The 57,211-nt window shown below is 61.1% G+C and carries 49 protein-coding genes and 1 tRNA gene (2 of these 50 cut by a window edge); 19 read left to right on the top strand and 31 right to left on the bottom strand.

Annotated features, from left to right (window positions below):
- The 3 genes in view from LB555_RS20560 to LB555_RS20550 are tightly spaced (at most 50 nt apart) and all read left to right on the top strand, a layout consistent with a single transcriptional unit that may run on beyond the window.
- Window positions 1–1,151, top strand: partial view of an ATP-binding protein gene (locus tag LB555_RS20560; RefSeq protein WP_224525823.1) — the 3' portion only. Its footprint begins 325 nt before the window's first position; the window shows 1,151 of its 1,476 coding nt (coding positions 326–1,476); the start codon falls outside the window, past its left edge; the stop codon is at window positions 1,149–1,151.
- Window positions 1,151–4,111, top strand: a complete 2,961-nt coding sequence (locus LB555_RS20555; RefSeq protein WP_224683617.1) for a bifunctional [glutamine synthetase] adenylyltransferase/[glutamine synthetase]-adenylyl-L-tyrosine phosphorylase — start codon at window positions 1,151–1,153, stop codon at window positions 4,109–4,111. Before LB555_RS20560 ends, LB555_RS20555 begins: the two co-directional genes overlap by 1 nt.
- 50 nt (window positions 4,112–4,161) lie before the next feature.
- A complete protein-coding gene (locus LB555_RS20550; protein WP_224683616.1) occupies window positions 4,162–4,494 on the top strand; it encodes a hypothetical protein in 333 nt (110 codons plus the stop codon).
- A gap of 184 nt (window positions 4,495–4,678) precedes the next feature.
- Here LB555_RS20550 and LB555_RS20545 read toward each other — a convergent pair whose 3' ends face one another.
- Both LB555_RS20545 and pepN read right to left on the bottom strand, forming a co-directional pair.
- Window positions 4,679–7,000, bottom strand: a complete 2,322-nt coding sequence (locus LB555_RS20545) for a PAS domain-containing sensor histidine kinase (RefSeq protein ID WP_224525819.1) — start codon at window positions 6,998–7,000, stop codon at window positions 4,679–4,681.
- Between the two features lie 196 nt (window positions 7,001–7,196).
- A complete protein-coding gene (gene pepN / locus LB555_RS20540; RefSeq protein WP_224683615.1) occupies window positions 7,197–9,842 on the bottom strand; it encodes an aminopeptidase N in 2,646 nt (881 codons plus the stop codon).
- 269 nt (window positions 9,843–10,111) lie between these two features.
- Between pepN and LB555_RS20535 the strand changes: the two genes are divergently transcribed.
- Window positions 10,112–11,077, top strand: a complete 966-nt coding sequence (locus LB555_RS20535; protein ID WP_224683614.1) for a DMT family transporter — start codon at window positions 10,112–10,114, stop codon at window positions 11,075–11,077.
- Here the strand turns inward: LB555_RS20535 and LB555_RS20530 are convergent, their stop codons facing one another.
- From LB555_RS20530 to LB555_RS20520, 3 genes are all read right to left on the bottom strand, one after another.
- Window positions 11,078–11,881 carry a helix-turn-helix domain-containing protein gene (locus LB555_RS20530; protein ID WP_015318612.1) on the bottom strand — a complete coding sequence of 268 codons (804 nt, stop codon included), beginning with the start codon at window positions 11,879–11,881 and terminating at the stop codon, window positions 11,078–11,080. It lies immediately after the preceding gene.
- Between the two features lie 53 nt (window positions 11,882–11,934).
- On the bottom strand, window positions 11,935–12,801 hold the full coding sequence (locus LB555_RS20525) for a uracil-DNA glycosylase family protein (protein WP_224683613.1): 867 nt from the start codon (window positions 12,799–12,801) through the stop codon (window positions 11,935–11,937).
- A gap of 89 nt (window positions 12,802–12,890) precedes the next feature.
- Window positions 12,891–13,535, bottom strand: coding sequence for a hypothetical protein (locus LB555_RS20520; RefSeq protein ID WP_224683612.1), 645 nt, complete (start codon window positions 13,533–13,535; stop codon window positions 12,891–12,893).
- Window positions 13,536–13,755: 220 nt separating this feature from the next.
- Here LB555_RS20520 and LB555_RS20515 point away from each other — a divergent pair, with 220 nt between their 5' ends.
- Both LB555_RS20515 and LB555_RS20510 read left to right on the top strand, forming a co-directional pair.
- Complete coding sequence (locus tag LB555_RS20515) at window positions 13,756–15,435, top strand: electron transfer flavoprotein-ubiquinone oxidoreductase (RefSeq protein WP_224683611.1); 1,680 nt, start codon at window positions 13,756–13,758, stop codon at window positions 15,433–15,435.
- Between the two features lie 137 nt (window positions 15,436–15,572).
- Window positions 15,573–16,169 carry a DUF922 domain-containing Zn-dependent protease gene (locus tag LB555_RS20510; RefSeq protein ID WP_224683610.1) on the top strand — a complete coding sequence of 199 codons (597 nt, stop codon included), beginning with the start codon at window positions 15,573–15,575 and terminating at the stop codon, window positions 16,167–16,169.
- Window positions 16,170–16,234: 65 nt separating this feature from the next.
- On the opposite strand, the gene LB555_RS20505 is transcribed toward LB555_RS20510, so the two are convergent.
- The 4 genes from LB555_RS20505 to LB555_RS20490 all read right to left on the bottom strand — a co-directional run bounded on the left by LB555_RS20505 (window position 16,235) and on the right by LB555_RS20490 (window position 19,360).
- On the bottom strand, window positions 16,235–17,245 hold the full coding sequence (locus LB555_RS20505; protein ID WP_224683682.1) for an endonuclease/exonuclease/phosphatase family protein: 1,011 nt from the start codon (window positions 17,243–17,245) through the stop codon (window positions 16,235–16,237).
- Between the two features lie 146 nt (window positions 17,246–17,391).
- Window positions 17,392–18,852 carry an AMP nucleosidase gene (locus LB555_RS20500; RefSeq protein ID WP_224584541.1) on the bottom strand — a complete coding sequence of 487 codons (1,461 nt, stop codon included), beginning with the start codon at window positions 18,850–18,852 and terminating at the stop codon, window positions 17,392–17,394.
- 117 nt (window positions 18,853–18,969) lie between these two features.
- Window positions 18,970–19,164, bottom strand: a complete 195-nt coding sequence (locus tag LB555_RS20495) for a hypothetical protein (protein ID WP_015318605.1) — start codon at window positions 19,162–19,164, stop codon at window positions 18,970–18,972.
- Window positions 19,165–19,204: 40 nt separating this feature from the next.
- Entirely contained in the window at window positions 19,205–19,360 is a 156-nt protein-coding gene (locus tag LB555_RS20490) for a hypothetical protein (protein ID WP_224598326.1), read from the bottom strand.
- A 1,216-nt stretch (window positions 19,361–20,576) separates the two neighbouring features.
- Here LB555_RS20490 and LB555_RS20480 point away from each other — a divergent pair.
- A complete protein-coding gene (locus tag LB555_RS20480; RefSeq protein ID WP_318013026.1) occupies window positions 20,577–20,849 on the top strand; it encodes a DUF982 domain-containing protein in 273 nt (90 codons plus the stop codon).
- A 44-nt stretch (window positions 20,850–20,893) separates the two neighbouring features.
- Here LB555_RS20480 and LB555_RS20475 read toward each other — a convergent pair whose 3' ends face one another.
- Entirely contained in the window at window positions 20,894–21,538 is a 645-nt protein-coding gene (locus LB555_RS20475; RefSeq protein ID WP_224683608.1) for a hypothetical protein, read from the bottom strand.
- A 1,057-nt stretch (window positions 21,539–22,595) separates the two neighbouring features.
- Here LB555_RS20475 and LB555_RS20470 point away from each other — a divergent pair.
- The 4 genes from LB555_RS20470 (at window position 22,596) to LB555_RS20455 (ending at window position 27,672) form a co-directional block, all read left to right on the top strand.
- A complete protein-coding gene (locus LB555_RS20470) occupies window positions 22,596–23,924 on the top strand; it encodes an SMODS domain-containing nucleotidyltransferase (RefSeq protein ID WP_224683607.1) in 1,329 nt (442 codons plus the stop codon).
- A gap of 22 nt (window positions 23,925–23,946) precedes the next feature.
- Window positions 23,947–24,507: an SLATT domain-containing protein gene (locus tag LB555_RS20465; protein WP_224683606.1), complete on the top strand. Its 561-nt coding sequence runs from the start codon at window positions 23,947–23,949 to the stop codon at window positions 24,505–24,507.
- 2,292 nt (window positions 24,508–26,799) lie between these two features.
- Window positions 26,800–27,081, top strand: coding sequence for a hypothetical protein (locus tag LB555_RS20460; protein WP_224683605.1), 282 nt, complete (start codon window positions 26,800–26,802; stop codon window positions 27,079–27,081).
- Between the two features lie 285 nt (window positions 27,082–27,366).
- On the top strand, window positions 27,367–27,672 hold the full coding sequence (locus LB555_RS20455) for a hypothetical protein (RefSeq protein WP_224683604.1): 306 nt from the start codon (window positions 27,367–27,369) through the stop codon (window positions 27,670–27,672).
- A gap of 134 nt (window positions 27,673–27,806) precedes the next feature.
- Here the strand turns inward: LB555_RS20455 and LB555_RS20450 are convergent, their stop codons facing one another.
- The 8 genes from LB555_RS20450 to LB555_RS20415 all read right to left on the bottom strand — a co-directional run bounded on the left by LB555_RS20450 (window position 27,807) and on the right by LB555_RS20415 (window position 34,075).
- On the bottom strand, window positions 27,807–28,346 hold the full coding sequence (locus LB555_RS20450) for a hypothetical protein (RefSeq protein ID WP_224683603.1): 540 nt from the start codon (window positions 28,344–28,346) through the stop codon (window positions 27,807–27,809).
- Between the two features lie 106 nt (window positions 28,347–28,452).
- The gene (locus LB555_RS20445; protein WP_224683602.1) at window positions 28,453–29,100 is read right to left on the bottom strand and encodes a hypothetical protein; all 648 of its coding nucleotides are present in this window, start codon (window positions 29,098–29,100) and stop codon (window positions 28,453–28,455) included.
- A gap of 97 nt (window positions 29,101–29,197) precedes the next feature.
- Complete coding sequence (locus LB555_RS20440) at window positions 29,198–29,650, bottom strand: hypothetical protein (RefSeq protein WP_224683601.1); 453 nt, start codon at window positions 29,648–29,650, stop codon at window positions 29,198–29,200.
- Window positions 29,651–29,989: 339 nt separating this feature from the next.
- Entirely contained in the window at window positions 29,990–30,451 is a 462-nt protein-coding gene (locus LB555_RS20435) for a hypothetical protein (RefSeq protein ID WP_224683600.1), read from the bottom strand.
- 321 nt (window positions 30,452–30,772) lie between these two features.
- On the bottom strand, window positions 30,773–31,258 hold the full coding sequence (locus tag LB555_RS20430) for a MarR family transcriptional regulator (RefSeq protein WP_224683599.1): 486 nt from the start codon (window positions 31,256–31,258) through the stop codon (window positions 30,773–30,775).
- A 117-nt stretch (window positions 31,259–31,375) separates the two neighbouring features.
- Window positions 31,376–31,852, bottom strand: coding sequence for a hypothetical protein (locus LB555_RS20425; RefSeq protein ID WP_224683598.1), 477 nt, complete (start codon window positions 31,850–31,852; stop codon window positions 31,376–31,378).
- Between the two features lie 313 nt (window positions 31,853–32,165).
- Window positions 32,166–33,680 (bottom strand): recombinase family protein, encoded by a 1,515-nt coding sequence (locus LB555_RS20420; protein WP_224683597.1) that lies wholly within the window; start codon window positions 33,678–33,680, stop codon window positions 32,166–32,168.
- Between the two features lie 53 nt (window positions 33,681–33,733).
- Window positions 33,734–34,075: a DUF2147 domain-containing protein gene (locus LB555_RS20415; RefSeq protein WP_224683596.1), complete on the bottom strand. Its 342-nt coding sequence runs from the start codon at window positions 34,073–34,075 to the stop codon at window positions 33,734–33,736.
- Between the two features lie 439 nt (window positions 34,076–34,514).
- Between LB555_RS20415 and LB555_RS20410 the strand changes: the two genes are divergently transcribed.
- On the top strand, window positions 34,515–34,781 hold the full coding sequence (locus LB555_RS20410) for a sel1 repeat family protein (protein ID WP_010915070.1): 267 nt from the start codon (window positions 34,515–34,517) through the stop codon (window positions 34,779–34,781).
- A gap of 427 nt (window positions 34,782–35,208) precedes the next feature.
- Window positions 35,209–36,330, top strand: coding sequence for a branched-chain amino acid ABC transporter substrate-binding protein (locus LB555_RS20405; protein ID WP_015318602.1), 1,122 nt, complete (start codon window positions 35,209–35,211; stop codon window positions 36,328–36,330).
- Between the two features lie 73 nt (window positions 36,331–36,403).
- Here the strand turns inward: LB555_RS20405 and LB555_RS20400 are convergent, their stop codons facing one another.
- The 7 genes from LB555_RS20400 to LB555_RS20370 all read right to left on the bottom strand — a co-directional run bounded on the left by LB555_RS20400 (window position 36,404) and on the right by LB555_RS20370 (window position 43,208).
- Entirely contained in the window at window positions 36,404–38,389 is a 1,986-nt protein-coding gene (locus LB555_RS20400; protein ID WP_224683595.1) for an acetyl/propionyl/methylcrotonyl-CoA carboxylase subunit alpha, read from the bottom strand.
- A 49-nt stretch (window positions 38,390–38,438) separates the two neighbouring features.
- Window positions 38,439–38,813 (bottom strand): hypothetical protein, encoded by a 375-nt coding sequence (locus tag LB555_RS20395; RefSeq protein WP_224683594.1) that lies wholly within the window; start codon window positions 38,811–38,813, stop codon window positions 38,439–38,441.
- 120 nt (window positions 38,814–38,933) lie between these two features.
- Window positions 38,934–39,464 carry an O-acetyl-ADP-ribose deacetylase gene (locus tag LB555_RS20390; protein WP_140663113.1) on the bottom strand — a complete coding sequence of 177 codons (531 nt, stop codon included), beginning with the start codon at window positions 39,462–39,464 and terminating at the stop codon, window positions 38,934–38,936.
- 1 nt (window position 39,465) lies between these two features.
- Window positions 39,466–41,073, bottom strand: coding sequence for a carboxyl transferase domain-containing protein (locus LB555_RS20385; protein WP_224683593.1), 1,608 nt, complete (start codon window positions 41,071–41,073; stop codon window positions 39,466–39,468).
- Window position 41,074: 1 nt separating this feature from the next.
- A complete protein-coding gene (locus tag LB555_RS20380) occupies window positions 41,075–42,238 on the bottom strand; it encodes an isovaleryl-CoA dehydrogenase (protein WP_140718099.1) in 1,164 nt (387 codons plus the stop codon).
- Window positions 42,207–42,857: a TetR/AcrR family transcriptional regulator gene (locus LB555_RS20375; RefSeq protein WP_224683592.1), complete on the bottom strand. Its 651-nt coding sequence runs from the start codon at window positions 42,855–42,857 to the stop codon at window positions 42,207–42,209. Before LB555_RS20375 ends, LB555_RS20380 begins: the two co-directional genes overlap by 32 nt.
- Window positions 42,858–42,923: 66 nt before the next feature.
- Window positions 42,924–43,208, bottom strand: a complete 285-nt coding sequence (locus LB555_RS20370) for an acylphosphatase (protein ID WP_015318595.1) — start codon at window positions 43,206–43,208, stop codon at window positions 42,924–42,926.
- A gap of 69 nt (window positions 43,209–43,277) precedes the next feature.
- Here LB555_RS20370 and LB555_RS20365 point away from each other — a divergent pair, with 69 nt between their 5' ends.
- Window positions 43,278–43,439, top strand: coding sequence for a hypothetical protein (locus tag LB555_RS20365; protein ID WP_174361971.1), 162 nt, complete (start codon window positions 43,278–43,280; stop codon window positions 43,437–43,439).
- A 103-nt stretch (window positions 43,440–43,542) separates the two neighbouring features.
- Here LB555_RS20365 and LB555_RS20360 read toward each other — a convergent pair whose 3' ends face one another.
- Entirely contained in the window at window positions 43,543–44,655 is a 1,113-nt protein-coding gene (locus tag LB555_RS20360; RefSeq protein ID WP_015318594.1) for a pyridoxal phosphate-dependent aminotransferase, read from the bottom strand.
- Between the two features lie 120 nt (window positions 44,656–44,775).
- Between LB555_RS20360 and LB555_RS20355 the strand changes: the two genes are divergently transcribed.
- Together LB555_RS20355 and LB555_RS20350 are read left to right on the top strand one after the other, a co-directional pair.
- A complete protein-coding gene (locus LB555_RS20355; RefSeq protein ID WP_015318593.1) occupies window positions 44,776–46,440 on the top strand; it encodes a tetratricopeptide repeat-containing sulfotransferase family protein in 1,665 nt (554 codons plus the stop codon).
- Between the two features lie 236 nt (window positions 46,441–46,676).
- Window positions 46,677–48,338: a tetratricopeptide repeat-containing sulfotransferase family protein gene (locus LB555_RS20350; RefSeq protein WP_015318592.1), complete on the top strand. Its 1,662-nt coding sequence runs from the start codon at window positions 46,677–46,679 to the stop codon at window positions 48,336–48,338.
- A 124-nt stretch (window positions 48,339–48,462) separates the two neighbouring features.
- Here LB555_RS20350 and LB555_RS20345 read toward each other — a convergent pair whose 3' ends face one another.
- The 3 genes from LB555_RS20345 to LB555_RS20335 form a co-directional block, all read right to left on the bottom strand.
- A complete protein-coding gene (locus tag LB555_RS20345; protein WP_015318591.1) occupies window positions 48,463–49,656 on the bottom strand; it encodes a porin in 1,194 nt (397 codons plus the stop codon).
- 96 nt (window positions 49,657–49,752) lie between these two features.
- On the bottom strand, window positions 49,753–50,004 hold the full coding sequence (locus LB555_RS20340; RefSeq protein WP_015318590.1) for a GIY-YIG nuclease family protein: 252 nt from the start codon (window positions 50,002–50,004) through the stop codon (window positions 49,753–49,755).
- Between the two features lie 94 nt (window positions 50,005–50,098).
- Window positions 50,099–50,189 (bottom strand) — tRNA-Ser (locus tag LB555_RS20335).
- Window positions 50,190–50,640: 451 nt separating this feature from the next.
- Between LB555_RS20335 and LB555_RS20330 the strand changes: the two genes are divergently transcribed.
- Window positions 50,641–51,777, top strand: a complete 1,137-nt coding sequence (locus tag LB555_RS20330) for a porin (RefSeq protein ID WP_015318589.1) — start codon at window positions 50,641–50,643, stop codon at window positions 51,775–51,777.
- A gap of 242 nt (window positions 51,778–52,019) precedes the next feature.
- On the top strand, window positions 52,020–53,096 hold the full coding sequence (locus LB555_RS20325; protein WP_015318588.1) for a tyrosine-type recombinase/integrase: 1,077 nt from the start codon (window positions 52,020–52,022) through the stop codon (window positions 53,094–53,096).
- A gap of 58 nt (window positions 53,097–53,154) precedes the next feature.
- On the opposite strand, the gene LB555_RS20320 is transcribed toward LB555_RS20325, so the two are convergent.
- On the bottom strand, window positions 53,155–54,054 hold the full coding sequence (locus tag LB555_RS20320) for an alpha/beta fold hydrolase (RefSeq protein WP_015318587.1): 900 nt from the start codon (window positions 54,052–54,054) through the stop codon (window positions 53,155–53,157).
- A gap of 109 nt (window positions 54,055–54,163) precedes the next feature.
- Window positions 54,164–56,194 (bottom strand): lytic transglycosylase domain-containing protein, encoded by a 2,031-nt coding sequence (locus LB555_RS20315; RefSeq protein WP_224683591.1) that lies wholly within the window; start codon window positions 56,192–56,194, stop codon window positions 54,164–54,166.
- Window positions 56,195–56,541: 347 nt separating this feature from the next.
- Between LB555_RS20315 and dapA the strand changes: the two genes are divergently transcribed.
- Window positions 56,542–57,211, top strand: partial view of a 4-hydroxy-tetrahydrodipicolinate synthase gene (gene dapA / locus LB555_RS20310; RefSeq protein WP_015318586.1) — the 5' portion only. Its footprint extends 212 nt past the window's final position; 670 of the gene's 882 nt are visible here — the first part of the coding sequence; its start codon is at window positions 56,542–56,544; its stop codon lies off the right edge, out of view.

Genomic DNA, 57,211 nt, shown 5'->3' with positions numbered 1-57,211 from the left:
AAAACGAAGGCTGGACCACCAGCCCTTTTTCCTATCAGCGCTTTGGCGAGGGAGAACTCGATCGTCTACGCAACTTGCCTACCGAAAAGGGGACCGCACAACCCGACCAGAGCGACACGCAAGCGCAGGGCGAGAAGGGCCACAACGCCATTGCCCTGGTGCTGCGGCTGCCGAACCAGATGATCATGCTGGTCGGCCGCGATCTCGGGGAACCGGAGCGGTTCCGTGCCGTCATCCGCCGTTCGCTGATGCTGGCGCTCGGCATGATGGCCCTGGGTGGCATCCTGATCTGGTTCTTTGTCGGCCGCGCGGCGCTGAAGCGTATCGATGGCGTATCGGAGGCAAGCCGGCGCATCATGGGCGGGGATCTCTCCGGCCGGCTGCCGGTAACCGGCGCCGGCGACGAGTTCGATCGGCTTTCGGAAAACCTTAACGCCATGCTGGCCAGGATCGCCACGCTCAACGAAGGCCTCAAGCAGGTTTCCGACAACATCGCGCATGACCTCAAGACGCCGCTGACCCGGCTGCGCAACCGGGCCGAAGCGACGCTTTCCGGCAAGCAGAAGACATCGGACTATCGACAGGCGCTGGAAGGCACCATCGCCGAGTCCGACCAGTTGATAAAGACCTTCAACGCCATCCTGATGATCTCCCGCCTGGAGGCGGGCTATTCTTCCGAGCACACCAGCCGCGTCGATCTGGCGGTGGCCGTCCGTGATGTCGTCGAACTCTATGAGCCGGTGGCCGAGGAGGCTGGCGTTTCGCTGGACGCCGAGGTGAATGGTGCTTTTGTCGTCGACGGCAACCGCGAGCTGATCGGCCAGGCGCTCTCCAACATCGTCGACAATGCGATCAAGTACTCGACCGATTCGACGTCCAAGCCGGCGGTCCGTGTAAAGCTCGAACGCACGCATGGCGAGATCAGGCTTTCCGTCACGGACAATGGCCAGGGCATTCCCGACGACGCCGATCGCGCCCGGGCGACGGAGCGCTTCGTGCGGCTGGAGAAGAGCCGTTCGCAGCCTGGTTCCGGCCTTGGCCTCAGTCTCGCCAAGGCGGTCATGACATTCCATTACGGCCGGCTTGACCTGCTGCCTGGCAATCCAGGACTATCCGTGGTCATGAGTTTCCCGGCACGCGAGGATCACTGATGGCGGCCGTTGCCAAGCGGAGCAAGACAGACTGGCTGCTCAGCCTGGAAACCCCGCTTGTCCCGCTCGACGCAGCCCGGGCACGACAGGAGCTGGCCGAAATCGCGGACGCAGCGCGCGAAGAGGGGCTGACACGGGTGGCCAAATTCCTGGCCGGCAAAGGCAAGGCGCAGGATCTCCTCGCCGCTGTCTTCGACCTTTCGCCATTCCTGCGCGACACGGCGCGCCGCCGGCCGCAAATCCTGGACGGGCTGTTCGACCTGCCGATAGAGGCCCGTCTGAAGGCGATCACCGCCGCGATCGACCAGGCGCCGCTGGCCGAAACGGTCTCGGAATCCGGCCTGATGATGGCGCTGCGCCGGCATAAGGCAGAGGCGCATTTCCTGATCGCGCTCGCCGATCTTTCGGGCGAGGCCGAAACCTCGCTGACCGTAAGGCGGTTGAGCGATCTCGCCGACGCCTGCACCCGCGCGGCAGTCGATTTCCTGCTGCGTGACGCGCATGGCCAGGGCAAGCTCAAGCTGCCCGACCTCGACACCCCCTCGCATCGATCGGGCTGGATCCTGCTCGGCATGGGCAAGCTTGGCGCGCATGAGCTGAATTTCTCCTCCGACATCGACCTCGTCGTGTTCTTCGATCCGGAGGCACCCGCCGTGGTCGATCCTCTCGACGCCACCGACCTGTTCTCACGCCTGACGCGCCGGCTGGTTCGCATCCTGCAGGACCGCACCGAGCACGGCTATGTCTTCCGCACCGATCTGAGGTTGCGTCCCGATCCCGGCTCCACCCCGCTGGCTATCCCGGTTGAAGCCGCGCTTCGCTACTACGAAGCGCGTGGCCAGAACTGGGAGCGTGCCGCGATGATCAAGGCCCGCCCGGTGGCCGGCGATCTCGCCGCGGGCGATGCCTTCCTCAAGGAGCTCCAGCCCTATATCTGGCGCAAATACATGGATTACGCGGCGATTGCCGACGTCCATTCGATCAAGCGCCAGATTCATGCCCATAAGGGCCATGGCGAGATCGCGGTGAAGGGGCACAACGTCAAGCTCGGGCGCGGCGGCATCCGCGAGATCGAGTTCTTCGTCCAGACCCAGCAGCTCATCGCCGGCGGCCGCTTTCCGGAGCTGCGCGGCCGCGAAACCGTGCCGATGCTCGGTCAGCTCGCGGCCCGAGGCTGGATCACATCAGACGCAAGAGACGCACTCGCCCTCCAGTACTGGTTCCTGCGCCGGGTCGAACACGCCATCCAGATGGTGGCCGACGAGCAGATGCACACGCTGCCGGAAGACGATGAAGGGCTGGAGCGCATCGCCCGCATGCTGGGCTTCGCCGACGCCGCCGCGTTCGCCGGGGCCTTCCGTGCCTCGCTGCAGCAGGTCGAGCGCCACTATGCGGCGCTGTTCGAAACCGCGCCCGAGCTTTCGGCCGGCATCGGCAACCTGGTCTTCACCGGTGACGTCGACGACCCGGACACGCTGCAGACCCTGCACGGCCTCGGCTTTCAGCGGCCGAGCGATATCTGCCGTGTCATCCGCGGCTGGCATTTCGGCCGCTATCGCGTCACCCAGTCGGCGGAGGCGCGCGAGCGGCTGACGGAACTGACGCCGGCACTGCTCAAGGCCTTTGGCCAGACGCGCCGGGCCGACGAGGCGCTGGTCCGTTTCGACGAGTTCCTCGCCGGCCTGCCGGCCGGCATCCAGCTGTTTTCGCTGCTGCAGTCGAATCCCGCACTGCTCAAGCTGATGGCGACGATCATGGGCGCGGCACCAAGGCTGGCGGCCATCATCACTCGCCGGCCGCATGTCTTCGACGGCTTGCTCGACCCGGCATTGCTGACCGAGCTGCCAGACCGCGCCTATCTCTCGGGGCGGCTTTCCGCCTTTCTCGAGGGCGACAGGGCCTATGAGGACGTGCTCGATCGCTTACGCATATTTGCTTCCGAACAGAAATTCCTCATCGGTGTGCGGCTGCTCGCGGGCTCGATCGACCCGGCTCGCGCCGGCCGCGCTTTCTCCGATCTGGCGGACCTGACCATTGCGGCGGCGTTGCAAGCGGTGATCGCCGAATTCGCGGTGCGCCACGGCACGATCGCCGGTGGGGTGGTTTCGCTGCTCGGCATGGGCAAGCTCGGCAGCCGCGAATTGACGGCCGGATCGGATGTCGATCTCATCCTGCTTTACGATCACGACGCGGACGCCGAGGACTCCGATGGTGAAAAGCCGCTGGCGCCGTCGCATTACTACACCCGCATGACGCAGCGGCTGATATCCGCGGTATCGGCGCCGACGGCGGAAGGGGTGCTTTATGAGCTCGACCTGCGTTTGCGGCCGTCCGGCAACAAGGGACCGGTCGCCACCCATATCGATGCCTTCAAGAAATACCAGCGCCAGGAAGCCTGGACCTGGGAACACATGGCGCTGTCGCGGGCGCGGCCGATTGCCGGCGACGCCGGCCTCTGCGCCGAGGTTGAAGCGGAGGTCGCCGCGCTGCTCGGTCAGCCACGCGACGCGGCGAAGGTGAAAACCGAAGCTTCCGACATGCGCGCCATGATCGAGCAGGAAAAACCGCCCCGCGACCTGTGGGACATCAAGCTCATACCGGGCGGTCTGATCGATCTCGAATTCATCGCCCAGGTGGCTGTCATCACTGGGCAGGTCGAGGCCGGGCCACGCGCCACCGGTACGGCCGAGATCCTGTCTCGTCTGACGCCCCGTTTCGCCAATGCCGTGATCCGGCAGGACCTTGGCGAGGCTTACTCCCTTTATCTGGCACTGACCCAGATGACGCGGCTGTGCCTCACCGGACCATTCGAACGTGACGACGTTCCGCCGGGGCTTTCGGATCTGCTTCTGGCGGTCACCGACCTGCCGGATTTCGGTGTGCTGGAAGCACATCTCAAGGAGACGTCGCAAAAGGTCAGGAAGGATTTCGACCTTCTGCTTCGTGCCGGAGGGTCGTGACCAACGACCGTTCGGCCGCATCGGGGGTGACGATGCAACAGGAGAAAACCATGAGAAAGACAACCAAGCTCGCACTTGCATACATCGCCCTGGCCGGAGCCGTCGGCGGCGCGGCCTATGCCGAGAACCTCGACAGCGCCAACGTGCGTGAGCGCACCATGATGCGGCTCGACAAGACGATGAAGGACAATGACGGCAAAATCACCTTCGACCAGTTCTCCGATGTCATGGACGCGCGGCTCAAGAAGCTTGTCGCTGACAATGGCGGCAAGCTGACTGTCGCTCAACTCGCCGACGCGCTGGAGAGGCGCGCTTCGAACGCATGGCCAGGCGCATCATCGCCCGTTACGACAGCAAGGACGACGCACGCTGACATCGGATGACATCACCGGCCGCGAAAAGAAGCTTTTTGCGATGCTCGACAAGAACAATGACGGCAAGATCGAGAAGGGCGAACTGCCGAAGGACGGGCGCGATGACCGTCAATGGGATGGCGAAGGCAACGAAGGCGGCGTGCAGTAAGATTGGTTGATGCGGGCTCCGACATCGCCAACCGGAGCCTGTCGCTCAGGCCGCGGCCTTGACCGCCGTTGGCGCCTTCTTCACGGGAATGCGCACCGATACGATCGTGCCGACACTTTCGGTCGAGCGGATCTTCAGTGCACCGCCTTGCAACTCGGCCAGCGAGCGCGAAATGGCAAGGCCAAGGCCGGAGCCGGCATGGTTCTTGGAAAACTGGTTCTGCACCTGCTCGAAGGGGCGCCCCAGCTTGCCGAGGGCTTCCTTCGGGATACCGCAGCCATTGTCCTCGATCGTCAGCACCAGCGCGCCTGACGTGTTGCGGGCCCTGACCGATATGTGGCCGCCCTGGCCGGTGAATTTCACCGCGTTGGACAGGAGATTGATGACGATCTGCTTGATCGCCCGGCGATCGGCAAACAAAGTCAAGGCGTCGGCAATGCGCGTTTCCACGGTGATCGCCTTCTGCGCCGCCTGCAGCGAAACGACACGCACCGTCTCGCTGATCAGCGGACCGAGGTCGATTTGTTCCTGGTCCAGCGAGAACTGGCCGGCTTCGATCTTGGACATGTCGAGAATGTCGTTGATGACGCCGAGCAGGTATTTGCCGCTGCTGTTGATGTCGGTGGCGTACTCCTCGTAGCGCTCCGAGCCCAACGGACCGAACAGCCTCTGTTCCATCAGTTCGGAGAAGCCGATGATGGCGTTGAGCGGTGTGCGCAGTTCATGCGACATGTTGGCCAGGAATTCGGATTTGGCCCGGTTCGCCGCTTCGGCGCGCTCGGTTTCCTTCATGTATTTGCGGTTGAGGTCGACCAGTTCGCGCGCCCGTTCCTCTTCGGCACGGCGGGCGAGGCTGAGATCATGGATCGTCGCCATCAGCCGGCGTTCGCTGTCGACGAGTTTCTCCTGGTGCAGCTTGATCTGGGTGATATCGGACCCGACCGAGACGATGCCACCGTCCCTGGTCCTGAGCTCGTTGACCTGCAGCCAGCGGCCGTCGGACAGCTGCCGCTCGAACGTGGCGCCGCCCTGCGGACCGTTGGTGTTGGCGAGCCGGCGCTCCGAAGCGAAGGCCAGCATACGTTCTTCCAGCGAAGCGCGCGTCACACCCGGCATCACGTCGCGGTCCGAGAGCCCGTTGTCCTGCTGGTATTTGGAATTGCACATGATCAAGTTCTGAGCCGAATCCCACAGCACGAAGGATTCATTGATGTTCTCGATCGCGGTCCTGAGGCGAAGATCGGCCGCTTCGGAGCGCAGCGCCAGGTGGCGCTGCTCGGTGACGTCGACGGCGATGCCGATGAGCTGGATCTCCGGCGCTTCCGGGTCCATGACCTGGGCGCGGGCGCGCATCCACACCCACTGGCCATCGGCATGCCGCATCCGGAACACCTGGTCGATGTGGTCGATCTCGCGCGCGACGATCCTGTTGGCGAGTTCGAACAGGTCGCCATCCTCGGGATGGATGATCTCGTCGACCTCGCCGAAGGACAGCATCGTCTCGCAGGGCTCATAGCCGAGCATGTCGTACATCGAGCGTGACCAGTACATCTTGCCGCGCACCATGTCCCAGTCCCACAGGCCGCAGCGGCCGCGGACCAGCGCCATGTCGATACGCTGATGCGCTTCGACATAGATGCGGTCGGCTGCCTGCGCGCGCGCCGCCTGTCCGAAATAGGCATAGAGGATGATGATCAGCACGCCGGCCGTCAGCACAAACAGGGTGACGTTGAGCGAGACGGTCTTGCGCCACGTGTCGAAGACCGCCTCTTGGGGGACGAGCGCCGCCGCGGCTCCCTTCCTGTCCTTGCTCAGGCTGACCGCCGCGTACCAGTCCTGCCCGCCGATGTTGACCTCCATGACGCCAGCCCGGTCGCCGAACATGAACAGAGGTTGGCCGCCCTGGACGAGGCCGTCGAGCGAATGGCCTTGCCAGGGCACCGAACGCGGCGTCACCGCGGTGATCCTGAAGGCGCTGTCGGTGATGACCAGCACATGGCTGCGGCCCATGGCGCCCTGGCGGCTGGTGGTCTCCAGCAGGTCCTGGGTCGCGCCCGGCAGCGTGTCCGATGTGGTGGCGAGCGAACTGGCGAGCTGCGCGGCGGCTAGCGTCAGGATAGCCTTGGCATCGCGCTCCACGTCGTCGCGCTCGTTCATCAGCGAGATTACACGCAGCGCCGCGATGACGAGCAGGAAGATGACGATGAGGGCCGGTATCGACCGGCGCAGCAGCGGTTCGGCCGCCAGAAGCCGCTTGTAGGCGGGTTCGGCAATGAGCCGCGTATTCCCGGCAAGGCCGTCGCCGCGCGTCTCGCGACGCGCAAAAACCATCCCACCGGGCGCGCCCCACGCGTCCGCCTTTGCCATAAATGGCACTCCCCGATTTCAGTATGCCGCATTTCTATGTGCTGGTGATCCGGCAACACCGCACTTCCGAATCGCCATTAAAGAATCAAAGGTGATTCGCCTTGTCCAGTGGTCGGGCGAAAAAAGATTAAAAATCGACTAAAATAATGGGCTTTTAGAACCCTGCCTTCTCCCGCAGGGAAGAAGGCGGGAGCGCCTAAGCCAACGTGCGCTCGACGATGTCGCGCAGATCCGCCGACAGGTTTTCGGCATTGGCGATCGAAACCAGCACTTCCCGAGCCTGGGCTTGCCTGCCCGGTTCGAGCGAGCGCCATGACCTGAGCGCCGTCGCCAGCCTTGCCGCCACTTGCGGATTGCGCTTTTCAACCTCGAGCACCGTTCGTGCGAAGAAGCGGTAGCCTTCGCCGTCGGCGCGGTGAAAGCCGGTCTGGTTGGCGCTGGAGAATGTGCCGATCAACGAGCGCACCCGGTTCGGATTGCCCATCGAGAAGCCGGCATGAGCGGTCAGGGCGCGAACCGTCTCCACCGCCTGCGGCCCAGGCACGCTGGCCTGGATCTGGAACCATTTGTCCATCACCAGCGGGTCGGACGCATATGTCTGTTCGAAAGCCGCCAGCGCCTTGCTTGCCTCCGGCGATCCTTGGTGGCGATGCGCAAGCACGGCCAATGCGGCCGCCCGGTCGGTCATGTTGCTCGCGGACTGGAAATGCCCGGCCGCCAACGCCGCTCCACCTGGCAGCAGCGAGAGATAATCCAGCAGAATGTTGCGCAAGGCACGCCGTCCGGCACTCGCCGCGTCGGGGCTGAAAGCGCTCTTGTCGGCAAGGCTGTCGTAGAGGCCGGAAAATGCCTCGCCATTGGCCATGCCGATCGCCAGCGCAAGCGCCTGTCGGGCCGCATGGATGGCGTCGGGATCGATGTTCTTGCCGATGTCGCGGGCGATGTCGGCGTCTCCAGGCAGCGCCAGGGCCAGGGCCCGATAGGCTGGCTCCAGCGTCTCGTCGCTGGCGATGCTGCCGGCAAGCTCGGTCAGCCGTGGGGCGAAGTCCGGCTGTTTGCCGCCAAGGATCTGGCGGAAGGCAGCGATCAGAGCATCGGTCAACAGCGTGTTGAAGGCCTGCCAGCGCGAGAAGGCGTCGCTGTCATGGCGGGCGAGGAAGTACTGGTCGGCCGCCTTCTGCTCGGCCGACAGCGTCACCGGCGCCGAAAAGCCACGGTTGAGCGACACCGCCGGGCGCTCGGCCACGCCCGAGAAACGCACCACATGGCGACGCTTGCGGACATGGATGACGCCGTCCTCGACGTTGGCGCCCTCGACGCCGCTATACGCGACAGGTTTGCCGCCGGCGCCGATCAGGCCGAAGGCGAGCGGGATATGCATCAGCCGCTTGCGGCTTTCGGAGGGGGTCGGCGGCACCGACTGCTCGATCTCAAGCGTGAATTCCTGTGCGGCCGGATTGTGCGTCGAACTTACCGTCAGGTTGGGTGTGCCCGCCTGATGATACCATAGCGCGAATTGCGACAGGTCGCGGCCGGACGCGTCCTCGAACACCTTTATGAAATCCTCGATGGTCGCGGCCTCGCCGTCGTGGCGTTCGAAATAAAGGTCCATGCCGGCGCGAAAGACCTCGGCCCCGAGAATGGTGCGGATCATGCGCACCACTTCGGAGCCTTTCTCGTAGACCGTCGCCGTATAGAAATTGTTGATCTCGCGGTAGCGGCGCGGCCGCACGGGATGCGCCAGCGGGCCCTGGTCCTCGGGAAACTGGTGGGCCCGCAGCGTGCGCACCTCGGCGATGCGCTTGACCGCGCGCGAGCGCTGGTCGGCGGAGAACTCATGATCGCGGAAGACCGTCAGCCCTTCCTTCAGGCAAAGCTGGAACCAGTCGCGGCAAGTGATTCTGTTGCCTGTCCAATTGTGGAAATATTCATGCGCGACGATCGCCTCGATATTGGCGAAATCGGCGTCCGTCGCCGTCTCCTGGTCGGCCAGCACGTATTTGTCGTTGAAGATGTTGAGGCCCTTGTTCTCCATCGCGCCCATGTTGAAGTCCGACACGGCGACGATGTTGAAGACGTCGAGGTCGTACTCGCGGCCAAACGCCTCCTCGTCCCATTGCATCGACCGCTTCAGCGCGTCCATGGCGTAGCCGGCGAGCGCCTCCTTGCCGGGCTCGACATAGATGCCGAGCTCGACCTTGCGGCCGGACATGGTGACGAAATTGTCGGCGACCTGGCCGAGATTGCCGGCCACCAGCGCGAACAAATAGGATGGTTTGGGGAAGGGGTCGTGCCATGTGGCGTAGTGCCAGCCTTCAGCGAGATCGCCGCTCTCGACCGGATTGCCGTTCGACAGGAGCAGCGGCGCTTCGTCGCGTCGCGCATCGATGCGCACCGTGTAGACCGACAGGATATCGGGGCGGTCGAGGAAATAGGTGATGCGGCGAAAACCCTCCGCCTCGCATTGCGTGCAGTACACGTCGTTCGAGCGGTAAAGGCCCATCAAGGCCTCGTTGCCGGCTGGGGCCAGTTCGGTTTCGATCAGCAGCTGGAAACGAGGTGCCGCCGGCGGTTTGAGCAGGGTCAGTTGGTCGGGGCTCGCCAGCAGATCCGCCGGTCTCACCACCTTGCCGTCGACTTCGACGCGTTTGAGCGTCAACCCATCGCCGTCGAGCACCAGCGGAGCCGACGTGGATATGTCCTCGCGGCGTTCGACGGTCAGTATCGCGGTGACGACCGTTGCCTGCGGCGAAAGACGGAATTCAAGGCTGGTTTTCGGAATGAGGTAGTCGCTGGGGCGATAGTCCTCGAGTTTGAAGACCTGGCCTGTATCGGTGCGCATTCCTTGGCTTTTCCTGTCTTTTCCGGGACCGGACATGATCTGACCGGTCCAAAAATTCGAAGTCCGCGCTCTTTACACGAAACACTCCCTCGACAAAACTGCGGCAGGGCCTAATTCAGGTCATCCTTTCCTTGTCGCGAGGCAGTCATGACGGCCGTCACACCGAAATTCGGGATGGGCGCTTTCGTTCGGCGCGCCGACAATTTCCCGTTCTGCCATTTCGAGAACCGTAGCGTGCCCTCGATCGCGGGCAGAGACGCATCGCCAAAGTGACATCAGGAGCGGGGGCGCAACCAGAGACGACGGGCGGCCACGGCACCCTGAGAGGCATCGTGCTGAAGATCGTCTCCGTGGCGGTTTTTGTCGGCATGCAAACCTGTATCAAGGCGGCAGGCGATGTGCCTGCCGGGCAGATCGTCTTCTTCCGTTCCTTCTTCGCCATCTTCCCGATCATTGTCTTCCTGACGTTGAAGGGACATCTGGCCACGGCATTTGTGACGAAACGCCCCTTCAACCACGTCGCGCGTGGCGTCGTCGGCGTCGGTGCCATGGGGCTCGGCTTTTTCGCGCTCACCAGGCTGCCTCTTCCCGAGGCGATCACCCTGAACTATGCACAGCCGCTGCTGGTCGTGGTGTTCTCCTCGGTCTTCCTTGGCGAGACGATCCGCGTCTATCGCTGGAGCGCGGTCGCGATCGGCCTCATTGGCGTGCTCGTCATTTCCTGGCCGGAGCTGACGCTGCTCAATTCGGATGAAGGTCTCGACGACCAGGAGGTCCTGGGCGTCATGGCCGCGCTGGCGGCCGCGACAATCTCCGCTGTCGCCATGCTGTTGGTGCGCAATCTCGTGCAGACGGAGAAGACGGCGACCATCGTGCTATGGTTCTCGTCGACGGCGAGCGTGCTCTCGCTGTTGACGCTGCCCTTCGGCTGGCAGTCGCTGACGCCAATACAAGCCACGTTGCTCATCCTCGCCGGCTTTTGTGGCGGGCTCGGCCAGATCTTGATGACCGCGGCCTACCGTCATGCCGAAGCCTCGGTCGTGGCGCCTTTCGAATACACCTCGATGATCCTGGGCGTCGTCGTCGGCTACTTCGTTTTCGGCGACGTGACCTCGCCCGGCACGCTGGTCGGTGGCGTGATCGTGGTCGCCGCCGGCATCTTCATCATCTGGCGCGAACGGCAGCTGGGTCTGGAGCGGACGCGCACCCGCAAAGCTGCGCTGCCGCAAGGGTGATCAGGACCGTTCCTTCGCCAAGCGTACCAGCATCGCCCGTGTCTGCTCATCGGCCGGGAAAAAGGATTCGATCGCCAGTTCCGAAAGGGTGACATCCAGTGGCGTGCCAAACACGGTGATGGTGCTGATGAAGGAAAGCACCGTGTCGCCATGGGCAAGCCGCAGCGGATGCACGATCGCATTCGGCTCGACTGGCGCCGGCCGGCTGCTCTGCAGGCCAGAGGGGTAGCCGCGAAGCTCTTGCTCCAATGCCACCAGCACCGGGTCACCGGCAGCATCGTTCTGATGTTTCAGCCGTTCGAGCAGGTGGGTGCGCCATTCCTGGAGGTTCACGATCCGCGGCGCGACACCACCTGGGTGCAGGCTGAGCCGCAGCACATTGACGGGTGGCTGGAGCAGAGAGGGCTCGGAAACATCGGCCAGGAATGGCCCGATCGCCGTGTTCGCCGCAACCAGGTTCCAGTGCCGGTCCACCGCCAATGCCGGAAACGGCTCATGCCCCTTGAGCACCATCTCGACCGCCGCCATTGCCGGTGCCAGCGTCGTGTCGGTGAGCGGCCGTTCGCTGAAGCTCGGCGCGAAGCCCGCGGCCAGCAGCAATTGATTGCGCTGCCGCAGCGGGATCGCAAGCTGCTCGGCCAGATGCAGCACCATGTCGCGCGAGGGCGCGGCACGCCCGCTTTCGACGAAGGAGAGATGCCGTTGCGAGATCTCGGCCTCCATGGCGAGGTCGAGCTGGCTCATGCGACGTCGCGTGCGCCATTCGCGGATCAGGCTACCGGCGGAGGTTTGGGGCGTTGTCATGCAGGACGACTAGGCTGACGCTGAATGTATTTCAATTACCTGCAAGGTCATCGTTAGCTCACTTCCCGCAGCTTCGCCTTCACTTCGAGAAAATCCCGCCATGCGAGCTTCTTGTGCGCGGGGGTGCGCAAGAGATAGGCCGGGTGCAGTGTCGGCATGGCTGGAATGGCAATGCCGGAACCCGTGGTGTGGACGCGCCAGTTGCCGCGCAGCCGCAGGATTCCTTCCGAGGTGTTGAGCAAGGTCTTGGCCGACGGGCCGCCGAGATTGATCAGCACCTTGGGATTGACCAGCTCGATCTGACGCTCGATGAACGGCCGGCAGATCTCGGTCTCGTGCGGCGTCGGCGTGCGGTTGCCGGGTGGGCGCCAGGGAATGACATTGGCGATGTAGACCGAGCTACGGTCGAGGCCGATCGCAGCCAGCATCCGGTCGAGCAGGCGGCCCGAGCGCCCGACGAACGGCAGTCCTTCAATGTCCTCGTCACGGCCCGGGGCTTCACCGACCAGCATGACAGCCGCTTGCGGGTTGCCGTCGGCGAATACCAGGTTCTTGGCGGTCGCCTTGAGATTGCAGCCCTCGAAAGCTGCCATGTGCTGGCGCAGCTCGTCCAGGGTCGTCGCCGTCATTGCCAGTTGGCGTGCCAGCGCCGCCTGCGCTTCGTCGGGCACGGCCGAGGTCGGCGGGCGCGGGGCCGGAGCATCCGGCACGGCGCGCCCATCGAGGCGCGGCGGAGCCGTGGGCGGCTCCGGTGCCTTGCTTTCGCGCGGCGCCGCCGGCGTGCGCTCCGCCGGCTTCGGCACGGCCTCCGCGAACCGATTGACCGGCGCATCCTCCAACGCCTCGTCAACACCCGCGCTGGCATAGAAGGCGAGCAGATCGGCCAAATCGACCGGATTGTTCGGAGAGGCGGCAGTCATGGCCGCACCATCGTCCGGGCGGGATCAATTTGCAACCTCGGCGAAGTCGGTCGCGGCAGCCAATCCGCTTGCCAAGGCGAGGTCGCGGTCTAGCCAGTGGGTATGCGTGGATCCTGAACCAAATAGAAGGTCCATCGCGGCGTGTAGTCGGTCATCAGGAATTCGAAGCTGGCGGTCTTCAGCGGGTCCACCTTGCCGTTTTTGAACAGCAGCCGGTCATAGGGCTCGAAATCGCGGTCGAAATCGGCGAAATTGCTCGACCAGATATTGTCGGGCGTCTTGTTGCGCTGGTCGAACGAAAGCCCGTCTCCGAACACGCTTGGCTGGTCCAGTATTTCCTGAAGCTCGAACTGGAACTCGATCCAGGCCTGGCCGCTGTTGTTGAGCGCGTCGATGCGCATATACATGATGCCATTGGCGAACTCGCCTGCTCTGCCGAATGCCTGGATCGGCTTTGTGGTGCGGATGGTCAGCGTCACGGGTGTCGCAGAATTCAGCTCTTCGGTGATGACGAGCGGATCGTCCTTGGTTCCGATGCCGGAGGCTCCGGTGATGCGGAAACCGCCAAGCTCGTCGGAGAACGAGTACGCGCCTGTCGCCCAGACCTTCACTTCATCCGCGACGGCATGACCCGGGCTCGACGCCAGAAGGACCAAAATAAGCGCCCGGCAGGCCCGGCCGGGCGTTGATGGAAAGCGCGTCGAAGAGAAGCCGCCTGGCCCGGGAATGCGCATGGCGGGAAGTATGGCCGATAAGCAAGCCGTCGAACAATAGAAAACGCAAGCCTGGCGGGTCGCGCCGCGCGGAAATGGCCTCTCTGCCGCGCAAAGCGCGACTTTTTGGCCAAATCGGCATTGTCACGTATGCGCCGGTTTCCTGTCGCCAATTGATGCGCTATGCAGCGCAGGAGCCAGCAAGATACGCCAACGGCGGCAAGCCAGTGCGGAGGGGTTGATGAGCGATATCGAACGCGAAAGCATGGAATTCGACGTGGTCATCGTCGGTGCCGGACCGGCCGGCCTTGCCGCGGCCATCCGCCTCAAGCAGGTCAATCCCGAGCTCTCCGTCGTCGTGCTGGAAAAGGGCGGCGAAGTCGGCGCCCACATCCTGTCGGGGGCCGTCGTCGATCCGATCGGCATCGACCGGTTGCTGCCTGGCTGGCGCGAGGAGGATGGTCATCCCTTCAAGACGCCGGTCACTGCGGACCATTTCCTGGTGCTCGGCCCCGCCGGTTCGTTCCGCCTGCCCAACATCTTCATGCCGCCGCTGATGAACAACCACGGCAACTATATCGTCTCGCTCGGCAACGTCTGCCGCTGGCTGGCTGGCAAGGCCGAGGCGCTCGGCGTCGAGATCTACCCAGGCTTTGCCGCGGCCGGCCTGCTCTACAATGAAGAAGGTGCCGTCACCGGCGTCGTCACCGGAGACATGGGCGTCGAGAAGGACGGCACGCATGGTCCAGGCTTCGCGCCGGGCATGGCGTTGATGGGCAAATATGTGCTGATCGGCGAAGGCGCGCGCGGTTCGCTGGCTAAGCAGTTGATCGCTAGATATAAACTCTCCGATGGCCGCGAGCCCGGCAAATACGGCATCGGCCTCAAGGAACTCTGGCAGGTCAAGCCGGAGAACCATCGGCCGGGTCTGGTGCAGCATTCCTTCGGCTGGCCGCTGGACATGAAGACTGGCGGCGGTTCGTTCCTCTATCATTTGGAGGACAACCAGGTGGCGGTCGGCTTCGTCCTCCACCTCAATTACAAGAATCCCTATCTGTCGCCTTTCGAGGAATTCCAGCGCTTCAAGACCCATCCGGCGATCGCGGGCACGTTCGAGGGCGCCAAGCGCCTGGGCTACGGCGCGCGCGCCATAACCGAGGGCGGCTGGCAGTCAGTGCCGAAATTGTCGTTCCCGGGCGGTGCGCTGATGGGGTGCGCGGCGGGCTTCGTCAACGTGCCGCGCATCAAGGGCTCCCACAATGCGGTACTGTCGGGGATGCTGGCGGCCGAGCATGTCGCCGAGGCGATCGGCGCCGGCCGAGCCAATGACGAGCTTTCCGCCTATGAGGATGCCTGGCGGGCGACCGACATCGGCAAGGACCTGAAGAAGGTGCGCAACGTCAAGCCGCTGTGGTCGCGCTTCGGCACCATCATCGGCGTCAGCCTCGGCGGCCTCGACATGTGGCTGAACACGCTGTTCGGCGTCTCGCCCTTCGGCACGCTGAAGCACGGCAAGGCCGACTATGCCACGCTCGAGCCTGCCGCCCAGCACAAGAAGATCGTCTATCCGAAGCCGGATGGCGTGCTGACCTTCGACCGTCTGTCCTCGGTGTTCCTATCCAACACCAATCACGAGGAAAACGAGCCGGTCCATCTGCTGGTCGGCGACATGGACCTGCAGAAACGCTCGGAACATGATGTCTTTGCCGGACCTTCCACACGCTATTGCCCGGCCGGCGTCTACGAATGGGTCGACAAGGACGGCAACGCCGCCGCCGACCCGCAGGCGAAGGATGTGCGCTTCGCCATCAACGCGCAGAACTGCGTCCACTGCAAGACCTGCGACATCAAGGACCCGAACCAGAACATCGACTGGGTGCCCCCGCAAGGCGGTGAAGGACCGGTCTACCAGGGCATGTGACCCCTGCGCCGCCGGGCCGTCCAGGGCGCGGCAGCAAAATTGCAGCGGAGTTCTGGCTTCGAGACCATGCAGCGCAGCAGAACCGTTGAAACTATCACAGGCTTATGGTTCCCTTCTCCGGGACAAGGAGAAGGCCGATGCGCCGGATAGTTCTGACATGCCTCGCCGTCATCGGGACACTGTGCGCGCCTGAGGCCTTTGCCGGCACCAGGGCAATCGTCCAGACGCGGACCTACGACATCACGGGAAACTCGGGTACGGCCTTCATCGACGCGATGGACAGCAAGGGGCCCAAGCATGGCTTCATGACGCATGCCATCGCCACAACCGCCTATACGGTCGACTGGGATCTCGGCGGAGGTCAGGACAACGGCGTCTGCCGGCTGCGGCGGGTCAACGGCACGCTCAATCTGTTCTACACCTTCCCTCGCGTCGGCTCGCCCATGGCGCCGACGTTGAAGAGGCGTTGGAACAGGTTTTTCGCCGGTGTTCGCGCCCATGAGGAAACACATGGGCGCATCGCCAGGGAGATGATGCGCGTGACAGAAAGGTCGATAACTGGCCTGCGGGTCGCCAACGACCCGTCATGCGACAAGGCGCGCCGCGAGGCTCGGCTTCGCATCAAGGCCGTTTATGCAGAATATGAGGCGAGGCAAAACGCCTTCGATCGGCGCGAGCATCGCGATGGCGGCCATGTCGAACATCTGATCGCTGCCTTGATCGGGAAACCTTGAACGAGCAATCCGTTCGCCATCTCAACGCTTCGCCGTGGCGCGGGTGCTCCATTCGCTTTGACGCGTCAGCCGTGCGGCTTAGCAGGCAAATCGTGCGCCGCGAGCGCAGTGGCGTGCCCATCCTCAGGCTGCTTCTCATCGGACCGGACCAAGAATTCGACCAGCAGCGGCAGGTGGTCGGAGCCGGTATCTTCCAGCCGCCTCGAAGACAGGATCGTCACGCCGCCTTTGCTGAACACCTGGTCGATCGGCAGGCCTGCATAGCGGCGCAGGAAGTCCGGCAGTGTCCGGTGGATCCAGGTCGGGCCGGCGGAAGGCATGAGTGTCAGCCCGCCGAGAGCCGCGACCCGCCGCACCGCGGCACTCCACGGCACGGCGTTGCAATCGCCCGCCATGATCGCGGTCTCGCCGAGCGCGGCCAGTGGCTGCGCCAGTTCGCCGATCTGCCAGTATTGCTCCTTCGGCCAGGGCCAGCTCAAATGAATCGCGGCGACATCGACATCGGTGCCGCCGAAGTCGACCGTGGCGATAGCCATCGCGCCGCGCGGCTCGCAGCGCGGCGCGGCGTCGGCGGCAAAGGGCCGGCGCGACAGCAGCGCCACGCCGAACATGCCGTTTGGGTAGGGGCAGAGGATTCGGTAGGGGTAGGCGCTGGCGATGTAGCCAAGCTCGGTCGTCCACATCTGCGACACCTCGTCGAGCGTGATCACGTCCGGATTGGTGCGGCCGATCAGTGAGAGCACTTTCTTAGGTGTTGGGTTGTTGAAGCGCAGATTCATCTGCAGCAGGCTGTAGACGATCTGGCCGGTCGGCTTGGCGGCCGCCTGTTGTGGCCACCATTTGGGCAGCGCACCCGTCGTTGTGGCCAGGCAGGAAATGGCGAAAAGCAGCCCACCCGCCGCTTGCAGCCGAAACGAGCTGGCGAGCAGCGGCAGCGCCAGAAGTGCCATCAGCACGCTGAGATGAATGCGGAAATGCGAGAAGGAATCGAACGCCGGGTGCAGTGCGCCGAAAAATCCGGCCAACAAAGCGGCCGACAATGCCGTCATCGCCAGGAATGCCAGCCCAGCCGTCATGTTCAAGCGCGCGCCTGTTGCCATTGAGGTCGTGTCTGCGAGGTTGTATCCGCTGAATGCCGCCTGTCGGTCCGTTCGATTTGCTTATCGGCCAAATTGCGGCCTGAGCAAGACGACGAATTGCCTCGCCGAGGCTTCGCGGTCGCCTACTGGAATGCCGTTTCCGAAAAGCTCCGGAGCTTGCGCGAATGCAGCCGCTCCATCGGCATCTCCGCCAGCTTCTCCATCGCCCTGATGCCGATAGTCAGGTGCTGCGCCACCTGCCGCTTGTAGAATTCGGTTGCCATGCCAGGCAGCTTCAACTCGCCATGCAGCGGCTTGTCGGAAACGCACAGCAGCGTGCCGTAGGGGACGCGGAAGCGGAAGCCATTGGCGGCGATGGTCGCCGATTCCATGTCGAGCGCAATGGCGCGCGACTGCGACAGGCGCTGCACCGGTCCGCGCTGGTCGCGCAGTTCCCAGTTGCGGTTGTCGATGGTGGCGACGGTGCCGGTACGCATGATGCGCTTCAAATCATAGCCCGACAGGCCAGTGACCTCGGCGACGGCTTCCTGCAGCGCGACCTGGATCTCGGCCAGCGGCGGGATCGGCACCCAGACCGGAAGATCGTCGTCCAGCACGTGGTCCTCGCGCACATAGGCATGCGCGAGCACATAGTCGCCGAGCGCCTGGGTGTTACGCAGCCCGGCGCAGTGACCAAGCATCACCCAGGCATGTGGCCGAAGCACCGCGACATGGTCGGTGATGGTCTTGGCGTTGGAAGGACCCACGCCGATATTGACCATGGTGATGCCGCCATGGTTCGGCTTCTTCAGATGGTAGGCCGGCATCTGCGGCAGGCGCTGTGGCGCTACGCCTTCGCTGGGCGCGCTCTGCCCGGCCCGGGTGATAACGTTGCCAGGTTCGACAAATTCCGTGTAGCCGTCACCGCCCTTTTCCATCAGGTCGCGGGCGCGGGCGACGAACTCGTCGATATAGAATTGATAGTTGGTGAACAGCACGAAGTTCTGGAAATGCTGCGGGCTGGTTGCGGTGTAGTGCGTCATGCGGTGCAGCGAATAGTCGATGCGCTGCGCCGTGAACGGCGCCAGCGGCCGGGGCTCGCCGAAGGCCACTTCGAACGTGCCATTGGCGATCTGATCGTCGGTGCCGTCGAGATCCGGCACGTCGAACAGGTCGCGGATCGGCCGCTTGATGCGTTCGGCAGCGGCGCCGTCGACATAGGTGCCTTCCAGGAAAGCGAAATGCAGCGGGATCGGCGTGGTCGATTCCGAGACGGTTACCGACACGCCGTGATTGCGCATGATCAGCCGAAGCTGCTCGATGAGGTAGGTCTCGAACAGGTCCGGCTGGGTAACCGTGGTGGCGAAATGCCCTGGTGTTGGCATGTGGCCATAGGCTTGGCGCGAGTCGACCTGGGTGAACGAACTCGTGGTGACGCCGATCTCGGGGTAGAAGGCCCGGTAGCGCTTGCTGCTGTCGCCGCCGGCGGCTAGGGCCGCGAAGGAATCGCGCAGAAACTTGGTATTGCGGTCGTAGAGCACCTGCAGCGCGGCAACGGCCTTTTCGGCGTTATCGAAGCTTTGCCGGCCAAAGGGCTCGGGCATGACGACAGATTCGATGGCTTGGGGATAGATTCGCTTTTCCATGGCTCAATATAGAGACTTGGACGGGCGGTTGGGAGGGGGCTCGCCGCCGAAGGCGCTCAAAGCGCCCTTTTTTCTTCAGCCCCGCTGCAGGCTGACCAGCAGTACGAACCCGACGCCTGACTTTCTGAGCGCCGGCGCCTCGATCGTCGAGCCGCTATCGGCGCGCATCATCGGCACCGCCAGGACCGGAGCGGCCAGAAGTATCAGGATGAGCGCCGCCCGCGGCAGGAGCCGGAGGGTCTTGGAGAGGTTGGCGGCGATGCGGTTCATGATCTCTGTGCTTTTCTTTTCGAGGTCCGGGTTCTCTGCTTCAGTGACGAAAATCGGTCGGGCAGGCGAGATGGCACATTCTGGTGGCGCCGTCCCAGGAGCGCGGGGAACGGCCCGCTTCGGCGACAAGGATGGCGAAGAACATTCCAAACAGGCTCATCAGCAGGCAGACGATGGCGAAGCGGCGAGCAAGCATTGGGTCCGTGTCTCCTTCAACACGCATGAGAATGCCCTGACGCCTCTGAACCGGCTCTGATGCCGGCGTTCATCTGCCGTTCAAATTGATTGAAGGGATGTTGACTGGGTTGCGGCAACCAGAATGCCGACCGAGCGCTGCCTGCTCATCGACAGAACGAAAACGGGGCCCGCCAGGCCCCGTTTAGAGATCACACGGAAATGGTCGCTTAGAGTTTGTGCCAGGAATAACTCTATCTTTGCAGATGCAACCAGGAGTATGATGCCTCGTTCCCTGTTTGATCACGTCCAGCGATGGTCATGCGGGATAGGACCCGGGACCTTCAGTGTCCCTGAGGGGCCACGGGGGGAAACAGGCCTCGCCGCTATAGGTAAATACCGAAACAGATTTTTCGCAAAAAGGCGCAGGTGCCCAAAGAGTTTCTTAGCCCTGTCCTCGGGGTCTAACGGAGACGGCAGGGCTTAGGACCTCCGTCGCTTGGAGAGAGCATGCCATAGCTGCGTTTCGTCCGTGATGCCGAAGGCGAACACGCCGATGAGTTCCGCAGCCAAGGCCTCCCGCTGCTCCTTATCTTTGACAGTAAGGCGACGCTCGGCACACAGCCGATTGAATGCCCGCTGGAGCAACGCCAGATCATCAGGATCATACGATCCAGAGTAGCGCGACAATGGCATTTTGCCGCCCCCCAATGCTCTCGGTGGCATCTCAGATAGAGAGCTTGACGCCGGAGACGACATGCCTCTGGCGCCGCCCGATACGATATTGCAGCCAGTGGGTGATCAAGACAAGTGGGAGTAGCTACCTTGTTTCGCCCAGATCGGGATGGTGCAGCCGCAGATTTCCGCCAGAGTAGGGCTCAGAATAATTTTATGAGATTGTACCAGGCGTACGACGGAAGGGAGACCCGCGACGGCCACAGGTCTACGGTAGAAGCGTCAGTTCGCCGAACACCCCCTGCGGGGAACCCGGCCCTCGGTGAATGCGTAAAAGAGGAAACAGATTTTTCGCAAAAAGGTCCGAAGACCATGGCGCAGCAGCGATACGACCTCCGCAAGGAACCTGATGGGACCTGGACGGTGTTCGACGTGTTCACAGGAATACCTGCTGATCCCGAGGGGCACCCTGCGGTCGGCCTGGAGATGGAGTACGCGGACGACTTGGTCGATCTACTGAATGCCATCAATCTGAAACGCAGGGTCTCCCGAGGGGACATCGTATGAGCATTATGTGGTGGAACGGCAGGGTCCCCGTGAGGGGCGATAGGGTCGGGATCATCGAGATGGTCGGTGACGTCCAGAAGGCCTCTCAGAAGCTCCTCGGGTGGAACCTCGGGGGTCCCCGGTGGGCACAGGCGGTCCAGGCCTGCATGGAGGCACTGGAGGGGCGGATCACACCGGACGAAGCGCGGGATGCCTTTAGGGAGGCTGCAGCCGAGCAGGGCATGTACCTGCCGAACCTTGCGGTTAGTCCTCAGGTAACATTGCAGTAATCGGCCCAGGTCTTCAGCGCAAGGCGACCCGCATCTACCAATGATTAGCGCTGGACCCTACCTGTCTCGGCGATGATTTTGGCGTTGGGGCCAACCGATATGGTATAGCTAAAGTTCGCTACGCCTTTGGCCTGTTTGTGTCTCGGGAGGCTTCGCACGATCCAGTCATAGGTGCCCGAGACCATGCACCGGTCGTTGGCGCATGTGGCCATAACGCTGTTGTCGCGGACCCTGTAGCCCCGCTCGGGCCACCGATGGAAATAGTCCTTCTTGTCCTGAATGATCGAGCCCAGGTCGGTCCATTTCCCGTAGTAGTCGACGGAGGGGGCGTATGACGCCTGAACCTGGGCGAGGGCCAACTCAGCGTTGTCGCCATGGCTCTCGATAAGCCCCTTGACGAAGGCTACCGCCGCGCTCTCCAGTTCTTGCTTGGCGACAGCATTTGGTCCGGGCGAAGGAGCGGGGTTTGGTTGCGTGGGCACCTGTGACGCATTTACCGGCGATGGGGGCGCGGAAACATTGGTCAACTTCAAGTCGGCCATTTCGCTGGCGGACAGGTATCTCATGTCTGACCTGTCATAGCTCAATGCCATTTGCATAAGTCTGGGGTCCACGCCCATCTCGGTCATGTAGGACATGATCTGGGCGGTCACCGCTTGGACACTGGCCACGGCTTCGTCGGCGGACATTCCACTATCTGGCGCAAACGAGGACCGATGAACGCCAATGGACCCAGGATCGGCGGCGCGTAGGACACCGCCCATGAAGGCCAGTGAACACGCGGAAGCGCACTGCAATTGGCGAAGCTGTATCGTGTCCAGTCCGGCTGCTCGGATCATCCGGCCTATCTGTATCGCGCTGCCGACACTGCCGCCGGGAGAGTCGAAAACGATGGCCTTGGCCCCACTACTCGCCACGGCGTTGCTGAAAGCGGTCAAAGGTTCGTTGACGCCGAATTCACCGGAGACCACGAGGAATGGCTGCTCGCCCGGGGAGGAAACCGGAGCGTATTCCAGGGCGGCTACCGGACATGTTGCGCCCGCGACAATTGACCCAACCGCCAGAACTATAGAAACTATACGCACAACCTACAGAGCCCCAACTCGCCCACTGCAAGTAAGAACCTGTCAACGGGCTATTTCAAGGGTCTTGTTTGTGTCCGGGTTAATTTGGGCGCCGATGGAGGGGCACCGAATGTTTGGTGGAATTCGGCGGAGTGCGTTCGCCTTTACGTATGCATCATTTGTTGTCGGCGTGGATTGCACCGCTGCTTGCGGACTGCCGACCGATCAAGGCAACGGCGGTTGGTGGCAACTTAGGGTGTCGGTAGCGCGCCTCTGCGGTCTCATAGACACACTGGCCGTATCTATTGATGCCAACCGAACAGCCACTCGCGCGATTATTTAGAGCGAGAGCACCAGCAGCAAGGAAATGCGAGCATACCTAAGCGTTGCTCCCGCAGGAGCGCGGCGCAAGCATCAAATGGCGCCGGACGATTACCAGGTGATCGTAGACAAGCCAGCTACGCAAATTAAATTTCTGCAGGCGCAAAACAAAGGCAGCCAGCTGTCCTTGCTTAGATCAACGACCTCAGCAAAGCCGCCGTCGAAAGTGCGCAAATACGCTGCCAAAAGGGTTGGGTGACGTCACATTCTTGTGGGAAAAACGCTCGCTATGACTATAACAGTTTGATTCACGAAAAAGACATTCATCTTCGTTTGCCTAAAATCTAAAGTGATTCATTTTATGGCCGTAGCGGACAAGATGGGGGTTGCAGTGAGCGTGGCGGAAAATTTTAGAAGCTTTATTGAGAACCTCAAGGTATCTAACACCGATGTTATTAGTAACCGATATGGGGAAATCACTGCGGCCATAAATAAGAAATTCCGGGACAGTGATTCGAAGACAGCAAACAGTTTGCAGGTTGGTTCCTACGGAAGGCATACGGCCATCGATGGAATTTCAGATTTAGACATGCTCTATATCATGCCGCCCTCAAGCTGGGATGACTACAAGGATAAGGGGCAGTCGAAGCTGCTCACAGCAACGAAGGATGCCATCAAGACACGCTACCCGAACACGGATGTGTATGTTGACAGACTGGTGGTCCGAGTTCTGTACGCAGACTTTCATGTTGAGGCACAACCTGTATTCGAGCAGGAAGATGGCAGCTTTAAATATCCGGACACTTATGATGGCGGCACGTGGAAGGTCACGATGCCGCGCGACGAAATTAAGGCTATATCAGAATTTAACGAACAGAAGAATAAAAACCTTAGACGGCTTTGTAAGATGGCACGATCTTGGAAAAACAAACATGGCGTCGGGATGGGCGGACTTCTGATAGACACCCTATCGTATAATTTCTTGAGGTCGACGACGGAGTATGATGAGAATAGCTTCCTGTATTATGACTACATGAGTCGGGACTTTTTCAAATATCTCTCGGAACTTCCGGATCAAGATTACTATGCTGCCTTGGGCAGCGGACAACGGGTGCGAGTTAAGAAGAAGTTTCAGAAAATCGCCAAGAAAGCGTATGATTTGTGCCTCAAGGCTATTGAAGCCGCCGGGAAGGACAACGAGAACGATAAATGGCGAAAGGTCTACGGACGGCAGTTCCCAGCTATGACAGCAGGCCTGCAAAAGGCTACAGCAAGCGCGGTAGCGTATCGTGAGACAGAAGAGTTTGTCGAGGATCGTTTTCCCGTGGATATCAGATATCCCATCACAATCGATTGCGACGTCTCTCAGAACGGATTCCGGGAATATCTTCTCAGGGACATCTTGCGTTTAAAGTTGCCGCTGAAGCCGCACAAAACGTTGAAATTCCACGTGGTCAACCATGAAATACCCGGCGAGTTTAGGCTCTACTGGAAGATTCTCAACCGCGGTGAGGAGGCCGTTAAGCGAGATTGTGTCCGAGGGCAACTCGTGATGGATGCGGGCAAGCTTGAGAAAAGCGAGACGACGACTTTTCGCGGAGATCATATCGCGGAGTGCTACGCGGTCCAACGGGGCGTTCTGGTCGCGAAAGACAGAATCCATGTTCCTATCGATTCAAACGCCGCGTAGCAGACGGGAGAGATGAACTGAGATGACTGAGTTCAGTGCAATGGAGGATCAGATACGTGAGTGTTTTGGGCGGGTGATATACACCCATAAGACTCATGAGAAAATGGCCGAGGCGTGTGCAACTACCTTACAGCGATACAAGCTCTGCCAGATTGCGGTTTCGGTACTCACAACCTCAGGTGCGTTAAGCGTTGTCTTTCTTGACCAGTTCTGGCTCAAGCTTGCCACGGCGGTGCTATCCATCGTCGGACTTTGGGCGTCGGGTTATATGAAGGGTTTCGATCCGGGCGGCACGGCGCAGAAACATCGTGACGCTGCGGCAAACCTGTGGCCCGTGAGGGAGTCCTATTTGTCGCTGCTAACGGACCTGCGGATGGGGGCATTATCTGAAAAGGATGCAGCGCAGCGGCGCGATGAACTTCAGGCAACCCTTGCAGCCATCTACTCGGGGTCACCGCAAACGACGTATTCCGCCTACAAAAAGGCCCAAGAAGGTCTCCAGAAAAACGAGGAATATACCTTTTCTGATCAGGAAATTGATAAGTTTGTTCCAGCATCCCTGCGAAAATCAAAAAAGGGTTGAGCCCAAATGGCCAAGCTACCCTGGCGCCGCCGAACTAATTACCCTGCGCTCCAGGTTGGTCAAACTGTTGCCCTTGCGTGTGATCTCATCATGATATTCGAGCGTTTCAGCAGGATTGCGGATTGTCCAACTCGGGTCCCGCTCTCCATGGCGATGGCTGTTGCCCCGGTGGTTTCGCTACCCTTGGACTGCTCGCGGTAACTCCGGAGAGCACCGTTCACGAGTTCCTTGGCTTCCTCAACGGCGCTCTTCGTATCCTCGCGGAACAGTGCTTGAAGCTCTCCAATCGCCCGCATGTACTCACGAACGTGCAGGTTGATTGGAGCGGTCTCTCAGTAAGTGCTGCCAGAGTCGTTCTTTTGACGCTGCCGTCCTGCGTCAACTGTGTTCGGGATAAGTGAGGCTCAAGCCAAAAGTGTATTTGATGTAGCCTTTCATCGCCCTTAGGGGTCCACTGGTATGAGACTGATTTGTTATACCATTGGCTGGCCAGCTTCCCGATTTTGTCAACACTCGATGGTGCCCCCGGGAAATTGCTGGCTATCGATCTGATTTGATCGAGGTAGGCTATGCCGGAACTCAGAAAATTTAGCTAAGCGTTGATGGACCCTGGTGGAGACAGAACAAAAGTCGGAATAGTGGTGCTTCTGGTCCAGAATATCGTCCAAAGAGCTTTGCAAAAGCGTGCGCTCGTAGTCGTGGTAGTTGTATACACAAACCAGAAAACGCTCGTCCGAGATCAGTAGATCTTGGCATGAGCGCGACGGCGCCTGACGGGCTTTCACAGTATTCTTTCGAAGTGTCGATTTCAACATCTTTACCAAGGTAGTTTGAGACGATTTGTATTCCATTTGCACCTCATCCGCACCAAGGGCGGGGTTTCGGTTGGCAATTTGTCGAGCCGCAAATGAACGGCACAGCCAATCCCTCCGAAATCAGCACGTCCCCTACGTCCTGGCCATTCGCAAACAGGTGGCCGCAGCTTCGCCCGTAGTTGCACTTGTCGGTACCCTCGGTCCCTGGGGGACACGAGCAGGGGACCATCTGCAATTCCAGGTTTGCGGAGGAGACCAGTTCTGTGAGGCGGGCCTTCGCGCGGCGCCCAAGCTCTCCTTCAGCGTCGCACCTCGGCTCGATACTCTCGGGAGCATTGAAGCCGACCAGCCGGGTTCCCTTCGCGGTGCCGTCAAGCCGGATGGTATCGCCATCCGTAACGCTAAACTGTGATCGGGCAAGTGGCACTCTATCTCCGGTGTCTGATCTCGCGAAAGACGGCATGGTGGGCCAAGCGATCTGCCCACCCTTCTCGACGTATGAGTAGATCAGCGACCCGACCACCAGCGCCATGGCAAAACCAAAGGCTCTGGTGAACCTCGCTACTAAGTACCGCGCCTCGCGCGCGAGTGGGCTACGAGACCGTCGAGGTCGCCATTGCGGTGACGGCGGAGGCCTGTACGGGCGTGGTTGGCTTGGCTCGTTAATGCTTTCCGGGGCGGCGCCGATGAGCTCGTACAGCTTAGCCCACTGCTTTGCGCTCAGCCGTGTGCGTGGGCCGTACTTGATCAGCCGGTCGCGCATGTCGACCAGAAATTGCTTTTGCCATTGGGTAAGCTGACCGCGAACAAGCGCAGCCTCGATACGGGACTTTAGGTCGTCCTCAGGCTCCACTCTATTGCCCCACGCCCCTTCCCAACAATACTGGTTAGCAAGTCACGTGTGAATAGCACCGTTAGTGCCAAGTATCGGGGGGTACAGGCGACGGGAGCCTAACCGAAGGAGAAGGTGAAGGGCTTACCGCCCAGGGTGCCCGTGCCGGTACCCCTCATGCCTGTGGAAACGAAGTTGAATGGGCCGCTCGATCCATCACTGCACGTAAATGTTCCGCTGCCTTGCCGGTTGTTCACGTACACGAAGTCACCCTGGCACTTCCGACCTTTGTCGCTGGTGATGGTCAGGTTCCCGGCGCCATCTGCATAGCCTGTCGCGGTTCCGGTGAAAGTCTCTGAGCCGTCTCCAGCCTGTCCCCGAACAGGAAGCGTCATCGCGCATCCGCCCACCAGTAGGCATGCAGCGAGAGCCGCAAATTGATTCTTCATATAGTCCCCCTTCACATTTCGCAGCGATACAGCCACAGGTCGGACAGTAGCTCAAGTGCCGTTACATTGGTTTCCACCCACCATAACAAACAGATTGGCCGCCAAGTCGAGGCATTCAGGCATTCAAATATTGAATTCAGGGTGATCGGCTGGTTTGCTGCTGATGCCAATGCGAGCAGGCTATGCGGAGGGTGCGATGGATGCTGCTTTTTGGAATAACGCTGTAACACTGGGTGTGGCGCTTTTGGGCGCGGGGCTCGGCATCATGAATACATGGCAGGCCATTAGTGCAGACCGCGTTCGCCTTAGAGTTAAGCCTGCCTACGCGATAGGGGTTCCAGGCGGCCAGGTGATGTTCTCCATCGAAGTGGTGAACCTGAGCAATTTTGCTCTAACTGTCGCCGAAGTGGGTTTCACCTTGAACGGTAACACCATCGATGGGGGGAGCGCGCAGCGGTTGCCGTTCCGGTTATCATAGACGGCAAATCATGGCCGCGCCGCTTGGATGCGCGAGAGACTGTATCCGCCTATTTCGACCCAAAAGGTCTGCTCGCTGGCGGTCGGAAGCTCGGCAGAGCATATGCCCGCACGGCATGCGGTGAGGTACGCTATGGTTCCAGTCCCGCCGCCAAACAGTTGCGCGAGATGGCAGGATAGTTGCAGCTGCGCGGCCGGTGTGTTTGCAACAGTTCCCAAACGAAGCGTTCTCGCTAACGGAGCCTCTCTGGTCATGCCTATTTTTTTCGTCTGGCGTTTGTGAAAAATGGGTATCGGCAATCAAGCCATGGATTGGAAAGCCGAGACCATGACCAACTTCAAAATCGTATTCTTCGGAAAACAGGGGCAGACTGTCGGGCAGCGGGTCGTCGCATGTGAAAATCATTGGGAGGCCTGCCGATGGGCCTGGAAGAACATGCCCTCAAGAGCGCAAGATTTTCACGCCGAAGAGGCGTCCTTTGAGGAGCGGTCGAAAACCTCCGAGGCGGAGGAAGACGAAATCATCTTAAGGGCGTTCCATGTCCTGCGGAAGCGGGCGGGACTGACACGGCCGTTGCCCCGTCGAGATTGAAAGATGCCCATGCGTTCATCGTAACGGAAAGCGATAGGCTCTGAGAAGCCCGCGCTCCTTGCCATTATCTTCAAACTGAATTTTGAGACACGAAAGAAGGCTGGAAGGAACGCGGGCAGTTGTATCGATCTCAGCTATTCGGCCGTGGCGATCCCCAAGGCGCTCTTATGGTCCGCCAGATCAGTCTCGGCCAAGGCATCGGCAGTGTCCGTCACGTCCACATCAGGACCACTCAAGGCCGGGAAGAAGGACGAGAGTTCCGTCTGCGTCACTTTGGGCGCCCCGGCCTCCAGACTGCGCTTAGGCTTGGTCTCGGCGGTATAGGGAAGGCCTGTTGACGGATCATGGGTGCCCCGCAGGATGCCCGCGCGCACCTCCGCCATGGCCATGCGGTCAGCACGATCAGCAGCGGCAGCACTTTCAGCGTGGCCGGGTCTGTCAGCACCGTGATAACGCGTCCGAACGTCTACCTTACGGATGGCCTCGCGGACCAGCTGCATGGCCTCACGTTCCTGCTTAAGCTGGCGCTCAAGTTCCTGGCGCTGACCCACAAGGGTCGCGTTTTCGTTGGTGAGACGCGTGATCTCGGCGTTGAGCCTGCCGATCTCGGTGGAATTGTCGAGGGCGTCGAGTTGGGCGAGGAGTTCCTCGCGGGTCATAGGCTTCTTGGCCATGTTCTTCCTTCCTGGTGATTTAGTGTGGCAGCAGGGCTGCGATGGTGAATGCGGTCGCGAGGACCAAGTAGAGGGAGGCGAGGTGTTTCATGAGAAAAGCCATGGATCAGAACTCGTCCGCGTCGGGCAGTGACTGCCACCACCAGTCATAGGCCTGGGCCAGACGGGAAGGGTCCAAGCGACCGGTGACCACATCGGAAACGATGCGACGGGCGAACGTGTCATCTGTGCGGGAAGCCGCATAGACCAGAGAGGCCCAACGCTCGTCTCCGATATGCTCGGATGCCACCGGCGAGGCCTCCATCACAGCAGTCTCGACAAGGGTTGATGCAGTCGCCGCGTCCACCCCAGTAGCCTCGGAGAGGCGGGTGAGCGTGTCATTGAAGTCGCCTGTTTCGACCATGGTCTCCACGCCGTCCACGAAGGCCTCGGGGGTGAAGCATTCGGCAACGGCGTCAAGGGTCTCTGAGAGTGACGGCGCTGCGTCCTCGTCCTTGATCTCAAGTTGCTCTTGAAGGGCCTCAAGTTCCGCGTCGGTCATCTCGTCGACGTCGATATGTTCGAGAGGATCGTGACCGGCAGGGATGGCCTCGGGGTTGAGGGCAGCAGGGAAGGCAACGGGAGTGGCCTCGGGGTACGCTTGAGCAGCCACAGGGGCACCTCCAGAGAGCCCAAGCTCAGCCGCGATGTCGGCATCCACGTAGGTGTTGAGACCGGCCACGAAGACCTTGGCCAGCGGCAGAGCCTGAGGCATAGTTTGGGTTGCTTGGGGTCCAGCCCGAGCGGGAATTGTCGGGGCTGGGCATGCGCATCATTCCGTCATCGGACATGCAGTTGTTTCCTTGGGGTTTTTAGAGGAGACCAGCGGCCTTGAGGGCCATGCGGGTGTAATCACGGAGGGTCAGGGATTGACCGTCATTGGTGGAGACGGGCGAGGACCAGAAATCCTTGCCGTAGATCGTGTTGGCGTGGTGGACGAAGTCCCGGCCAAGGAGCCTATGGGTTGCCCCTGAGGTCTCCTTGCGCAGCGTCGTTCGACCAATGGTCTTGCGGAAGTCGCCCAGAAGGGCACCGGCGCGAGTTGTCAGGAAGGCCTTACGGTTCTCCCAGAGGCCACCGGCGTGGCCTGTGTCGTAGTAGACCGACATCCACCCGGTCAGTGCCAGCGCGTTGGTCACGGCCTCGGTATAGGTCCGCTTGTCCTTGTGCTGCCAGTTGGCGAGGAGACCCTTGGCCTTGGCTATCTGCGGCAATCCCTTGTGGATGTCGGAAGGGCTGAGGCAGAAGGCAGGAGGCTGAGTCATGCGCCGCTCAAGGCTCCTGAGGTCCCCTGCGATACGCGCCGCCAGCTTGGCGTCCGTCTGAAGGTAGACGGCAATGGCGTGGCGGAAGATGGCCAGTTCATTGCGTGACGGAAGGCGGGCCAGAGGGTCCCCTCGGGAGCTTGCGGCGTCCCTGTGGTGGCCACAGTAGCGGGAGACGCCTGAGCGCCTCCGGTCGCAGCCTGGGCAGGAGCAAGGTTGGCGTTCGTTGATGATCTGTCGGCGGCGCAACTGAGCGCCATTGTCAGGGGCTTGGACACCCACACGCCAGTCGCGCGGGTGACCCCGAGTGACGGGAGATGCCATGAGGTTTCCTTTAGGTTACTGAAAGGCGCCGTAGTTCTTGAGACCAGACGAAGCGATGTCCATGAAGGTGGACATGGGGTTCATGCTTTGCTTGTTAAGCGAGTCCTGGGCCTGTAGCTGGTCGGCCTTACCTTGCATGATGTAGGTCGCCGTGGCCCCTTCGCGTTGGTCCTTGGCGTTGGCTATCGACAAGGCTGTCTGTCGGCTCTGCTCGGCCAGCCTGAGACCAACCGTGTTGCCGTTCATGCCAGCGCCTGAGGCGACGGCGGTGGACTTCGCACGGTCCCCTTCAAGGATAGCCTGATAGCCTTCCTTGTTGGCAGCATTGGCCTTGGTGACGAAGTCGTGTTCGTTGCTGGCTTGGTTGAAGTTGTAGCGAGCTTGAATGCTCTTGGTGTTGGCGGCAGCTGCAGACGCTTGGCCAGCAGCATTTGCGATCCCGGCAGCGATGCCGAGAGTAAGACCCAGATCGCACATGGCGACCCTCCTATGGTTGATGATGGTGGTGGTGTAACTCGGGATAACTATCGGCAAGCCCATGACCAGACGGCTGCGCCGTTCATGGGGGAAGCGATAGGTCTCCGAGCTATCCTGTTAATGAGGAGACCGAAGAGGGATGATCATTTTTGTCTTCATCAATTCGGTCTTCCAAGCGTAGCTGGCAGCACGGTCGGTTATCCCATGAACGGCGAAGCCGTCTCATCCATGGGCTCGCCGACTTATCCCGCCAGTAAGCTGAACTTGAGTTTCCCTATAATAGCTATGTTGTAGTTTAGCGCATTGAATTGCTTAGATTTTTCAATTTCTATTGGCTTTTTTGGTGTTGGATACGTAACCTCGTCGCAACAGGCTGTTGACGTGTCTTGATACAGCCTGCTGTGAGATGCCCAGCAATTTGGCCACGTCCCCTTGCGTGAGTCGACGGCTCGATAGGTCTTCCAGAAAGCTCTGGATCGTGGTCCGCATGTCGCCACGACTCCCCTGCATTGTCTCCTCCCACTCAATATCTGCATCGGATAAGAAGAGTGCGGTGGGCGCGGAGCGGTTTTCTGGCTCCCGCCTTTCGTTGTCATAAGCGGGGCAGGGCGTGTACTGAAGGCGTCTGGCGGTCGCCTCGGATAACCCCAAGAGGGCCGCGATAGTAGAACGTCCGATACCCCTGGCCGTGAGCGCCTTGACCGCTTTATGGTTGAACTCGCCCTGGTCGCGTTTGGCGGCGGACGCTGCAAAGACTGAATTGAGGCGGCGGTCTGAGACCGTCCCGTTGATGGTATGCATGTTCATTGAAACGCCTTTCCTCGGGCCGCAGGGGCCGTCCTGAGTCGATTGATTGGAGGGGTGGTGTTGGGGCGCCGAGAAATCCGAACACCTCTCAGGCTCGCTGGGAGAGTCAAGAAAGCCTTAGGCGTCCTTTCCGGCCCGGAACGCCTGGAGTTCATCGACCGAGTGACGGTGGGTGAACCAGTCGGGCATTAGGTCTTGAGTGTCCGCTGGGCGTTGGGTACCAGCGGCTACGATCTCGGCTATCTGGTCATGTTCCAGGTAGACCGTGTCGGAAGGGAGCCACCCGAGGAGCCGGAAGGACCAGAGGGTCCTGAGGATTTCCTTGATGACATTGACGTGGATACGGTGGTTGCAGCGCACCCTCTCCATGTCCTTAACGCTGCACCCTTCCGGCACCATCCCGCCGACGTGGGCGAGGCGACGGGTGGCGCGGGTGATGCGGACTGGTAGTGGAAACTCACGGCCCCAAGGGCGATTCCTGAGGGATGGGAAGGTCTTGGCGAGGCTTGGGGTGGTCGTCGGCGTGCGCATGGCTTCACGAAGGGCGAGCAATTCGGCATCGCCAGCCGCATCCGCCGGAGCGGTACAGGTCATAGTGGTCCTACATGTTGTTGTGAGTGGTGGTGCAAACGCCAGATGTAGTGGCGATGGCTTGGTGACCAGAGGAGGCCACCAAGAGTTTTCTCAAGAAGAGAGGGGAGGAAACAGGTGAACGCGGTGCTTCGCCTGTGTCTCTGTATGAGTGGGAAATTGCCGGGGACCGGACAACCAGGCGGATGCTGGCCACCCGTGAACTTTCCCTGTCTCCATATGACGACATTAGATCAGGCTAATGTTCGTCTTGTCTTGTCTCCATATGAGGCCCAATCCCGGGTTGAGCTTGGGGGCTCTCTATATGGGCGCCTAATTAGCCGGGCTCGCCACTCCTATCGAAGACGATGGCTTGGGTGGGGCGGCCCCGCATCGTGACCATGGCACGCCTGAGAGCCTTGCTGTCGCTCTCAAGCTCTATGCGGTGCACAAGGTTCCCGAGGAGCCTCTGGGCTTCCTTGCGGTCCTCCGTGGCGAGCCGTTCAATCTCCTGCTGGTCCAACTCGAAGTCGGCAAGGGCGGTCGAGGCATCCGCATTCCGTGCGATCTCCTCGCGGAGCCGGATGAGTTCACCGCGCTTGACCTCGATCTCGGAAGTCAGGGCGGCTGACTGGTCGAGTAGGAACTTACGTGACGCGGCGTCGGTGGCCTCAGCCATACCAGCAAGGATGTTGCCCTGCTTGGCCTCAAGGGCATCTATGGCGTCGTCCAGTTCCGTTGCCTTGCCTGCCGAACCCGCCCCTGCTTCCTCCGGTATAGGAACGGCAAAGAAGCCGACGCGAGAAAGCATCGCAGCCTCGAACTCCGAGTACCTCCAATTCGGAGCTTGGCATTCCGTCCGCTTTGACATCTTGCCTGTGCATGTCAGGTAGCCGAAGGACCGACCACCACGCTTGACCGACGTAACGGCCATAGAGGAGCCGCAATGCGCGCAATAGACCATGCGGCTGAACAGGTTTGTTGTGTTGCCCACCTGACGGCTGTGTTGCCGCTCCTTGGTCCTGCTGCGCGAAGCCAGCCACTCGGTCTCGGTGATCAGGGCAGGGAAGTAGCCTGGCACCTCATCACCTCGAAACACAAGCGTCCCAAAGGCCGCTGGATTGCGCAACGTCTCGCCCACAACCCCCTGGGACCACGTGCCCCCCGAGGGACTTAAGATACCCCGCTCGTTCAGCGTCTGGGCGATTGCCAACTGCCCAAGGCCTTGCTTTGCCAGATCGAACAACAGGCGAGCATCTGATGCCCTGGCGTTAAGCTCTTGGGTCTCTCGGTCAATCCAAAAGGGAACCTTGGCGAGCTTGACGCGGCCAGCCCTGGCCCTCTCTGCCTTGCGGCTCATAGCCTCTTTGACACGCTTGGACAGCTTTTCGCTGTACTCATTTGCCGACTGCATCGAGAGGATGGATTGGACCATGTGCATGAAGCTCGCGCGGTAGCCCTCAATGGTGTGGACGCGCTGGTCGTGCATGGTCACGATGGTGAGGCCGGTCTTGAGGACGGCAAGGAAGTACTCCTGCGCGTCCAGATAGTTGACGCGGGATATGCGGTCGACGTTCTCGACCAGCAGCACCATGTCGGACGGGATCACACCATTCTTGATGTCTGACACCAGCTTGCCAAAGGATGCCTCAAGGTTCGCTCCCTTGAAGGCCGAGATGCCATCGTCCACCAGTTGGCGGTCCAGCGTGAGACCATAGGCTCGGCAGAAGTCCTCAGCGTTCTTGGTCTGACGATCAAGGCTGTCGCCGTGGGCCTGCTTGCCGGATGACCAGCGTGCGTAAGAGATGGCGGTGCGGCCTTTGAGGTCTCGGGGTTCTCTGGGCTGAAACATGGTTTGGGCGTCTCCGTCTGTCTTTGGAAACGCCCTGATAACAGTCTGTAGAGCTACTGTCTATGCCAGGTCTGGCTCTTGCAGATCAGTCCGCCGAGCACGCAACCGCTCATCTTGAGCGAGGCGCCCGACAAGGTTGCCTTGCCCGAATAGGTCTTGTCATTTGCCGGATCGGTGATGTTGCCGGTGTATTTGTTGTCGCCGGCCGCCTTGAGCGAGCCGATGGTCTTGCCGGCATATTTGCCTGATTTGAGCGTGATGGAGAACGAGCTGCTGCCTGAAATGGCAGCGGTGTCGCCGGCTTGCGTTTTCCAGTTGCCCTCGATCGGATCGGCCCACGCCGCGCCGCTCAGGATCAAAGTGGCCGCCAGGGCCAGGCTCACTTTTCGAGACATGTCTTCCTCCCTTTGGATAGCCGGCCGGATGCTCCGCCTCGCCGGTCTGCCGCTTACGCAAACGTAAGCTAATCCAGCTTCCGTCAAAACGAAAGCGGTGCCGCAACGGAAGGTTTTGGCATTTCGAAAGCGCCTGAATTCGCCCTGTCGGCCCGGAAATGAAAACGACCAGCGCCTCGTGTTTGCTTTCTAGGGTTAGCAGAGTGTTGACCGCGCGCTCGAAAATTTTCGGCAAATTTGGCGAAAACCAGCTGAATTGCTGGCTTCGTATCCTTAACGAATTTTCGCGTTTACCTCTTGTTTTAGCTTTGTTTTCCTCAAATTAAGCACGCCATTTAACGACGGATTCAAGCCTGCGCGGCATTCTCGAAAGCATCGAAAGAGCGGCCCGGACAAGACGAACGGAGGCAGCTCTCGGGAGCCAGACAGGGGACTAAAAATGGCACGTTTTGAAATGCTTGAAGCAGGCTTCGGCGCCATGGGGGCAACTGCCCAGGCCGACATTCTTTTCGAATTGGGCATGATGTATGCGACCGGCCGCGATTGCGAAACCGACGTCGTTGCCGCCCACAAATGGTTCAACATCGCCGCCATCAAGGGATCGGCCCGCGCCGCCGAGTTGCGCTCGGAACTCTCGGCGGCCATGTCGAAGGTCGAGATCGCCAAGGCGCTGCGCGAAGCCCGCGAATGGATGACCATGCACTGAGTTCCGCCAGACGGGGACGCTCCGGCCAAGACCGCAGAAAGACGGTCGGGCCAACAGGGAAAAGGCTGCGCAGACAGCCAGGCCACGGCCATCGACAACGAGAATGCGGCACGCCGACAGGTCCAAGCCGCGCAACGGACCATGATCCCGAAGACTCCGGTTTTCGGAAGGATCATGGCCAACATGAAGACAGGGAAGGTGGGTTGGGTTCACAGCGCGGGGGCGCCGGGGAAACAGCCTGACCGGCAAAAAAAGCCACGACCGGCCGGAACAAGGCTGGCGTGGCTTTTTGCGTGGATGAGGCCGCGCAGGCCTAATCGAGTGGCGCCAATGCGCCTAGACAGGTCCGATGAAGGATGAAATTGTCCCGCCTCTCTGGAAGAAGCGCGGCCGGGCGGCCGCGCGTGAGTGGAGGAGTTCTATTGTCATGAAAAAAATGAGTGTTTTGAGCGCGGCCATTTTCGGCCTGATGATGAGCGCGCCGGTCGCGTTCGCCGATGACATCACCATCTCGGTGGTCGGCCCGATGACCGGACAGCTCGCCACCATCGGCGATCAGTTCAAGCAGGGCGCACAGGCCGCCGCCGATGCCATCAACGCGGCTGGCGGCGTCAACGGCTCCCAGATCAAGCTCGACATCGAGGACGACCAGTGCGATCCCAAGCAGGCGGTGTCGGTCGCCAATCGCATCGTCGCCAACAGCGTCAAGTTCATCGACGGGCATGCCTGCTCGGGTTCCAGCATTCCGGCCTCGGCGGTCTATGCCGAAGCCGGCGCCCTGATGATGAGCCCGGCTTCCTCGAACCCGGTGCTGACCGATGCGGCCGCCAAGGCCGGCTGGTCGACAATCATGCGTCTCTACACGCGTGACGACGCGCAGGGCGCCTTCATCGGCCCGTGGATCGCCAAGAAATACGCCGGCAAGAACGTCGTCATCCTGCACGACAAGAGCGCTTACGGCCAGGGCGTGGCTGATGCCGTCAAGGCGACCATGAATGCCGGTGGCCTCAAGGAGGTCTATTATGACGCCATCAACCCCGGCGAGAAGGACTATTCGGCGCTTGTCACCAAGCTGAAGGATCTCAAGGCTGATGTCGTCTATTTCGGCGGCTACCACCCCGAGGCGGGCCTGATCCTGCGTCAGTCGGCCGAACAGAATTTCAAGTTCCAGCTGATCATGCCGGACTCGATCGCGTCGCCGGAATTCTGGCAGGTTGCCGGCCCGGCCGGCGAGGGCACGATGTTCGTGTTCCCGTCGGATCCGCAGGCAAAGCCGGAAGCCAAGGCAGCCGTCGAAAAGATCAAGGCCGGCGGCTTCGTGCCGGAAGGCTTCACGCTGTTCTCCTATGCCGTGGTCCAGGCATTCGCCGAAGGCATCAAGCGTGCTGGCAGCGATGATCCGGCCAAGGTTGCCGAGGCGCTGAAGAATGGCACGGCGATCAGCACCGTTGTCGGCGACGTCACCTTCGACGAGAAGGGCGACCTCAAGAATGCCAGCTACGACATCAACCAGTGGCATGACGGCAAGTACGCGCCGATCGCGCAGTAATCGCCCTGGCACTCGGGTAATCCAAGGGAATGGCCGGGTTCGTCCCGGCCATTTCAGTTTGCGGTCGCTCCTTCTATCCGCCGGCGGCCGCGGTGCATGCGTTCTGGTCCTCGGCGAACCGCACCAGCACCGCGCCGTCGGTGACCTGTGCGCCTTCCCCGGCGATCTCGGCGATCACCCCGTCATGCGGGGCGGCGATGGTGTGCTCCATCTTCATCGCCTCGAGGATCAGCAGAGGTTGCCCTTTGATCACAGCGTCGCCTTTCGCCACGCGCACAAGCTTGACCAGGCCCGGCATCGGCGCGCGCAGGCTGCCGGTGGCGGCGGCCGCTTCATCGCTCCTGGCCAAGGGGTCCGGCACCGCGAAAGTATAGCCGACGGCGCCTTCGAACACCGTGATGTGGCCAGGCCAGCGGGCGAGGCGGGGAACGGCGCGAATATCATGCGAACTGGTGCTGTCATAAGGCGCATCGAGCGCCACCTGGAAGCGCCCGTCCGATCGCACTGAAATCTTTGCCTGAATGGCTTCATCGCCGAACGTCAGCCGCATGCGCCGCGCCACGCCGTGGAAATGCGCATAGCCGGCGAGTGCCGACCATGGGTCGTTCGACGGCGGCAATGCTCCGGCACCCGAGGCCGCCATGGCGGCAGCCGAGATGATCTCGCCGGTCGGCGGTGCGACCGCCGTCAACGCCTCCTGGTGTCTGCCAATCAGGCCGGTATCGATGTCTTCAGCCGCAAAATCCGGATCGGCGGCAAGAGCGGCAAGAAAAGCGGTGTTGACGGTGGAGCCGGCAATCTCGGTTTGCGCGAGCGCGGTGCGGAGCGCTTCCAGCGCCTGCCGTCTGTCTCCGGCATGAACGACCAGCTTCGCGATCATCGGGTCGTAGTAGGGCGAGATGGCATCGCCAGCCCGCACGCCGGTCTCGATGCGCATCGCGGCGCCTTCGGGGACAACGTCCGGAAATCTAAGGTGGTGCAGCGTGCCTGTCGCCGGCAGAAACCCCTTGGCCGCATCCTCGGCATAGATGCGCGCCTCGAAAGCATGGCCGCAAAGCGTGATCTCGCTCTGTGTCTTCGGCAGTTTTTCGCCGCTGGCGACCCGTAACTGCCATTCGACGAGATCGGTGCCGGTGACCATCTCGGTGACCGGATGCTCTACCTGCAGCCGGGTGTTCATTTCCATGAACCAGAAGCGATCGGCCTCGAGGCCTTGCGAGGCGTCGACGATGAATTCGATGGTGCCGGCGCCGGAGTAGTTGATTGCCTTGGCGGCTTTTACCGCCGCCTCGGTCATTGCCTTGCGCAAAGCCGGCGTCATGCCGGGGGCGGGAGCCTCCTCGATTACCTTCTGATGGCGGCGTTGCGCCGAACAGTCGCGCTCGTAGAGATGCACCGCATTGCCGAAATTGTCGCCGAACACCTGCACTTCGATATGGCGCGGCTTGTCGACATATTTCTCGACCAGCACGCGGTCGTCGCCGAAAGCGGCCTTTGCTTCGCGCCGGGCGCTGGAGAGTGCCTCGGAAAAGTCATCGGGATGCTCGACGCGGCGCATGCCCTTGCCGCCGCCGCCAGCGCGCGCCTTGATCAGCACGGGATAGCCGATCTCGCGGGCCTTTGACGCAAGCAGCACGATTTCCTGTGCCTCGCCATGATAGCCCGGAACGACCGGAACGCCGGCTTTTTCCATCAGCCGCTTGGCGGCGTCCTTCAGCCCCATGGCGCGGATCGAGGTCGCCGACGGGCCGATGAAAACGAGACCGGCGGCTACCACCTGGTCGACGAAATCGGGGTTTTCCGACAGGAAGCCGTAACCGGGATGGATGGCCTGCGCACCCGTGGCCAGGGCCGCGGCGACAATCCTGTCACCGCGCAGATAGCTCTCGCCGACGGGCGAAGGACCGATATGGACCGCCTCGTCGGCCATCTCGACATGCAGGGATCTCGCGTCGGCATCCGAATAGACGGCGACAGTGTGCACGCCCAGCTTGCGAGCCGTGCGGATGACGCGGCAAGCGATCTCGCCCCGATTGGCGATCAGGATTTTCGTGAACATGGAGCCTCCCGGGTCAGTATCGGGCGGCGCCATTTTGGTAGGCACCGGCCTATTTCGAAGCGGCGATCTCGCAGGCGCCGCCGGTGGTTACCTTGTAGTGCGCGCGCGTGGCCAGACAGGATTTCATGGCCAGTTCTTCCGCTGCCTTTTGTGACGGCGCGTTCAGATGCCCGCCACAGATTATGTATGATGACATGATCCGGGCATAGGGCGTGGTGGCGTAGGCCGAATGGCCGCCGGCCGCCACATAGGCCTTGTAGGTCTTGGTACATGGATCTTTCGAGTTTCGTGGCAAATAGGGCGGGAAACGCTTGTCTCCCTCGCTTCCCGCCAGCGATCCGGCCACGCCCGCGCCATGCGCGGCGGTTAGCAGCAATGCCGAAAGTATTAAAGTAGACGCATTCCGTGAATATTTCCGTTCCATTCTCACCCCATCCCCATTGCAAAGTGCAGGACGAGCGATAGCGAATATTCTCCGGCGCCGCCAGAGCTGCGGGATGAGCTCGCGATTTCGTGAGCGAACGAAAGGCCTGGCCTATAAAATTCAATCTCCACCCAATGTTGCAAGATGTTGACGGTATAGTTCCGCCATCGCTTCGTCGAAGCAGCAGAAAACAACGATTTCGGGAAGCGCGTTGTGCTTGATGAAGTCATTGACCTCATAGACGGCGATTTCGGTCGCCTCGTCTTTCGGGTAGCGGTAAACACCGGTCGAGATCGCGGGAAACGCCACCGAACGGCAATCATTGGCGGTCGCGAGTTCCAGCGACCTGCGATAGCAAGAGGCCAGCAGTTCGGCTTCGCCCTTGCCGCCGCCCTGCCAGACCGGCCCGACCGTGTGGATGATATGTCGAGCTGGCAGCTTGTAACCCTTGGTGATCTTGGCGTCGCCGACCCTGCATCCGTTCAACATCCGGCATTCTATCTCGAGCTCACGACCCGCCGCGCGGTGGATGGCGCCATCGACTCCACCGCCGCCGAGAAGCGAGGTGTTGGCAGCATTGACGATGGCGTCGACATCCAGCTTCGTGATGTCGCCGGTGTGGATGCGGATCCTGTCTTGGGCCTTGCTCATCTCACATCCTGAACACGCCGAAGCGTGTCTCCTCGATCTCGGCGTTGAGCGCGGCGGACAGGCTAAGCGCCAGCACCTCGCGCGTCTTCGCCGGATCGATGATGCCGTCGTCCCAGAGGCGGGCGGACGAGTAGAGCGGATGGCCCTCATGCTCGTATTTCGTCAGGATCGGCTTCTTGAATTTCGCTTCCTCCTCGGCGCTCCACTCGCCGCCCTTTCGCTCGATGCCTTCGCGCTTGACCATGGCGAGCACGGTTGCCGCCTGTTCGCCGCCCATCACCGAGATGCGCGCGTTCGGCCACATCCACAGGAAGCGCGGTGAGTAGGCGCGGCCGCACATGCCGTAGTTGCCGGCGCCGAACGAACCGCCGATGATGACGGTCACCTTCGGCACCCTGGCGGTCGCCACCGCCATCACCAGCTTGGCGCCGTCCTTGGCGATGCCGCCCGCCTCGTATTTGCGGCCGACCATAAAGCCGGTGATATTCTGAAGGAAAACCAGCGGAATCTTGCGCTGACAGCACAACTCGATGAAGTGCGCGCCCTTCAGCGCGCTTTCGGAAAACAGCACGCCATTGTTGGCGATGACGCCGACCGGCATGCCATGGAGGTGGGCGAAACCGGTAATCAGCGTGGTGCCGTAGTTCTGCTTGAACTCATCGAATTCGGAGCCGTCGACGATGCGCGCGATCACCTCGCGCACGTCATAGGACTGGCGCAGGTCGGTCGGGACGATGCCATAGAGCTCATCCGCGGGATGAAGCGGCTGATGAGCTTTCTGTAAGCTCAGGCTTACAGCCTTGTTCCGATTCAGGTTCTTGATGATGCGCCGGCAAATGGCGAGCGCGTGTTCGTCGTCCAGCGCATAGTGATCGGCGACGCCGGAAAGCCTGGTGTGTACATCCGCGCCGCCCAATTCCTCGGCGCTGACGTCTTCGCCGGTGGCCGCCTTCACCAGCGGCGGTCCGCCGAGGAAGATGGTCGCCTGGTTGCGCACCATGATCGTCTCGTCCGACATCGCCGGCACATAGGCGCCGCCAGCGGTGCAGGAGCCCATGACGCAGGCGATCTGCGGAATGCCGGCCGCCGACATGTTGGCCTGGTTGTAGAAGATGCGGCCGAAATGCTCGCGGTCGGGAAAGACCTCGTCCTGGTTGGGCAGATTGGCGCCGCCGCTGTCGACCAGATAGACGCATGGCAAATTGTTCTGCAGCGCGATCTCCTGCGCGCGCAAGTGCTTCTTCACCGTCAGCGGATAGTAGGTGCCGCCCTTCACCGTGGCGTCGTTGACAACGACCATCACCTCGGTGCCCTCGACGCGGCCGATGCCGGCGATCAGGCCGGCCGACGCTATCTCCTCGCCATACATGGACCAGGCCGCGAACTGGCCGATCTCGAGGAAGGGCGAACCGGTGTCCAGCAATTGCGCCAGGCGTTCGCGCGGCAGCAGCTTGCCACGACCGACATGGCGATCGCGGGCCTCATCCGAACCGCCGCGCTCGACGGTCGTGGCCTTTTCAGCGATGTCGGCAACCAGAGCCCGCATGCGCTCGGCGTTGGCACGGAAGGTTTCGGAGGAGGGCGAGATCTGGGTTTGGAGGATAGCCATGCTACACCCCCTCCGCCATGATCTCGCGGCCGATCAGCCAGCGACGGATCTCGCTGGTGCCGGCGCCGATCTCGTAGAGCTTCGCGTCGCGCAAAAGCCGGCCGGTCGGATAGTCGTTGATATAGCCGTTGCCGCCAAGCAGCTGGATCGCGTCGAGTGCCATCTGCGTCGCTTTCTCGGCGGCGAACAGCACGCATCCGGCTGCATCCTTGCGGCTGGTCTGGCCGCGGTCGCAGGCGGCGGCGACGGCGTACACGTAGGCACGCGCGGCGTTCATCGCCGTATACATGTCGGCAAGCTTGCCTTGCACCAGCTGGAATTCCCCGATCGGCTGGCCGAACTGCTTGCGCTCGTGAACATAGGGGATCGCTACGTCGAGGCAGGCCGCCATCAGGCCGATCGGGCCGCCGGCAAGCACGGTGCGCTCATAGTCGAGGCCGGACATCAGCACCTCGACGCCGCGTCCTTCCTCGTGCAGCACATTGCCGAACGGCACCTCGACGTCCGAAAAGACCAGTTCGCCGGTGTTGGACCCCCGCATGCCGAGCTTGTCGAGTTTCTGCGCCACCGAAAACCCCGGCATCGCCTTTTCGACGATGAAGGCGGTGATGCCGCGCGATTTCCGGTCCGGGTCGGTTTTGGCGTAGACGACCAGCGTTTCGGCATCCGGGCCGTTGGTGATCCACATCTTGGTGCCGTTGAGCACATAGCGATCATTGCGCTTTTCGGCGCGCAACTTGAGCGACACCACGTCGGAGCCGGCGCCGGGCTCCGACATGGCAAGCGCGCCGACGTGCTCGCCCGAACATAGCGGCGGCAGGTATTTTTCCTTCTGTGCCGGCGTTGCCCAGCGGTTGATCTGGTTGACGCAGAGATTGGAGTGGGCGCCGTAGGAAAGGCCGACCGATGCCGAGGCGCGCGAAATCTCCTCGACCGCGATCACGTGGGCGAGATAGCCCATGCCGCTGCCGCCGAAATCGGGATCGGCGGTTATGCCGAGCAGGCCAAGAGTGCCGAGTTCTCCCCATAGATGCGCCGGGAATTCGTTCTCCCGGTCGATGTCGGCGGCTATCGGCGCGATTCTGTCCTGGGCGAAGCGCCGCACCAGGTCGCGCAACGCCTCGACGTCCTCATCATGCCCGAAGCTGAGCGTGTTCGTGTACATGCCGTTCCTCCCCGGTACCAACGTCAATGTTCGCGCCGACCAGGCGCATCGTCATCGAAAGGTATGTCTGCGTGACCTCGGCGATCGACAATCGCTCGCCCGGCCGGAACCAGACGATGACGCCGGTCGTCATCTGGATCAGAGCCATGGCCGTCAGGCCGGTGTCCTCGATGCGGAAAATACCCGCCTCGGCGCCATCGCGCAGGATCGAACGCAGGTCCTTTTCGTAGGCCGTGCGCATGCGCAGGATCTGTGTCAGCCTGTCGGGCGACAGGCTGCGCAATTCCATGTTCGACACATGCGTGGCGTGGCGGCGCCCGATATGAAAGGCGATGTGGTTGCGCACATAGGCGGCAAGCTGCCGCACCGGATCCGCGTCGGCCGGCCTGGAACGCTCCCAGGCCTCGCGAAGCGCTTGCATATGGTCGCGCATCAGCGTGAACAGCAGGTCTTCCTTGGTCGGAAAATAGCGATAGAGCGCGGCCGCCTGCACGCCGACCTCGGCGGCCAGCTGGCGCATCGACATTGCTTCATAACCGTAACGCGCAATCAGGGTGGCCGCCGCTTCACGGACTGCCGCTTCGGTTCGCTCGCCGTGTGATCCTGTGGTGCGCGCCATCGTCGCCTCGTTGACGGCAGAATAATAAAACAAACGTTCAATTAATTCAAGCAGGCGGAAATCCGTCTATCCGATGATCCTGAAATCTCCAGGCGTGGCCCAGGTTTCCAGCTCTTCCACATCGATGCGAGAGACAGCCGCGCCAGGCGGGCCTTGCCGAAGCCGTTCAATCATGGCCGCAATCGCCGCGTCGGCGCCGGTAAGCCATGCCGTCACCGAGCGGTCTCTTTCGTTGCGCACCCAGCCCAACAGCCCGAGCCTTGTCGCTTCATCGCGCATCCACGCCCTGTAGCCGACCCCTTGGACCGTGCCGTATATGTGCGCCTGCACTGCCCTTTTCCGATCATTCATGGGCTCGCTCCCGTTCCATAGAGTCTGGCGCAGCATCGAACGAAGGCAACGGTTGAAACGGTGACCGCGATGAAAATCGAGGGCCTCCGTTCCAAATTTTCTGCCGCCGGCCTGACCGAGATGTGTACCGATCCCGCGCTACTCCGGCCGCGCGTTCTTTCGCTCACCGCGCGCGGCCAGGCCGCGCTTGCGGCACTTCATGCGGCCACGGATCGTGATCTGGCCCGCTGACCGCGGGCTTGAATGACAGGGAAGCCGCGGAATTGTCGGATGTGCTGGCGCGTGCCGGACATCTGCTCGGCGCCGCGATGGCTCCCGAGCGCCGCGAAGTGCCCTAGTTTCCGCGCGCCGCTGCCAAGGCGCCAGGCAATTCCTCGGCGAAGATGTCCAGTTCGTGGGCGAGACCGACACTGACGCGGATGCAGTGGTCGAGCCGTGGCGCCATCGGCTTGCGGATGAAGACGTCGCGCGACAACAGCCCCTGCAGCACTTTCAGGGCAAAAGCACCGTCATGGCCGCAGTCGATGGTGACGAAATTGGTCGCCGAGGCGAGCGGCTTCAACCCGTTCTGTTCGGCGATATCGGCAATGCGCCGACGTCCGGCGGCGACCTGGGCCACCACCGTCTCGAGATAGGCCTGGTCGGCGAGCGCCTCGACGCCGGCGATCTGCGCCATGCGGCTGACACCATAGTGGTTGCGGATCTTCTCGAAGTCGCTGATCACTTGCGTCTCCGCGACGGCATAGCCGCAGCGTATTCCGGCAAGTCCATAGGCCTTCGAAAAGGTTCGCATACGGATGACGTTCGGCCGCGAGATGTCGATCGGCGGCAGGGCCGAGGCTGGTCCCAATTCGCCATAGGCTTCGTCGAGCACCAGCATGGTGGTTTCCGGCAAGGCTTCGATGAAGCGGATGACCTCGTCGGCTTCCCACCAACTGCCCATCGGATTGTCCGGGTTGGACAGATAGACCAGCGGCGCCTTCTCCCTGACGACTGCCGCGAGCAGACCGTCCAGGCTTTCCCTGTCATTCTCGTAAGGGACGGTCACCAGCCGGCCGCCGACACCGGCAATGTGGAAGTTGAAGGTCGGATAGGCGCCGAGCGAGGTGACCACGGCATCGCCAGGCGCCACGTACATGCGCGCCACCAGGCTGAGCAGACCGTCAATGCCTTCGCCGACAACGATATTTTCGACCGCCACATGGTGATGCGCCGCAGCCGCGACCTTCAGATCGTAATTGTCGGGGTCGCAATACATCCACTGGTCGCGCGCGACGCTCTCCATGCGGGCGATCACGCGCGGCGAGGGGCCAAAACTGCTCTCATTGGCGCCGATGCGGGCACGGAAAGCGCGCCCGCGCTCACGCTGCTGCGCTTCGGGACCGACAAACGGCACGGTCGACGGAAGCGCGGCGATGAGTGGTGAGAGGGCAGGGCGCACAGGCATGTCGGAAGCTCGCTTGGAAGGGGCCTTCTTGCTAACGTGACCGGATGGTTGGCGCAAGTTGCTCCCAGGCAGCAATATGTCGTGCTGGATTCGGCCACCTCTTTTTGCTAGCCAGACAGGATGAGCAATCGATTGCCGCCCGCTTGGTCCAAGCATCTTAAAACTTCATCTGGGCCAAAAAACCAGCAGCCAAAAATCGCGCAACCGAAAGCGAATCCGCTATCGCAGGCCCGAGCTGATGACGCGCTGCTCAGGCAGGCGGTTCAGCTTCAGCAGGCAAATAGGTTGGTGGAGGCGGAGGCGCTATGTCAGCGCGTCCTGGCTCGCAACCCGCGACACCCCCTTGCCCTGTATCTGCTTGGAACCTTTGCGCTCGGTCTGGACGACGAGATGGCCATTCGATGTTTTGAGCGGGCAGTGAAGGAGGCACCTCAAAATCCGCATTACCATCTGACCCTGGGTGAAACCTATTTGAAAGTCGGCGAGCATACGGATGCAATCAGGCATTTCGAGCGTGCTTGCGAATTGAAGGCCGACTGGGTCGAGGCGCTTTATGCGCTGGGCCGCGCCTACACCGGATTCGGCAAAGCCGACCTCGCGGTGCCCCTCTATGAGAAAGCGCTCAAGATCGATGGCGGCCGTTCCGCTATCCGAATAGGGTTGGCCAACGCGCTTGTAAGCCTCGGCCGGATGGATGAGGCGGCAAACTACATGAAAGAGGCGATCGCCCGTGGCCAGGATGTCGCCGCTGCTTACAACGGCCTGGTCGGCATACGAAAATTCAAGGAAGAGCCGACGGAGTTAAAATCCATTCTGGCTGAACTGAAGAATCCGGCGCTTGATAACAAAAGCATACAACAACTCCACTACGCGGCCGGGAAGGTGCTCAACGATATCAGGCGCTATGACGAGGCGATGGGCCATTTTCAGCAGGCAAAGCGCTCGACCCGCGGCTTTGACCTTGAGGCTTACCGCCGCGGCATCGATTTCTTGATCGAACTGTTCAGCCCCGAGATGTTGGCCGCCAAGACAGGACATGGAAGCTCTTCGGAAGTGCCTGTCTTCGTGCTTGGCATGCCACGTTCAGGCACCACTTTGACCGAGCAAATCTGTGCGAGCCACTTGGATGCTTATGGCGCTGGCGAGCTGACAAAACTCCGGCGCATCACAAACAGTCTCGCGCCCAAAACGCGCTCGCCCGAAGAATTGCGAAGCTCGATCCTGACCATGACGGTGAATCAGTCGAAGGCTTTGGCTGAAGACTATCTTGCCCATATCCGTCAACGGTCCCCCAACGCCCAGCGTATCGTCGACAAATTGCCGCATAATTTCGAACTTATCGGCCTTATAAGGCTTCTGTTTCCCAAGGCACGCATCATTCACTGCCGTCGAGATGCTATCGACAACTGCCTCTCGTGTTATTTCCTGAGTTTCAATGAGGACAATAGTTATACCGCGGATCTCCATATGCTCGGACTGTATTATCGCGAATACGACCGGCTTATGCGGCACTGGGATAAGGTCTTTCCAGGCCAAATCCTTGAGACCCGCTATGAGGACATGGTCTCCGACCAGGAAGCGCAATCGCGCCGCTTGATCGACCATCTGGGGCTGCCCTGGGACGACGCCTGTCTGCGCTTCTTTGACAAGCCAGGTTCGGTGAACACGTTTAGCCGCTGGCAGGTTCGACAACCGATCTACACCTCGTCTGTCAATCGCTGGAAGGGCTATGGAAGTTCAATCCTGCCGCTGATTGAGGCCCTTGGAGACTTGGCTGAGACTTAGTCTGGCACGCTTGCGCCGGAACGATGTCGAGATTTGGCCGTGGCTGCGCGAGACGTCCTGCCCCTCTGGCCTAAATCCGTTAAGCGGGTGGATGCACGCGAGTGCAGGACTGGATCAGATCTGCAGGCGTAGGGGAGTAAGATTTCGGTATCAAATAGTTCTGGCAAGTCTCCAGGCAACGGCCGGTGGTCTATCCCATGCTGGATTCTGTCGGCCGTTTTTGCTAGCGAGGCACGATGAACTCACGGCTGCCCCCAACCTGGTCCAAGCATCTCAAGGCACAGCCAGTGCAAAAGGCCAGACCCTTCGCCCAACCGGCTAAGCCTGGATCGTTGCTTGGGCCAACCGATGACATGCTGCTTAGACAAGCGCTGGAACTACAGAAAGCCGGACGGCTGCCGGAAGCCGAAGAACTCTGCCATCGTGTTCTGACGCGCTCGCCCAATCACGCGCTTGCCCTCTACATTCTTGGCACGCTGGGGCTCGGTTTCGACGACGAACTGGCGATCAAGTATTTCGCCCGCGCGGCAGCGAAGGAGCCGAAAAATCCATACTATCAGCTCAGTCTGGGGGAGGCCTTTCTAAAGGTCGCGGATTATCCGCTTGCGATTCATCATTTGCAGCGCGCCTGCGAGCTGAAGCCCGATCTCACGGATGCTCTTCGTCGACTTGGCGAAGCATATTTCATGTTCGAAAAGGCGGACGTGGCTGTGCCGCTCTATGAAAAAGCGCTCGAAATTGACCCCGACAACGCATTCGTCCGGACGGCCCTTGCGAATACTCTCGTTGCCCTCGGCCGCATGGACGAAGCTACGGTTTGCCTGAAGGAGAGCATCGACAGGCGCATGAGCGTGCCGTCGTCCTACAATACGCTTGTAGCGGTTCGAAAATTCTCCGCCGAGCCACCCGAGCTCAAAGCCATTCTGGACGAGCTTCAAAAAACGGCGAATCCCGCCGATGAGCCCTACCAGCTTCATATGGCCGCCGGTAAGGTCTTGGATGATCTTGGTCGCCACGATGAGGCCATGGACCATTTTCTCAGAGCCGCAACGAACAAGGGGTTCGATTTTGACATTGAATCCTACGGTCGACAGGTCGATGCGTGGATCGAGCTGTTCAATCCGGAGTTCTTCGCGGCGAGGGTGGGATATGGTGATCCATCTGAGACGCCTGTATTCGTGCTTGGAATGCCGCGTTCTGGCACGACGCTGACGGAACAGATCTGCTCGAGCCATCCCGATGTCCACGGCGCGGGCGAACACTCCAAGCTGGGGCGAGTCGCGGTTGCCAACGGTCTTAAATTGCAGCCGGGACGCCCATTGGGACGACCAGTCATGTCGATGACGCGAACGCAATCCAAGGCGCTCGCCGGTGAATATCTATCCAGCTTGCGTCTCAACGCGCCCGAAGCATTGCGAATCGTCGATAAGATGCCTCACAATTTCGAACTTGTGGGCCTCATCGCCCTTCTCTTCCCTAACGCACGGATTGTTCATTGCGTACGCGATCCCGTTGATAATTGTTTTTCTTGCTTCACCTCGAATCTTAACGACGCGCATAAGTATAATTCGGACCTTGCGGTGCTTGGGCTTTACTACCGCGAGTACGATCGCCTGATGCGCTATTGGAAGTCGATTTTTCCGGGACGCATTCTCGAGAATCGCTATGAAGACCTTGTTTCCGACCAGGAGGGGCAGTCCCGTCGGCTTGTGGAGCATCTGGGTTTGGAGTGGCACGACGCCTGCCTCCGTTTCTTCGAAAGGGCTGGCTCCGTCAGAACCCTCAGCCACTGGCAGGTTCGTCAGCCGATCTACAAATCATCGGTCAAGCGTTGGAAGCACTACGAAGGCAGGCTTCGGCCATTGATCGATGCCTTGGGGGATTTGGCTGAAGGCTAGCCGTTCTCAGTTGTTCGAACTGACTTTCTGCGCACGACGGAGGCCCCTTACCTGCGATAGTTGCAAGCGGCCTAAAAAAACCCGGCGGTTGCCCGCCGGGTTTGATTTCGCCAAGGCGAATTGACTAGAAGTCGCGTTGGAAGCGGAGGAGACCGCCGACGTTGTCCTTCTTGGTCGCGTTGACCCACACGGACTGGTTGTCGATGGCGCCTTGGCCGACGCGCTGCCAGTCGACTTCCGCCGTGACGGTGAGGCCGGGAACGACGGTGTAGGCGACGTTCGCCGCGACACCGATGTCCTTCCAGTCATCATACGACGCCTGGAGGTTGAACGATGTCTTTTCGTTAAACTTGTAGGTGCCGCCGCCCCATGCTGCCCAGTTGCCGCCCCACTGCTTGTAGAAGCCGCGGCCGAGCGCATCGATGTTGTTGGTCGGGTCGTTGAGGTTGTTGTCCGAGCCATAGCCGACCATGGCAAACAGCGACAGTTCGTTGGATACGTTGACGTCCAGGCGAACCTTGCCGGCGACTTCTTCGTAGTTGCTGTCATAGGCGACGACGCCGGTGATGGCGCCCCAGCCCTGTGTCCACTTCACACCGCCGACGACATGCGGAACATAGCTGTCGATGGTGCCAACCTCACCGGAGCCTTCTTCGAGCGAGACCACGGCCGAGAAGCCGTTTCCAGCGTCGAAGTAGTATTGGATGACGTTGGTCTGGAAATTGCCGTAAGGGACGATCGTGTCGTTGATGACGTTACCGGCGTAGCCGATGAACGTATCAAAGGCCGATTCGTCAGCGCCGACACGCAGACCGCCGAGCTGGATCCAGGCAAATTCCAAGGCGCTGGTCTTGTTGCGCGCCTGCCAGCCGTCGCCGCCAGCGTTAGGGTTCGCTTCGGTGTTGCCTGCGAGACCAGGGGTGCCATAGTCGCCGTAGCTGTTGCCGAAGTTGATGCGGTACTCAGTGTAGGTCTTCAACGTACCGAGTTCGGTTTCCTGGCCAGTCCAGGTCTTCAGCGTGAAGCGGGTCTGCTTCCAGTAGGTCGAGTCGTCATCACCGTGCTGGTGGTCCGTGACGTGATTGACGCCATCGAACGAGCCACCGTCGCCCACACCGATATCCTCACGAATATAGCCGCCGACGCGCAGGCAGGTTTCGGTGCCGGGGATGTAGAAGTAGCCAGCGCCGTAGACGTCGCAAATCTTGACGTATTCAGCGGGCTCCGGCTCGGCGACGACGACGGCGTCGGCGGCGCGCGCACCGGAAACTGCGATCAGGGCCGCAGCGGAGCCGAGAAGAAGGCTCTTGATGTTCATTTTCTGACCTCCAGTCAGAATCGCGAGCGAAGGCCGACGAAAAGCTGCCAGGAGAGCCGTTTTCCTTTTTATTTCAGGTAGATAATATGATGGCGGTCAGCGAGGCGCGGTCTGCAAGAAACGCTTGGTCGCGAAAGCCTTGCCCGATCCGGTCTTGAAATATCTCTCGAGTTGGCGAGCGTTGGCCTCGGTTTCGACCGCGATGTAGCTCTTCAAGGCTACGGGCAGGTAGGCCTTTGTCGATGGAAGATTGCCCAATCGGTGCGATTCGGTGCGGCGTCGAAGGTCGTTTGTCGATCCGACATAGATATCGCCGTTACGGAGCTCCAGGAAATAGACGTACCACATGGTCCCCCTACGCTACTTCGTAGCTTCGGGCGACACTCCTACGCCCAAATGCGGTTCCGGGTGGCCTGCCACCCGAAGCCCGCAGGGCGTAGGGTGGCGGAGAGGATGGGATTCGAACCCACGAGAAGCTTTTGACCTCTACTCCCTTAGCAGGGGAGCGCCTTCGACCACTCGGCCACCTCTCCGTTGAGCCGCTGGATAAAGAAAAGCGCCGGCACAATCAACAAGCCCGCATCATTAATATAGAAAATAACGGCGCTCTGTCGCCGCGGATTTCCGCGATGGGGCGGTAATGCGGCAAATCCCTGGCAGGTGACTCGCGGCCTCGCCACGATTCCATCGGCCGAATGCCGGATTCGGCCGGAAATAGCCGGCTGCGGCGGGCCCGATGGTTAACGAGAGCTTTCTGAGTGAGGCCAAATCGTGTCATTTGTGCAACAACGCTGGGGGATAGCAGCCGAACAGCCCTTTCGCCGGTACGATCGTTGTTGAACGCCGCCGGCTCATGGGTAATGTCGAGTTCGAAGGAGCGGCGCGGTGCGCATCTTTTTCGGTAGTGGGGATGGGGCAGGGAACGCTGTCCTTCAGCAAAGAATACCCAGACCCGTTTTTTAACTTTTGACTGGAGGTCAGAAAATGAACATCAAGAGCCTTCTTCTCGGCTCCGCTGCGGCCCTGATCGCAGTTTCCGGTGCGCGCGCCGCCGACGCCGTCGTCGTCGCCGAGCCGGAGCCCGCTGAATACGTCAAGATTTGCGACGTCTACGGCGCTGGCTACTTCTACATCCCCGGCACCGAGACCTGCCTGCGCATCGGCGGCTATGTCCGCTACGACATCGGCGTGGGTGATGCCGGCGCATTCGGTGGCGCCCAGAACGTTCCGGACCATATGGGCGATGGCGATCACGACACCTACTGGAAGAACGCCCGCTTCACGCTGAAGACCTGGACCGGCCAGGAAACCGAACTCGGCACGTTGAAGACCTATACCGAGACCCGCTTCAACTTCGGCAACAACTATGGCGACTACGACTTCCCGCAGACTGGCACGTTCGAGGCGCACAACAAGGGCGTTTCGCTGAATTTCGCCTGGATCCAGCTTGGTGGTCTCCGCGTTGGTAAGGATGAATCGGCCTTCGATACGTTCATCGGCTACGCCGGCAACGTCATTGAGGACACGATCGTCCCCTACGGCAATTTCGACACCAACGTCGTTCAGTACTACTTTGACGCCGGCAACGGCTTCTCGGCTGTGGTCTCGCTGGAAGAAGGCGCAGGCGCCGATACCATCGACAGCTACGTTCCGCATGTTGTCGGCGGTCTGAAGTGGACCCAGGGCTGGGGCGCTCTCACCGGCGTCGTTTCCTATGACAGCAACTACGAAGAAGTTGCCGGCAAGGTTCGTTTGGACGTCAACGTCTCCAACGAGCTGTCGCTCTGGATCATGGGCGGCTATGGCTCGGACGACAACCTCAACGACTTCGGTACCGGCCGCGGCTTCTACAAGCAGTGGGGCGGCAACTGGGCAGTGTGGGGCGGTGGCACCTACAAGTTCAACGAGAAGACCTCGTTCAACGCTCAGATCTCGTATGACGACTGGAAGAACCTCGGCATCGCTGCGAACATCGCCTATGACGTTGTTCCTGGCTTCACGGTCACGGCCGAAGTCGATTACCAGAACGTCGGCGGTGCTGACGACCTGTCGCAAGGCTGGGTCGGTGCGACCAAGAAGAGCAACGTCGCCGGTATCCTCCGCTTCCAGCGCTCTTTCTAAGGGCTGGTTCCTTACAGATGAAATCCAGCCCGGGCGCACAAACGCCCGGGCTGTTTTTGTTTCGTGACTGGGTCAACGCAAACCAAGGAAAGAGGGGGAATCGGTAGCTGAACAGATCCGTAGGTTGGTCTCGTGGGATCCGCGGTGGGCGGGTGAGATCACAACTGCGTGATTTAATCTCTTGAAAGGACGCTCCCAAGCGGATAGGGCTGATCCCAATCCACTCGGGGGAGTGACGGATAATGACCAACGAAGCGATTCAAGAGGGATACCCCTCTGATCAGTTTTCGACGTTTTCTTCTCAGAACTCGAAGATCAACTACACATATAACAAGATAAGAGAAGTAAAGTCATACCGGGTCGGAGAGCTTTTTTCAGCTTATCGAGACATATTGTGGGATGATGGGCGACATAAATATAATGTCAGCTCCTTCATCGGCGAGATAGACGAGATCCTCCTTGGGGAGCGTTTCAGCGCCTTTGACCAGAGTACCCTGGACAACCTTATCGGCACCTTGCGCCAGCGCGGCAACAGCAACGCGACCATCAATCGAAAGATGGCTGCTCTCAGCAAACTGCTGCGCAAGGCTTACAAGATGGGAGATATCCACAGCTTGCCCGAGTTTCGCCGCCAGAAGGAGCGGGCGGGACGAATTCGTTTCCTCGAGAGGGAGGAAGAGGCAAGGCTGTTTGCCGCTATCAAGAGCCGCAGCGAGGATGCTTACCGGCTTTCCGTCTTCCTGGTCGACACCGGATGCCGCCTCGGAGAGGCGCTCGGGCTGATCTGGAACGATATCCAGGAACATCGCGTCTCCTTCTGGATCACCAAATCCGGCCGCAGCCGGACCATTCCGATGACCGAACGGGTCAAGGAGGTCATCAAGCTGCCTCCGGCCGAAGGACGCCGACCCAAGGGCCCGTTCACCCAGCTCAGCCAGGCACAATTCCGCGCCATCTGGAACGATGCCAAGGCGGAAGTCGGCCTCGGCGCCGACGACCAGGTCGTGCCGCACATCCTGCGCCACACCTGCGCTTCGCGTCTTGTCCAGGGCGGCATCGACATCCGCCGCGTGCAGATGTGGCTTGGCCATCAGACCTTGTCGATGACCATGCGCTACGCGCATCTGGCCACCAATGATCTCGATGGTTGCGTTGTCGTGCTGGAGAAGCCTCGCGGCGAGCAACCGGCCGGCAACGCGGAAAGCTCGCTGTTTTCGTCGCCGGTGACGACGCCGTCGGCGAAGCGGAAGCAGACGGATGAGGGCGCTTCGGCGAAGGCGCCGCCAAAGGCGACCCGCAAAAGCTCCAAGGCCAAGTAGTTCCGACAGTTTGCCTTTGCCGCCGTAACAGCCCCGGGATCTGATCTGGTCTTGGGGCTTATTTGCCGCTTATTTGCCTCTCGGCGCGATCGAGAAAAGCAGCAACGGCGACGGGCAGGCTGCCGGTCTCGAGGAAAGGCGCGTGGCCTTGGCCCTCGACCGTGATCGCCTCGAGGTTTGGGTGGCGCTTCTTCATTTCTTCAAGCGTCTCGACGGAGAAAAGTCTCGAACTGGCACCGCGTATGACCAGCATAGGCATGACGGCCAGCGCCTCGAATTGCGCCCACAAATCCGGCAGTTTCTTGCTTAGGTCGAGGGCGGCGAGCGTTTCAACCAGCCTCGGGTCGAAATCCGGCATCAGCCCCTGATCTGTCTCGCGATAGAGCGCTGACGCCATCCGCTCCCAATCCGCCGAAGCGAGGGCGGGAAAGTCGCTGCTATGGGTGTCGCGCAGGGCATCGACAGTCTCGGCACGGCTCTTCGGTCTTGGCGTGGGATCGAGATAGGCGCGGATATGGTCAAGGCCGGCGGGCTCGATCACTGGCCCGATGTCGTTGAGCACGATGGCTTTCAGCGCCGCCGGCTGCATCGCGCCAAGCACATGGATGATCAGCCCGCCGCGAGAGGTGCCGATGAAGGCCGCCTGTTTGATGCCGAGCGCCGTCAGCCCGGCAAGGATGTCCCCCGCCTCGACGCCGACATTATAGTGACTGACATCGGGATCGTAGGCCGACTGTCCGCGTCCGCGATAGTCGAAGGCGATGACCTTGCGCGCAAAGGCGGATCGCGTTGAGAGATAGAGCGCCAGCTCGTGAAAATCCCGCGCATTACGTGTGAGGCCAGGCAGGCAGACGACCGGCCAATGTGCGGAATTCGCTTCGCCATAGACGCGCGCGTGAAGTCTCAGCCCATCTGGCGCGGCATAGAAGAAGTCGGAGAAACCTGGGTTGCTCGACATGGGACGGGTTCTCTAGCCGAAGGGATCGTCCACGTCTGCTATAGACGGAGCGCGGGAGGGTCAAATGGGAAAGGCTCCTCCTTCTCCTCACGAAGGAAGAGCAAAAACTTCAACTCCGCCCGTTCACGAGATCGCCGACGATGTCGTACTTGCCGGAGATACGCATCTTGTAGACCTCGTAATTCTCCATCACGCGCTGCACGTAACTTCTTGTTTCCGTGTAGGGAATCCGTTCGATCCAGTCCGCCACCGCATCGATGTCCTTGCCGCGCGGGTCACCATATTTCGCCACCCACTGGCCGGCCCGGGCCGGGCCGGCATTGTAGCCCGCGAAGGTCAATACGTACGAGCCGTTGAAGCGATCCAGCTGTTCGCCGAGGAAGGCCGAACCAAGCGTCGCATTATAGGCGGCGTCGGTTGTCAGTCTGGTCTGCGAAAACTGCAATCCGGCCTTCTTCGCCAACTGCCTGGCGGTTGCCGGCATCAGCTGCAGCAGCCCGCGCGCGCCGGCACTGGATATGGCGCCGATATTGAATTCGCTTTCCTGGCGGGCGATCGCGTAGGCCAGCGCCTTGCCGGAACCGGAAATATTGGCCGAATCGGGGATGACGCCGAGCGGATGCGACAGCGCTCCGACGTCGATGCCCCGCGCTCCGGCGATCTTGCCGATTTTCAGCGCCATGAAATGGTTGTCCTGCTTTTCCGCCAGGACGGCGAGCAGCGCCAGTTCACCCGGACTGGTCAACTGGCCGGCAAGGTCGCGGTAGAGCGTTTCGGCATAGCGGTCGTAGCCCGCCTCCTGCAGTCGCTTGATGGCGGAGACGGCCTCGCGGCCGGCAAAGCTCTGCCGGTCGGCGGCACTTGGCTGGGGATAGACGATGTTGAGCGCCTGCCGGCCGACACGTTCGGCGGCGAGCTGGCCGTAAAACGTGGTGCCGTAGGTCGCCGCACGTCCAAAATAATCCTTGGCATTGCCGGGGCCTCCGACTTCCGCCGCGCGGCCGAGCCAGTAATAGGCGCGCGACAGGGTCATCGGTCCCTGGGCAAGGTCGGCGATGCGCGCGAAATGCGTCGCCGCGAGCTTGGGATCGTTCAGGCCACGCAGCGCGTACCAGCCGGCATGGAACTCGGCTTCCGCCGCATTGGCCGCGCTTTCGGCGGCATGCGTGGCGACTATCTTGTATGCCGTCTTCATGTCGCCCCGGTCGACCAGTTCGCGCGACAGCACCCGGCGTTCGACCCACCAGGCATCCGGATCGACCAGGAAGTCACGGTCCGCCGGCGCCTTCATGACAACCGCCGCGGCGCCCGCAAAATCCTGCTGCTTGCGCAGATACTCGGCCTGCGCGAAGAAATAGCCGGCCGAACGCTGCGCCGCTGGTACCGCCTTTAGGAGTTTGGCGGCATTCTTGTCGCTCCTGTCGGCCGCCGCCCAGGCGTCGGCAAGCTGCTGGGCGCCGGCGAGGCCGGCGACACGCAAGGCGGAACTCACCCGGTCGGCATAGAACATGCGCTCCATGCGAAAACGGTGGTCGGCTGCAGGAACAAGGCTGCCGAACTCCTTGATCAGAGCCGTCTCGTCCTTGGCCTCCAGGATCGCGGTGCGCCAGAACGGCGACAGCACCGATCGCGCCGCCTTGGCGTTGCCGGACGACACATAGGCGCGCGCGAGAACCATCACGCCTTCGAATGTCTGCGGCTGGCTGCCGTCGAATGCCTTGACGACGACATCCGCCGCCGGGTTTTCGCGGTAGAGCGCGCGCTCGCTGTTCTTGCGCAAGGCGACGGTGCCCGGCCAGTTGGGCAGCATCTTCGCGGCCGCCGCGATGTCGCCGCTCGGAACCTTGTCTCCGCCGTAAAGCGCGATCGCCCAGGCCAATATGTGCTGGTCGAGCGATTGTGCGGGCAGTGCATCACGCACGCCGCGCGCGCCGGCAATATCGCCGGCCGCCAGCGCATCCAGCCCACTTTTCAACCGCGCGACGCTGGGTGAGGGGGCCTGTTGCGCCTTGTCCTGTACACCAGGCACCGGGATGGCCGAGGTGACCCGCACATCGACGCTGCCGCTGATCGCCACGCCGGGCATCAGCGCGGCGACGGCGCCAAGCAGCGCGAAGAGATGGGGCCGACTGGTCGGCATGATCGCGTGTCTTTCCTTAATCCAGTATTTTACCGGCGGCGAAGAAGCCTTGAAGCCTAAACTTAGGTCGTGAAGGGCTCGTAAACAAAGGGTTATCGAGGCCGTTCGAATTACGCTTGCTGGCACCATGGCAATGCTTGCCGCGCAACAATGTCGAGACTATGGTGCGCGGCTTCGCTTTCGGTTAGAAGGCGCACCACGAAACACCGATGCATGGCGCCCAAAAGTGGATACCGGTTTTGGGGTAACGACATGCACAACCAACAAAGTGCATGGCGCCCAAAAGTGGATACCGGTTTTGGGACAACGACATGCGTGAACCGAGAAGTCCCAAGGAGTTGGACGACATGCTGAGAGGCTCGCTTACCGCGCTCGTGACACCGTTCGAAAAGAGCGGGCGTTTCGACGAGAAAGCCTTTCGCGCGTTCGTCGACTGGCAGCTTGGCGAGGGCACGACAGGCCTGGTTCCTGTCGGCACAACGGGCGAGTCGCCTACGCTGTCGCATGACGAGCATCGCCACGTCGTCAAGATCTGCATCGAGGTGGCCAAGGGCCGCGCCCCGGTGGTTGCCGGTGCCGGTTCCAACAACACCGAGGAAGCCGTCGGGCTCGTGCAGTATGCCGAAAAGGCCGGCGCCGATGCTGCCCTGGTCGTAACGCCCTATTACAACAAGCCGACACAGCGCGGCCTCTACGAGCATTTTGCCGCTGTCGCCCGGGCGACCAAGCTGCCGATCATCATCTACAACATCCCGCCGCGCTCGGTCATTGACATGATGCCGGAGACGATGGGCCGGCTGGCGCACGACTTCAAGAACATCGTCGGCGTCAAGGACGCCACCGGCAAGGTCGAGCGCGTGTCGGAGCAGCGCATGACCTGTGGCAAGGATTTTATCCAGCTTTCGGGTGAGGACGCTTCCGCGCTCGGTTTCAACGCGCATGGTGGTGTCGGCTGCATCTCAGTGACCTCGAACGTCGCGCCGCGGCTCTGCGCCGAATTCCAGGAAGCAACGCTTT

Origin of the sequence: Mesorhizobium sp. BR-1-1-10, from assembly GCF_020165595.1 — a bacterium.
Taxonomy (GTDB): domain Bacteria; phylum Pseudomonadota; class Alphaproteobacteria; order Rhizobiales; family Rhizobiaceae; genus Mesorhizobium; species Mesorhizobium australicum.
The sequence above is the reverse complement of the archived record's forward strand: the minus strand, read 5'-3'. Positions and strand labels throughout refer to the sequence as shown.

Bases quoted from the DNA above. Each gene is read 5' to 3' on its own strand.
- LB555_RS20555 (WP_224683617.1), top strand. From the start codon at position 1,151: ATGGCGGCCGTTGCCAAGCGGAGCAAGACAGACTGGCTGCTCAGCCTG.
- LB555_RS20550 (WP_224683616.1), top strand. From the start codon at position 4,162: ATGAGAAAGACAACCAAGCTCGCACTTGCATACATCGCCCTGGCCGGA.
- LB555_RS20545 (WP_224525819.1), bottom strand. From the start codon at position 7,000: ATGGCAAAGGCGGACGCGTGGGGCGCGCCCGGTGGGATGGTTTTTGCG.
- pepN (WP_224683615.1), bottom strand. From the start codon at position 9,842: ATGCGCACCGATACAGGCCAGGTCTTCAAACTCGAGGACTATCGCCCC.
- LB555_RS20530 (WP_015318612.1), bottom strand. From the start codon at position 11,881: ATGACAACGCCCCAAACCTCCGCCGGTAGCCTGATCCGCGAATGGCGC.
- LB555_RS20525 (WP_224683613.1), bottom strand. From the start codon at position 12,801: ATGACTGCCGCCTCTCCGAACAATCCGGTCGATTTGGCCGATCTGCTC.
- LB555_RS20520 (WP_224683612.1), bottom strand. From the start codon at position 13,535: ATGCGCATTCCCGGGCCAGGCGGCTTCTCTTCGACGCGCTTTCCATCA.
- LB555_RS20515 (WP_224683611.1), top strand. From the start codon at position 13,756: ATGAGCGATATCGAACGCGAAAGCATGGAATTCGACGTGGTCATCGTC.
- LB555_RS20510 (WP_224683610.1), top strand. From the start codon at position 15,573: ATGCGCCGGATAGTTCTGACATGCCTCGCCGTCATCGGGACACTGTGC.
- LB555_RS20505 (WP_224683682.1), bottom strand. From the start codon at position 17,245: ATGACGGCTGGGCTGGCATTCCTGGCGATGACGGCATTGTCGGCCGCT.
- LB555_RS20500 (WP_224584541.1), bottom strand. From the start codon at position 18,852: ATGCCCGAGCCCTTTGGCCGGCAAAGCTTCGATAACGCCGAAAAGGCC.
- LB555_RS20495 (WP_015318605.1), bottom strand. From the start codon at position 19,164: ATGAACCGCATCGCCGCCAACCTCTCCAAGACCCTCCGGCTCCTGCCG.
- LB555_RS20490 (WP_224598326.1), bottom strand. From the start codon at position 19,360: ATGCTTGCTCGCCGCTTCGCCATCGTCTGCCTGCTGATGAGCCTGTTT.
- LB555_RS20480 (WP_318013026.1), top strand. From the start codon at position 20,577: ATGAGCATTATGTGGTGGAACGGCAGGGTCCCCGTGAGGGGCGATAGG.
- LB555_RS20475 (WP_224683608.1), bottom strand. From the start codon at position 21,538: ATGTCCGCCGACGAAGCCGTGGCCAGTGTCCAAGCGGTGACCGCCCAG.
- LB555_RS20470 (WP_224683607.1), top strand. From the start codon at position 22,596: ATGGCCGTAGCGGACAAGATGGGGGTTGCAGTGAGCGTGGCGGAAAAT.
- LB555_RS20465 (WP_224683606.1), top strand. From the start codon at position 23,947: ATGACTGAGTTCAGTGCAATGGAGGATCAGATACGTGAGTGTTTTGGG.
- LB555_RS20460 (WP_224683605.1), top strand. From the start codon at position 26,800: ATGGATGCTGCTTTTTGGAATAACGCTGTAACACTGGGTGTGGCGCTT.
- LB555_RS20455 (WP_224683604.1), top strand. From the start codon at position 27,367: ATGGGTATCGGCAATCAAGCCATGGATTGGAAAGCCGAGACCATGACC.
- LB555_RS20450 (WP_224683603.1), bottom strand. From the start codon at position 28,346: ATGGCCAAGAAGCCTATGACCCGCGAGGAACTCCTCGCCCAACTCGAC.
- LB555_RS20445 (WP_224683602.1), bottom strand. From the start codon at position 29,100: ATGCCTCAGGCTCTGCCGCTGGCCAAGGTCTTCGTGGCCGGTCTCAAC.
- LB555_RS20440 (WP_224683601.1), bottom strand. From the start codon at position 29,650: ATGACTCAGCCTCCTGCCTTCTGCCTCAGCCCTTCCGACATCCACAAG.
- LB555_RS20435 (WP_224683600.1), bottom strand. From the start codon at position 30,451: ATGTGCGATCTGGGTCTTACTCTCGGCATCGCTGCCGGGATCGCAAAT.
- LB555_RS20430 (WP_224683599.1), bottom strand. From the start codon at position 31,258: ATGAACATGCATACCATCAACGGGACGGTCTCAGACCGCCGCCTCAAT.
- LB555_RS20425 (WP_224683598.1), bottom strand. From the start codon at position 31,852: ATGACCTGTACCGCTCCGGCGGATGCGGCTGGCGATGCCGAATTGCTC.
- LB555_RS20420 (WP_224683597.1), bottom strand. From the start codon at position 33,680: ATGTTTCAGCCCAGAGAACCCCGAGACCTCAAAGGCCGCACCGCCATC.
- LB555_RS20415 (WP_224683596.1), bottom strand. From the start codon at position 34,075: ATGTCTCGAAAAGTGAGCCTGGCCCTGGCGGCCACTTTGATCCTGAGC.
- LB555_RS20410 (WP_010915070.1), top strand. From the start codon at position 34,515: ATGGCACGTTTTGAAATGCTTGAAGCAGGCTTCGGCGCCATGGGGGCA.
- LB555_RS20405 (WP_015318602.1), top strand. From the start codon at position 35,209: ATGAAAAAAATGAGTGTTTTGAGCGCGGCCATTTTCGGCCTGATGATG.
- LB555_RS20400 (WP_224683595.1), bottom strand. From the start codon at position 38,389: ATGTTCACGAAAATCCTGATCGCCAATCGGGGCGAGATCGCTTGCCGC.
- LB555_RS20395 (WP_224683594.1), bottom strand. From the start codon at position 38,813: ATGGAACGGAAATATTCACGGAATGCGTCTACTTTAATACTTTCGGCA.
- LB555_RS20390 (WP_140663113.1), bottom strand. From the start codon at position 39,464: ATGAGCAAGGCCCAAGACAGGATCCGCATCCACACCGGCGACATCACG.
- LB555_RS20385 (WP_224683593.1), bottom strand. From the start codon at position 41,073: ATGGCTATCCTCCAAACCCAGATCTCGCCCTCCTCCGAAACCTTCCGT.
- LB555_RS20380 (WP_140718099.1), bottom strand. From the start codon at position 42,238: ATGTACACGAACACGCTCAGCTTCGGGCATGATGAGGACGTCGAGGCG.
- LB555_RS20375 (WP_224683592.1), bottom strand. From the start codon at position 42,857: ATGGCGCGCACCACAGGATCACACGGCGAGCGAACCGAAGCGGCAGTC.
- LB555_RS20370 (WP_015318595.1), bottom strand. From the start codon at position 43,208: ATGAATGATCGGAAAAGGGCAGTGCAGGCGCACATATACGGCACGGTC.
- LB555_RS20365 (WP_174361971.1), top strand. From the start codon at position 43,278: ATGAAAATCGAGGGCCTCCGTTCCAAATTTTCTGCCGCCGGCCTGACC.
- LB555_RS20360 (WP_015318594.1), bottom strand. From the start codon at position 44,655: ATGCCTGTGCGCCCTGCCCTCTCACCACTCATCGCCGCGCTTCCGTCG.
- LB555_RS20355 (WP_015318593.1), top strand. From the start codon at position 44,776: ATGAGCAATCGATTGCCGCCCGCTTGGTCCAAGCATCTTAAAACTTCA.
- LB555_RS20350 (WP_015318592.1), top strand. From the start codon at position 46,677: ATGAACTCACGGCTGCCCCCAACCTGGTCCAAGCATCTCAAGGCACAG.
- LB555_RS20345 (WP_015318591.1), bottom strand. From the start codon at position 49,656: ATGAACATCAAGAGCCTTCTTCTCGGCTCCGCTGCGGCCCTGATCGCA.
- LB555_RS20340 (WP_015318590.1), bottom strand. From the start codon at position 50,004: ATGTGGTACGTCTATTTCCTGGAGCTCCGTAACGGCGATATCTATGTC.
- LB555_RS20330 (WP_015318589.1), top strand. From the start codon at position 50,641: ATGAACATCAAGAGCCTTCTTCTCGGCTCCGCTGCGGCCCTGATCGCA.
- LB555_RS20325 (WP_015318588.1), top strand. From the start codon at position 52,020: ATGACCAACGAAGCGATTCAAGAGGGATACCCCTCTGATCAGTTTTCG.
- LB555_RS20320 (WP_015318587.1), bottom strand. From the start codon at position 54,054: ATGTCGAGCAACCCAGGTTTCTCCGACTTCTTCTATGCCGCGCCAGAT.
- LB555_RS20315 (WP_224683591.1), bottom strand. From the start codon at position 56,194: ATGCCGACCAGTCGGCCCCATCTCTTCGCGCTGCTTGGCGCCGTCGCC.